This is a genomic window from Posidoniimonas polymericola, from assembly GCF_007859935.1.
Lineage (GTDB): Bacteria > Planctomycetota > Planctomycetia > Pirellulales > Lacipirellulaceae > Posidoniimonas > Posidoniimonas polymericola.
This window is the reverse complement of the sequence record NZ_SJPO01000004.1, coordinates 340,462-398,132: the sequence shown is the minus strand read 5'-3', so window position 1 is coordinate 398,132 and position 57,671 is coordinate 340,462. Positions and strand designations below refer to the sequence as shown.

The window sequence follows — 57,671 nt, the reverse complement described above, 5'->3', positions numbered from 1 at the left end:
AGCCGGCGGCGTCAGCCGGCGGACGGCGCGCCGGCGACCGCCGCCCCCATGTCAAAACTCGAGTACGCCCAGACCGCCGCCGCGGCGCTGGCGTACCTGGTGCTGCACCAGCAAGACGCGGTCGGGCTCGCCACGTTCGACGACCGGGTGCGGCGCGTCATGCGGCCCAGCAGCAGCCCGGCGACGCTCAACCAGCTCTTGCTCGAGATGGAGCGGGTCGACGCGCGGGAGAAGACCGCCACCGGCCCGATCTTCCACGACCTGGCCGAGCGGCTCAGCCGCCGCGGCGTGGTGTTCATCTTCAGCGACCTGTTCGACGACGTCGACAGTATGCTGGCCGGGCTGAAGCACTTCCGCCACCGCCGGCACGATGTTGTGGTGTGCCACGTGCTCGACCCGGCCGAACTCGACTTCCCGTTCGACCAGCCGACGCTGTTCAAGGGCCTTGAGGGCGCCGGCGAGATCCTGGCCGACCCGGCCCGGCTCCGCGAGGCGTACCGCACCGAGTTCGAGGCCTTCACCACGGCAGTCGCCACCGGCTGCCGCACCCAGGGGGCCGACTACCTGCAACTAAGAACCGACCAGCCGCTCGACGCCGTGCTGCACCGCTTCCTCGCCGCGCGGCAGCAGCGCGTTCGCTAACCAAACACCGACTGCCTAATAAAGCCCATGGCGCCAGCCATGGGACAAACCCTTTGATCCCCCTCCCACTCGCATTCGGCTTCGCCAACCTCGCCATCCTCGGGTGGCTGGGGGCCGCTGCTGCGCCGATCCTCATCCACCTGTGGATGAAACGCGTGCGGAAGGAGACCCGCTGGGCCGCCGTGCGGTTCCTGCAGGCGGCCATCAAGCGGCACGCGCGGCGGCTGCAGCTGCAGCAGTGGATCTTGCTGGCGATCCGCACCGCGATCATCCTGCTGGTGGTGCTCGCCGCCGCAAAGCCGACGCTCGACTCGCTTGGGCTGGTCGGGCCCGGCGTGCGGACGCACCGGATGCTGGTGGTGGACGCGTCGCTGTCGATGGGCTTGGAGACCGACGCCGGCAAGCTGATCACGCAGGCCAAGCGGCTCGCCGGGCAGCTGATCGACCAGTCCCGCGAGGGGGATGTCTTCTCGGTCGCCACGCTCGCCGCGCCGCCGCGGGCGGTGCTGGCGCAGCCGACCTCCGACCGCAGCCGGGCGAAACGCTCGGTGGAGCAGGTCGAGCTGACCGAGGGGACCGCCGACCTGGGCCGCGGGCTGCAGCTCGTCCGCCAGCTGCTGACCGACGCCGAGGCGGCCGCGTCGAACGTCGACCGGCACGAGATCACCTTCTTCACCGACCTGACCGCGGCGACGTGGGGCCCGCTCGCCGGGGACGCGCCGGCAGGCGACCCGAGCGATGCTGAGGCAGAGTCGGCCGCGACGGGCCAGGCCGCGCAGCTCTACGCCAAGCTGATCGAGGACGCCGTGCTGACGGTCGTCGACGTCGGCCAGCCGGACGCCGAGAACACGGCGGTTGTCGAGACGCGGCTCGAGACTTCCACCCCCACTACCCAGCGGCCGCTGGCGGTGCGGGCGAAGATCGCCCGCTTCGGCGGCGAAAAAGACTCTGGTTCCGAAGAGCAGCTCGTCGACCTGGTGGTCGACGGGGTCGCGGTGGCGAGCCAGACCGCGCGGTTCAGCGCGGGCCAGACAGCGAGCGTTTCATTCTCTCACCAGATCCGCACGCCGGGCGAGCACACGTTGTCGGTCCGGCTGGCCGAGGACCGTTTAGTGGCCGACAACCAGCGGTGGCTCGCCTGCCGCGTTGAAGACAACGTGCGGGTGCTGTGCGTCGAGGGCCGCCGCGGGGCGGCGATGTACGTCGCCAGCGCCCTGAACCCCACCGGCGACAACGACTCGCCGATCCAGCCCGAGGTGGTCAGTGACGCGGAGCTGGCCGCCATCGACTTGGCCGACTACCGCTGCGTGTTCTTCTGCAACGTCGCGCAGCTCTCGCGGAACGAGGCCCAGCGGCTCGAGAGCTACGTCCGCGGCGGCGGCGGGGCCGTGTTCTTCCTCGGCGACCGCGTCGACGCCGATCGGTACAACGACCTGCTCGGCCCGCCGGCCGCCGCCACCAGGACCGTGACGCCGGTCGTCTTCAAGCCGGGTGACGAACAGGACGGCGGGCTGCTGCCGGCCGAGATCGGCCGCCCGGTCAGCTCGCCGCAGTTCCGACTCGACCCGCTGGAGTACACGCACCCGATCGTCGCGCCGTTCCGCGGCCGCGAGCGGGCCGGCCTGATCACGACGCCGGTGTCGCGGTTCTACCAGCTCATCCTGCCCAATGACGCGGCGTCGCAGACGGCGCTCGCCACCACCGGCGGCGACCCGCTGCTGGTCACCTCCGAGTTCGGCCGCGGCCGGGTGGTGCTGTTCGCCACCGACGGGTCGCTCACCTCGGTTGATCCTTCGACCGGCGAGCCGTGGACCGCGATGCCGGCCTGGCCGAGTTTCCTGCCGATTGTCCGTGAGCTGCTGTCGTTCGCCTCCACGGGCGGGGGCGGGCCGCCGGCGGTGACCGTCGGCGAGGCGATCGGCGGCCCCGCGCCGGAGTGGGCCGCCGGCAGCGAGCTGGCCGTCATCCGCCCCGACGGGCAGCAGGAGACGACGCTCGTCTCGGCCGTGCGCGGCGCGTGGTCGTACGACCGCACCGACCGCGCCGGCGTGTACGTGGTCCGCGCCGAGGACCGCCCCGGCACGCTGGCGGCCGCCGCGGTGAACCCCGACCCCCGGGAGAGCGACCTCGCCCGCACGCCGTCGGCCGCGTTGCCGGCCGAGCTGCGGCTGCGCAACTCGCCGACGACCGACTCCGGCGAGGCGGCCAACCTGGCGCCGGCCACCGGCGTGCACCGCGGGCTGCTGATGGCGGCCCTCCTGCTGGTACTGCTCGAGACCTTCCTCGCCTACTGGTTCGGGAGGTCCGCCGGATGACGAACCACCTGCTAACACTGCTCGCGCAGGCCGCCGCGCCCGAGACCGACGCCGTGTGGCGGCTCCGCACGCACTGGACCTTCGCGCCGTGGCTGACGGTGGTGTTGATCACGGCCTCGGTGGCGCTGGTCGCCTACTGCTACGCCCGCGAGCGCACGCCGGCCGGAGCCGCCTACCGCGCGCTGCTGGGGCTGCTGCGGGTGGCGACCATCGCGATGATCCTGGTGATGCTGAGCGAGCTGCTGCTGGCCGGCACGCGATCGGGGCGGCCGCGGTTCGGCTGGATCTTCGACACGTCCGGCAGCATGACCGTGACCGACGCCGCCCGGGGCGCCGATGCGCCCACACGGATCGACAAGGTCAAGGCGAAGCTGCTGGAGAACGACGCCTCGTTGCTCACCCAGGTCGACGACCAGTACGACGCCTACGCCCGCAGTGTCGATGACGTGAGCAAAGCGGTCGGCGACGCGGACACGCCGCTGCCCGATGCGGTGGCCGCGCTCTCCGCGGACCCCGATTCGATGAGCCGGCTCGGCGACGCGATCGACTCGCTGGTCGACCGCTCGACCGGGCCCGCGCCCCAGGCCGTGGTGGTCTGGACCGACGGCCGCAGCACGGCGGGCCGGTCGCTGTCGGCCGCGGCGGACGCCGCCCGCCGGGCCGGCACACGCCTGTACTTCGTTGGCGTCGGCGCCGAGCAGAGCCCGCCCGACATTGTGCTCTCCGACCCGCTGGCCGACGAGGTCGTGTTCGTCGACGACATCCTCTCCTTCGGGGCGACGCTCCGTGTGAAGGGCGCGCTGAACGAGCCGGTCCGCCTGACGCTGCGGCAGGAGGGGGACTCCCGCGTGCTGGCCGACCAGACCCTCACCCCAGTCGGCGACTCGTCCGAGCCGATCCAGCTGCTGCACCGCCCCACCGAGCCGGGCGACTACCGCTACGTGATTGAGGCCCTGCCGGTCGAGGGCGAGCGCGACCCCGACAACAACCGCGTCACGTTCGACGTGCAGGTCCGCAAGGCGAGCGTCCGCGTGCTGCTGGCGGCGGGCTACCCGCTGTACGAGTTCCGCTACCTGAAGAGCCTGCTGGGGCGCGACTCGACGATCCAGCTGAAGACCTACCTGCAGGAGTCGGACCTCGACTACGCCACGAGCGACCAGACCGCGGTGCAGCGGTTCCCGATGCGCCGCGGCGACCTTGACCAGTTTGACGTCGTGGTGCTGATGGACCTCGACCCGCGGCTGCTGCCGCGGTCGACCTGGTCGGAGCTGTCGGACTTCGTCAGCAAGGACGGCGGCGGGGTGATCTTGGTCGCCGGCTCGCGGTACCTGCCGTGGTCGTACAAGCGGTTCGAGGACTTCCGCGCGCTCTCGCCGACCGACCTCGACTCTGCGCCGATTGCCAGCCGCTCGCCGCCCGAGCAGTTCCTGCTGCGGCCGACGCCGCTGGGGATGCAGGGGGCGTCGTTCCAACTGGGCGACAGCCGCGCCGAGAGCGAATCGATCTGGCGCAAGCTGACCCCACTCAACTGGGCCGCCGACCTCGGCGAGCCGAAGCCCGCGGCGCAGGTGCTCGCCACGCACCCCAACCGCACCACGCCCGACGGGCGGCCGCTGCCGCTGGTCGTGTCGCAGTACTTTGGCAGCGGGCAGGTGCTCGCCCACGCGTTCGACTCGAGCTACCTGTGGCGGAAGCGGGTCGGCGATGTGTACTTCGCCCGCTACTGGGTGCAGACGCTGCGGCGGCTGGCCCACGGGCGGCTCAAACGCGACGACCGCGGCTGGGAGCTGATGGTCGAACGGGGCGAGTACGAGCGGGGCGAGCCGGTGCGGGTGCGGCTCCGCACGCCCGACGGCGGGGTCCGCTCGGCGGCGGTGCTGCTGCAGCCCGAGGGGGGCCCCGAACAACGCGTCGAGCTGGCGCCCTCGGCGGTGCGGCCCGGCGTGCTCGAGGCCGACCTCAACGACCTGGCGGCCGGCTCTTACCGTGTGCTGCTGGCCGGCGCCGACAGCCAGGCCGTCAGCGCGACGTTCAGCGTCGTGAACCCGCCGGGCGAGTTCGCCCAATTGGAAATGAACTCTGCCGGCATGCGGGCCGCGGCCGAGCGGACCGGCGGGGCGTTCTACAAACTAGACGAGGCCGACCAGCTGCTGGCCAACCTGCCCGAGGCCCAGCGGGTGCCGATCGAGTCGCTGCCGCCAATCGAGCTGTGGAACCGCTGGTGGATGCTCGCGGGAATCTGCGGGTGCTTGTGTGCGGAATGGATTCTGAGAAAACGCAAGGCGATGCTATAACGAAACAGGCTCCCTCCCCCAGAGGGGGAGACAGAAAAATCCCCTCCCCCTCTGGGGGAGGGCGTAACTAAACGAACCGCCACTCACCAACCGACTTCTCAACCGTGCCGCACCCACTCCTTCAACGCGTTCTCCAGATCGCCCAGCGTACGCGGCGTGTCGCGATGCTGACGGCGGTGGGGCGGGTCGTGGCGACGGCGCTCGGCGTGGCGCTGCTCTTGATGCTGGCCGACTACGCGATGCGGCTGTCGGACGACGGCATGCGGTGGCTGTCGGCGGGGCTGCTGTTGGCGGCGGTCGTGGCGGCCGCGTACCGCTGGCTGGCGCCCGCCTCGTGGCGGGGGGTGACTCCGCTGACGGTGGCTCAGCAGATCCAGGACGCGCGGCCGACGCTCGGCAGCCGGCTGGCTAGCGCGATTGAGTTTCTGCAGCAGCGGATCGACGACCCGTCGGCCGGCTCGGCCGACCTGCGGCGTGCGGTCGTCGTGAATACCACCGCCGAGGTCGAACAGCTCGACCTCGAAGAAGTGATCGACCGCCGCCCGCTCCGCCGCGCCGGGCAGTGGCTCGCCGCGTGCCTAGCCATCGCGGTCGTGTTCGGCGTAGCCGACCCCTCCGGGCTAAAAACCGCCGCCGCGCGGCTCGTCGCGCCGTGGTCCGACCAGAACTGGCCCCGCCGCAACCACCTGAGCGTGGTCGAACCGCCCACGCGCATCGCCCGTGGGCAGTCGTTCGAGGTCCGCGTCGAAGAGACCCAGGGCCGCGGCCTGCCGACCGACCTGCGGGTGCAGTACCGCACCCGCGTCGGCGGCAAGACGCGGCTCGAGGAGCAGCCGCTCCCCGCCGCCGGCGACGCCGTCACGCTGCTCCGCGAGAACGTCCGCCAGGCATTCGCCTTCCGCGTCACCGGCGGCGACGACGACACGATGCCGTGGCGCGAGGTCGAGGTGGTCGACCCGCCGCAGGTTAGCGGCCTCACGCTCGACGCCACGCCGCCCGACTACACGGGCCTCGACCCGCGGACGCTCCGCGACGAGGACCGCGTGCTGGAAGGATCGCGGATCAGCCTCGAAGCAGTGGCCGAAGAGCCGATTGAGTCGGCGGAGCTCCTGGTGCGGATCGACGGCGAGCAAGAAGAGCTGCCGCTGGAGGTTACCGAACAAACGTTGGCCGCGCTGCCAGATGCGTGGGTTCCCGCCACGACGGGATCTAGCCCGCTGGCAGTTAGCTACCGGCTCCGCATCACCAGCCGCGATGGCCTGCGGGGGCAAAGCAAGCCGCGGTTGCTGCGGGTCGAGCCCGACACGCCGCCGTCGGTCGAGTGGATCGAGCCGACTGGCGAGGCGCTGGTCACCAGCCGAGCGGTGGTGCCGGTGCGGGTGCTGGCCGAGGACAACCTGGCGATCGCCAGGGCCGAGCTGCTTTGGCGTCGCGAGGTAGAGACCGATCCGCTCGCCCAATTCGAGCCGGACGACGAGCAAAACGACGGGCCCGCACAGCAGCCTGCCGACAAACAGCCAGAACAGCCGGCCGAGCGGATCGCGATCTACACCGGCCCCGAGGCGCCGCCGCACCTCGACTCGCTGCCGTGGGACGCGCCGGCCGATTCCCGCGAGCTGGCCCACGACTTCGAGCTCGAGGGCCTGGGCCTGGAGCCGGGCGACCGCGTGCTGATCTCGGTCGAGGCGACCGACTTCCGCCCCGGCGTCGGCGCGACGAGCGTCCCGCGGCGGATCGTGATCATCTCCGACGAGGAGTTCGAGTCCCGCCTGGCCGACATGCAGTCGGACCTGGTGCAGGACCTCAGCCGGTTGCTGACCGAGCAGCGCGAGGCCCGCGTTGCCGCCGGCGAGCTCGGCATCGACCGCGAGGCGAGCCCCCGCACCACGCCGCAGACCCTCGACCGGCTCTCGGCGCTCGGCTTCGAGCAGCTCCGCATCAACCAGGGCGTGTCGGACGAACGCCGCGGCGCCGCCGCCCGCGCGGGGGAGCTGCTGAGCGAGCTGCGACGCAACCGCCAGGACCAGCCCGAGCTCGAGCAGCAGCTCGAGTCGCTGCGGGACGAGCTCCGCCGGCTGGCCGACGGGCCGCTCGCCTCGGCCGGCCGCGAGCTGGCCGCCGCGCGACGCGCCGCCGAGGAGGCCGCCGGCCAAGCGGACAATCAGCCCAACAAGGAGGCCGAAGCGAGCGTCAACGAGTCGCTCGCCGGCGCCGCCGGGCAGCAGGACCGCGCGATCGAGTCGCTCGAGCAGATGGTCGAGCGGATGTCCAACTGGTCCGACTACCAGCGGTTCGCCCAGGAGCTGAGCGAGCTGGAACGCGAGCAGCGTGAGCTCCGCGACGAGACCAGCAAGGAGGCGGCCCGGGCCGCCGCGGCCGGGCGGCAGACGCCCGAGCGGGCCGCCGCGCGGGCCAAGCTGCGGGCCGCGCAGGCCGAGATCGCCAAGCGGTTTGGCAAGCTGCAGGACGCGATGCGGAAGGCGGCCGACCAGTCCCAATCTCAGGGTGCGCCGTCGGAAGGGCAGGGGGGTGAGCCGTCCGACGCGGCCCAGGCGCTGGCCGACGCTTTGGCCGAGTCGCAGGACAACGCCACGCGGGGCAAGCTGCAGGAGGCGGAGCGGCAGCTCGGCGCCGGTCAGCTCGGCCGCTCGGCGGGCGAGCAGGAGTCGGCCGCCGACGACATGCGGAACATGCTCGAGACCCTCCGCGACCGCGCGTCGTCCGACCCGAAGGAGCTGGTCGAGCAGCTCCGCAAGGCGCAGGAGAAGCTGGCCGAGCTGCAGGAGAAGCTCGACAATCTGCAGCAGGACGCCGACAAGCCGGGCCAGCAACGCGACCGCCAGAAGCTGGCCGACCAGACCGAGCGGATGGGCCGCAAGCTCGACCGCCTCGGCGCGCAGCCCTCCGGCGAGAGCACGCAGCAGGGCGCGCAGAGCATGGAGCAGTCGGCCGAGCAGTCGCGTCAGGGCGAGTCGGGCGAGCAGAAGCTGGCCGACGCCCAGGAGCAACTCAAGAAGGCGCAGGAGCAGCTGCAGCAGGAAATCGAGCGGCAGGAGCTGGCCCAGGCGCTCCGCGTTCTCGACCGTCTGGCGGGTCGGCTGCCGGCGTACATCGAGCGGCAGATCAAGCTGCTCGAGGGGACCGTCGGCGCCGACCAGGAAGCCCAGGCGGGCGCCGCCGGCAAGGATTTTGAAGCGACCGTCGACGAGCTTGCCGCCGGCCAGACCGACCTCCGCGAGGACATCGAGGTTGCCCGCCGCAACGTGGCGGAACGCGAGGTGTTCGAGCTCGCCCTCCGCGGCGCCGTCAGTGACATGGACCAGGCGATCGAGCGGCTTGAGGCCGACCAGGTCGACCGGCCGACCCAGCAGCGGCAATACGCGGCGCTGCAGCGGCTCAAACACGTGTCCGACGCGCTGCAGATGAATCCGCCCGAAGACGAAGAGGAGGAGCAGCAGCAAGGCGGCGGGCAAGGCCAGGGCCAGCAAGGCCAGCAGCCGCCCCCCTCGCCGATCGATGTCGCCGAGCTAAAGATGCTACGATTGATGCAGCTCGACGTGAACGCCCAGACCCGGTCGCTCGAGGCCGAGGCGGCCGACCGCCGCATCGAGCCGGCCGCCGCCCGCCGCCAGGCCGACGACCTGTCCGGCCGGCAGCAGCGGCTCGGCGAGCTTGTCCAAGAGCTGATTGAGCGTATGAATGAACGGCAGACCAACCCAGGAGAACTGCCCGATGACGCGACGTAATAGCAATCAAATCGCCAGTCGTGTTCCCTCCCCCTCCGGGAGAGGGCTAGGGTGGGGGTGCGTTAGGGGATGTTTGGCCTCGACCACCAAACCGAGCCACGCAAGGCGAAAAACGGGGACTGGCTCGACGCGTCGAGCCGGCGCGCAGTCTTGGCCCTCCACGCCGCGTCGTGCCTGTCCCCTTTTTTCGACGGACCACTCGGGCGGTCTGCCCAACCCTGAAGCTGCGCTTGAAAAGGGGACAGGCACGCGACCGCTCGCGTTTCACATGACCCGAGACCTGTGCTGGGGGCGCGAGCCAGTCCCCTATTCAAGCTCTCCGTGCTCTCGCGCAGGGGGGCTTCTTTCATCGCTCGCGGTGCTAACCCTGCTCGTTGGCAACGCCGTTGCCGGCACGGAGTACGGCGGCGCGCCGGGCCTGACCCAGGGCCTCGACGACCTGCTCACGCCGCCGCCGGCCGCCGACCAGCGGCAGGCGCCGCCGCGGAACCCCGGCCTCGTCCCCGACCGCCAGGTGCTCGACAAGCTGCTGCAAGACAACCTCGACGGCAAGCCACAGGCGCCGATCGTCGGCGAGGACGTCGGCAAGCCGGGCGAGGACCCGCTCGCCCGTGTGCAAGAGAGCATGGGCCAGGCGTCGGAGCTGATCGACCGCCTCGACCAGGGCACGAAGGAGGTGCAGGAGCAGATCGTCAGCGACCTGGACGTGCTGATCGCGAAGATGGAGAAGCAGTGTCAGGGGGGCCAGTGCAACAACCCCAAGCCGAACGATTCGCAACAGAGCAAGCGGAGCCAGCCGAAGCCGTCGCAGCAGTCCGAGTCGAAGCCGAAGCCGGGCGAGCCGAAGCCGGGCCAGGGCAAGCCGAGCCAGTCGACCGCGCAGAACGCCGCGGGCGACTCGACCAAACGCCTCGACTCGTCGGCCGGCGAGGCCGCCAGCGGGCGCTCGTCCGAGGAGCTGATGAAGGAGGTCTGGGGCCACCTGCCGCAGCGGCTGCGCGAGCAGATGATGCAGGGCTCGTCCGACGAGTTCCTGCCGCAGTACCGCGAGGAGATCGAGCGGTACTACCAGCGGTTGGCGGAGGAAGAAGCGGGAAGGTAGCTGTTTATCCCGCCCACGCAAGTGAACCGCTGACGCCTTCCCTGCGACCGAGAGTCCAAGTTGGCTGCCCGCCCGGCTTTTCAGTTCTCGGTCCTTGACCTGCTGATTTTCAGCACCGTGATCGCGGTGGTCGCTTCGTTCGCCGATGGGGCACTGCTGGTGCTGCTGGGCTGGGGCGTGGTTTTCTGGGCGATCCTATGGGCGTGGAGATGGGGCGTCTGGTACTTCCGCATGAGTCTGGCGCTACGCCTGGTGGCGCCCTGCTTCGCACGCGGCAGGCTTTGGATGCTGCGGCTTCTCTGCGGTCGGGATTGGGTGGTGTGGGGGTTGTCGCATCATGCGGCCGAACTGATGGTCGCTGAACGTCACGACATTGCGATCCCGCTGCTCGACGAGGCGCTGCGTCTGAATCCGAACCTCCCAGAGAATTGGCGGAACCGCGGCGTCTCGAAATGGCACGTCGGTGATCTGCAAGAGGCCGAGTCCGACCTCTCACGTGCGATCGCCCTCGACCCACGAATCGACGACGCCCAAGCACTCCGCGGCTGCTTGCGGACGTCGCTGCAGAACTGGTCTGAAGCGATTCAGGACCTCACGTCCTCGACTCCCTACCCGGGCGGAGAGGGTTTCTGCGCCCACTGCCGAGGTGTGTGCTACGAAAGCCTTGAAAATTGGTCCGAAGCATACGACGCATATGTGGAAGCAAACCAGCTCAATGAGAGTGACTTTAGCGCTGCCTATATGGTTGCGCGGCTGCAGGCATGCTGCCCGGACGCCTCGATCCGCGACGGCGAGAAGGCGGTAGCGAACGCGCTCCGTGTGTGTGTTCAGACCGGCTGGGAGAATTGGGCGACGATTAGCGTACTAGCGGCAGCCTACGCTGAAGTGGGAGACTTCGAATCCGCAATCCGCCACGCCGAGACCGCTTTGGAGCTAACGCCCGAGGCAGAAAAGGCGAAGGTTGCTTGTGTTGCTGAGCAGTTCAAACGCGGCGTTCCTTATCGCATTGAGCCCTGCGAAACCTGGTCTGCCGGTCGTCACGGCGGCGACATGGTGGAACGAGCCGCGCCGCCAGAGTAAAACAGAGGCACACCGTCGGCCGGCCTGCGCGACCTTCTGCGTACGGACTGACTGGGCAGTGTCCGACGTCGCTTCTCTGGGAGTTCCCCTCAATGCCCACCCGTGTCTTGCTGCTTGTCCTCGGTTTCCTAACTAGTCACTGCCCGGCCGCGCCCGTTGCAGCAAAAACGGCGCACGGCGAACCGCCGGTCGCCGCGCCGTTCGAGGGCGTCGACACGCTCGCCACCAACGACTGGTGGAACCGCCCGCCTTCGAAGATCCACAAGATGGACGTGCCGCGGGATCAGGTGGTGGCGTTTGGCCTGTACACGGTGGCCGACGGAGTGCTGAAGCTCTCGGCGCAGCTCTACCCGCTGTACCCGGAAGAAACCCGTTCCGTGCGGCTCGAGTTCCAACGCAATGGCGAGTGGCGCGAGGCCGCGCGGCAGGAGGTCAACGACATCGGTTGGTCCACGAGCTTCCGCGTCGAGGACTGGGACGCCTCACACACGGCCGCGTACCGGCTGCGGCACGGCGACGACGCGGTGTTCGAGGGGGCGATCCGGCGCGACCCCGGCGACCAGCGTGAGGTGGTGCTCGCCGCGCTGTCGTGCAACTCGAACAAGGACCGCGGCGGCCGCGCGCGGATGGTCGCCAACCTGCTGCACCAGGACCCCGACCTGTTGTTCTTCGCCGGCGACCAGTCGTACGACCACCGCGAGCACACCGCCGCCTGGCTCGCCTGGGGGCGCCAGTTCCGCGACGTGCTCCGCGACCGCCCCTGCATCACCATCCCCGACGACCACGACGTCGGGCAGCCGAACCTGTGGGGCGAGTCGGGCAAGCAGGCCAAGCTGCCGGGCGCGGCGGACGGCGGCTATTTGCTCGACGCCGACTACGTGAAGATGGTTGAGCGGCAGCAGACCGCGCACCTGCCCGACCCGGTCGACCCCGCGCCGGTGGGGCAGGGGATCGGCGTCTACTTCACGCGGCTCAAGCTGGGGGGCGTCGACTTCGCGATCCTCGAGGACCGCAAGTTCAAGTCCGGCCCGGCCGGCAAGATCCCGCAGCAGGGACCGCGGCCCGACCACATCCAGAGCCCCGACTACGACCCGCAGTCGATCAACCTGCCGGGCCTCGAGCTGCTCGGCGAGCGGCAGCTGGCGTTCCTCGAGCAGTGGGCCGGCGACCGCGACGGCGTCGCCATGAAGGCGGTGCTGTCGCAGACCGGCTTCTGCGGCGCCGCCCACATCCACGGCGGCAAGAACAATCGGCTGCACGCCGACCTCGACTCGAATGGCTGGCCCCAGGCCGGCCGCGACGCGGCGCTGCGGCTGATCCAGCGGGCCGGAGCCGTGCACATCGGCGGCGACCAGCACCTAGGCACGGTCGTGCAGCACGGCATCGACGAGTACCGCGACGGCCCCTGGGCGTTCGTCGTGCCGGCGATCGTCAACAACTACTACAGCCGCTGGTGGAGCCCCGAGGGGGGCGCCGCCGGCGAGAACCACGACCCGCGGAACCCGCTCCCCTGGACCGGCGACTACCGCGACGGCTTCGACAACCGCATCACGATGCACGCCTACGCCAACCCCGACTCGCCGTCGTTCGGCGGCGGCTACGGCCTGGTGCGGTTCGACAAGCAGGCCCAGACCGTCACCTTCGAGTGCTGGCCCCGCGTCGCGGACGTCGCGGCACCGGACGCCAAGCAGTTCACCGGCTGGCCGATCACGGTACGGGCCGCCTCGCCCGAGCCAGCCCCGTAGGGAGGGAGGAGGCCGGCGGGAGGGCGCCCCGACGCCCCGTGCCGCTGGAAATTGGCTTTCAGGGCCCTCGCCTAGACAATTTTCGTCGCCCTACTTTTTTTCGCGGCGCGGGCGAGGTACTGGTAACCGCGACTTTCCCGGTTATTCTAGAGCAGCGTGTCGGCTCCACTCAATCGAGTGGCGGCCCCCTTTTTGCAGGCTCTTGTAAGTGGATTCCAGTGGCCCGAATAGGCATTGTTGGCACCGGCTTCATCGTCAAGCAGGCGTTGCAGGTGATCGATGATTTGCGCGGATCGAAGCCGACTGGCTGCGCGGTCGCCAACCCCCTGGAGGTCACGCGGGTGCTTACTCGTCGCCCGCTTGATTCGGTCGAGGGGATTCGATCGGAACTGCTGACACAGTCGGTCGACGCGTTGATCGAAAGCTCGGACATTGTTTTCGAATCGACAGGCGATCCGCTCCACGCAACCGTGGTGGTCGAGCGGGCGCTGCGCGCCGGGCGTAAGGTCGTGACGATGAACGCCGAGCTCCACGTCACGACCGGGTCGTACCTCGCCGGCCTCGGCTACCTGAGCGAGGCCGACGGCGATCAGCCCGGGGCGCTCGCCCTCCTTCGGAACGAGGCCCTCGGCATGGGGTTCGAGCCGCTGGCGTACGTCAACATCAAGGGGTTCTTGAATCACAACCCCGATCCCGCGGAGATGAAGTACTGGAGCGAGCGGCAGGGGCTCAGCCTGGTCGAGACGACCTCCTTCACCGATGGAACCAAGCTGCACGTCGAACAGGCGTTGTGCGCCAATGCGTTTGACGCCGCGATCGCTGAAGAAGGGCTGATCGGCGGCGCGGTTGGCTGCATCGAAGAGACCGATTACCTCGCCCAGCGGGCGCGCAAGCTGGGGCGCCCGATCAGCGACTACGTGCAGTGCAGCACCGCCCCCCCCGGGGTGTTCCTGCTGGCTGAGCACCCCGTTTCCACCACGCTCCCGCACTACGGGCCGTACGAGAAGCTCCGCACCAAGGGCGGCGCCGCGTACCTGCTGCTGCGTCCCTACCACCTGTGTGGGCTCGAGGTCGCCAAGAGCCTGCAGAGGACCGCGGCCGGCGCGCCGCCGCTGCTCAACAACGGCGAAGTTCCCCGCGTCAGCGTGGCGGCCATCGCCAAGAAGCCGCTGCCGCGGGGCGCTCAATTCACCCACGCGATTGGCGGGTTCGAGGTCCGGGGTTCCGCGGTCAGGACCGTCGAACGTCCTGATCACGTGCCGATCGGGCTGCTGCAGGGCGCCAGGCTGAAACGCCCGGTCGACGCAGGTCAGATTGTCGATTTCGACGACGTCGAATTGCCAGAGAGCCGTGCGGCGTCGTTGTGGACCGACGAGCTGCTCCCCCGAGTGATCGCAAGCTAGTGCGAGAGCCCGCTGCCCCAACATCACTTTTCTCAGTCCCATGCAACAACTCCTCGCCCCCAATCACCAACCCGACGGCGAGTCCCGCGCGAGCGCGAGCACGGCTGTTTCGAGCCGGGTACGCATGATCGATTTGCACGTTGTCGTTCCCGACTTTGCGCCACCTGGATGGCGTTGGATCGAACCTGAGAATCAAGACCGCCAGTGGCGTTGGCACTTCTACTACACGGGCAAGAAGGCGGCCAAGGAGGCGTTCCGCTCGAGTCGCGAAACGGGCGAACGATCGGTGCTCGTTACCCACGGACCGCTCGACACGATGACGGTCGCCAAGCAGCGGGCGGTGCACGGCTTCGGCAGGCCAGCCCACCTGGCGTTCAGTTTTCATTCTCCCTACGAGCGGGGTTTCCGGGAACGCCACCTCTACCGTCGGCTCGCCCCCTATATCGATATGCTGGTGGTTCACTCCGGCTACGAGCAACGCAAGTACTCGGAAGAACTGGAGCTCGCCCTGGGGCGTATCCAGTTTGTTCCCTGGTATTTCGAAAACGCAGATGTCGACGCGTCGCCGGCCGTCGCGGGCGATTACATTTGCGCGGTCGGTGCGAGCATGCGAGACTACCGCACCATGTTCGCGGCAATGGAGCAACTGCCGGAGGTGCGGCTCGTCGCGATTGTCCGCCAGGAGTGCCTGGCTGGGCTCCGCGTCCCCGCGAACGTCACGGTGCTGGAGAACGCCCCCAAAGAGGTGCTCTGGAATGTCCAGTACCACAGCAAGATCCACGTCCTGCCGTTGCCGGCGACTTCTCGGTCGGGCCACGCCTGTCTGACACAGGGCATGTACTTTGGTCGGCCCAACATTGTGGCCGATGCGCCGTGCCTGGCAGAGTATGTCGACCCAGGCCAGAACGTGCTGGTCTACGACCCGGCGGACGCTGACCAGCTGGCCGACGCGATTCGCGGCCTGTTGAGTTCTCCCGAGCAGATGGAGTCGCTTGGCGCCGCGGCTCGACAGCACGCCCTCGATCACTTCTCGCAACACCACGTTGGCGACCATCTGCAGCGTATCTTCGACCGCCTAGCGCCGTAGCGGCGTGCGGGCTGAGGGGTAGCTCGCGAATACTCTCGGCACGAGCTCCCATTCGACCTTGGGGGGAGTGGTAGTGAAAGGCTGCTGCTCACAACGAGTGGCCAGGCGGGGACCCAGGAAGCGCCAGCACCTTCGCCCACTCCCGACCGGGGTGGCGCGCCTCTTTCGCCATCTCTGCTGCCCAGGCGGGTTCTTCGTCAGGAACCCCAATCGTCGCGAGTGGGAGAGTCCGCATCGACTTGTGGCCAACAACGCGGAGTAGTGTCCCCTCAGGGGCGGCCGCTCGCCTGCTTGTCAGGGGCGCCCATCCCCCTAGACTAAGGGGACCGGTTCCTCACCCCTCCTCCCGCGACGCGAGCAACGGCCATGAAGCAGCTCTTCGGTATGATGATCGTTACCCTTGTTTCCATCAGCGTCACCTGCGGCGATGACGCGTCGGCTGGCGACTGGGACCGCTTCCGGGGCCCGAACGGCGCCGGCGTGATCGAGGGGCCGCCGGTCCCGACGACTTGGTCGGCAGACCAGAACCTGAAGTGGCGGACCCCGCTGCCAGGCAAGGGGACCTCGTCGCCGGTCGTGTCCGAGGGGCGGGTCTACCTGACTGCGTACACCGGCTACGGGCTCGACGAAGAGAACCCGGGCGACCCGACCGAGCTGACGCGGCACCTGCTGGCGCTGGACCGCGCGACCGGCGAGGAGCTGTGGCGGAAGTCGGTCGCCTCCGGCGGCGACGAAGACCCGTACAAGGGATTCATCACCCAGCACGGCTACGCCAGCAGCACCCCCGCGTCTGACGGCGAGCACGTGTTCGCCGTGCTCGGCAAGTCGGGCCTGTTCGCCTTCGACCGCGACGGCAACCAGCTCTGGCAGGTCGACCTCGGGACCAAGTCCGACCCCGCCAAGTGGGGCGACGGCTCGAGCCCGATCCTGGTAGGCGACATTGTCGTGGTGAACGCCGGCATCCTTGGCAACAAGCTGCTCGGCCTGAACAAGGAAACCGGCGAGGAGCTGTGGTCGGTCGAGGACGAGGCCTTCACCAACTCGTGGTCGACGCCGACCACCGTCGAGGTAGGCGGCCGCACCCTGGTGCTGTTCAACGTGCCGAAGAAGATCATCGCGGTAGACCCGCGGGACGGCTCGACCGTGTGGACCGCCGCCTCGCCGCTCGACTCGCCGAGTGGCAGCATCGTCGTGCAAGACGGCAAGGCCTACCTGATGGGCGGCCGCGGGGGCGACGCCATGGCAGTGGCCGTCGACGGCCAGGGCGACGTTTCCGCGACCCACACCCTGTGGCGGGAGAAGCTCCGCTCCGGCATCGACACGCCGGTGGCGGTCGGCGGCAACCTGCACTGGACCTCAGGCGGCGTGTTCTACGCGGCCAGCATGGAGGATGGTGATTACGTGTACAAGGAGCGGCTGCCGAGGCTCGGCGGCCCGACCGGCGGCTTCCCCAACTCCGACTACGCGTCCCCAATCGCGGTGGGCGACCAGATCGTCCAGTTCACCCGCAGCGGCGAGAGCTACGTGATCCAAGCCGGCGACGAGTTCCAGGTCACGGCCCACAACCCGGCCTTCGCCGACGACGACAGCGACTTCAGCGCCACCCCCGCCGCCAGCGACGGCGAGCTGTTCGTCCGCTCGGACAAGTACCTGTACTGTTTGTCGGCTGAGTAGCGCCGGGCCGGGAAGGCAGAAGGCAGCCAAGGGTGGCATGCCCTAAAGGGGCGTGGCTGCCCTGGTGGTGATTGACCACGCCCTTGGAGGGCGTGCCACCCGAGCGGCGTTGACTTGCGATCCGCCATAAGCCGGCACACGTTGGCGTCCGGTTGGCTGGCCGTCGTGGAGGTTGTGAACCGGGGGCTAACGCCCCGCGGCTGATGAACGCGGTGAGGAGTCCAGCCGACTATCTCGCCATTTCGTAGTAGAGAAATCGTGCCCAGCGCGGTCCAATAGAGCTGGCCAAGGGTCTGTCTCGGAAGCAACCTTCGGGTCGTGTCCCCTATTCGGCCCCGATGCGGGGCGGTGTGGACAAAACCCCACGGTTAGCCCAACGGCGATTTGGTGCAAAGCTGTTGTTGGATAGGGTTTGCGGCGATTGAGGCCCCAAAATCCACGAGGTATTGTCCCCTCCGATCGATGTTTCGGACTAAACGGTCCGGCGACCGGTGGCTTGCTAGCGCCGTGCGGTAGCCGCTTTGAGAGCCAGGCCGGTAGAATGCCAGTGGTATCAGAAGGATTGCCCACTCACCCCGCGAGCCATTGGCGGCCTGTGCAGAAGACTATGTGGAAGAACTGGGCTGCGTTGATGGCTCTCGTGCTCGGGGCGCCGGCGGCGCCGGTTGCCGCCCAGAGCCCGGCTGAGACCGCCGCGGCGCTGATTGCGCCGGCCGACCAGGCGGTCGACCGTGGTCTGGCCTACCTGGCCCGCTCGCAGAACGACGACGGCGCCTACGGCGGCGGCTACGGGCGGAACGTGGCGGTGGTCGGGCTGTCCGGCATGGCTTACCTGGCCAGCGGCAGCACGCCCGAGCGGGGCCAGTACGCGGTGAACCTCGACCGCTGCCTGAACTACTTGCTGTCGGCGTCGCAGCCGAGCGGGTTCATCACGATCGGCGGCGCGACCAGCCAGGGGCCGATGTACGGGCACGGCTTCGCGACGCTGTTCCTGGCCGAGGCGTACGGCATGTCGCCGCGGGACGACCTGCGTGACAAGCTGACCGCGGCGATCAACCTGATTGTCAGCACCCAGAACGACGAGGGGGGCTGGCGGTACCAGCCGCGCCCCGACGACGCCGACCTGTCGGTCACGATCTGCCAGATCATGGCGCTGCGGGCGGCGCGGAACGCCGGCATCCACGTGCCGGCCGACACGGTCGAGAAGTGCACGAACTACGTCCGCAAGTGCCAGAACCCCGACGGCGGGTTCCGCTACATGCTCAACCAGCGCGGCAGCGTGTTCCCGCGCTCGGCCGCCGGCGTGGTGGCGCTGTACAGCGCCGGCGTGTACGAGGGGCCGGAGATCGAACGCGGCCTGGCGTACCTCGACCAGCACCTGCCGGGCCTGCGGCAGCCGGGGCGGCGACCCGGGGTCATCGGCCGCCGCGCGGGGCACTTCTACTATGGCCACTACTACGGCGTGCAGGCGATGTGGCAGGCCGGCGGAGAGCGGTGGGCCCGCTGGTACCCGGCCATCCGCGACGACCTGCTCGCCGCCCAGCAGCCCGACGGCCGCTGGGACGACAGCAACATCGGGCCGGTGTACTCGACCGCGATGGCGTCGATCATCCTGCAGATCCCGAATGACCTGTTGCCGATTTTTCAGCGTTGAGTGGGAACGGATGCACTTGAAGCGAACCAGAAGAACGAGTCGCGGCGCCGGCCGAGCGGTTGCTCTGCTGGCGGCCGTGGTCGCAACGCCGTACGCGGCGTTCGCCCAAGAGGACACGCCGCTCCCCTCGGGCGAGCTGCTGCGGTTGGGCCAGCCGGCGGTCGAGGCGATGTTCTCGACCCTGAGCGAAAACGCTGTAGAGTTCCTCGTTGAGGGCAAGCCGCGGCGGGTCGCCGCCGACGAGCTGGTCCGCTGGGGAGCGCCGGCCGAGCGCGGCCCGCTGCCGACCGCGCTGCTGGCGGACGGATCGGTCATCGCGTGCGGCCCGGCCTGGGCGCGGGGCGGGGCGGTGCAGCTCGCCGACGGCGAGTGGCTGCTGCGCAACACGCAGCTCAACGCGGTAACGCTAGACAAGCCGGCGGTCCAAGCGGTGTGGTTCGCGGCCGCTAGCGGGCCGGACGTCCATCGCGTGCGGGCCGAGTCGGCCGCGTACCGCGGCGCGGAGGACCAGGTCTGGCTCGACTCGGGCGACGCGTTGGCGGGCGAGTTGGTCTCGATCGACAAGACCTCGGTCGGCTTCAAGGTCGCCGGCGAGGACACGCCGATTGAAGTCGCCCGGGTGGCGGCGGTCGCGGTTGGCGGCGCACGCGATGCAAACAGATCGGAGGGCCGGCTGCTGGTCGGGTTGGACGACGGCACGCTGCTGTCGGTCACGCACATCGAGCAGCTGCCGCACCGCACCAACCTAAGGCTGGGCGTCGGCGAGGAGTTTGCTGCCAAGCGGGACCTCGGCGTGCGGTTCTTGCAGGCCAGCGGCGAGCGGGTGCAGTACCTCAATGGGCTGGCGCCGCTCGACTTCCGCCACACGCCGTACCTGAGCGTCGGCTGGCCGCTGGACCGCGACCCGGCTGGGCCGACCGGGGAGTTCGAGGCCGGCGGCCGCCGCTTCCACAACGGCCTGGCGATGCACAGCGCGTCGCGGGCCGTGTACCGCCTGGACGGCGAGTGGCGGCGGTTCGCGGCCGAACTGGCGCTGGAGGACCGCGGCGCCGAGGGGAGTGTGACGTTCCACGTGCTGGTGGCGCGCGACCAGGGCTTCGCATCGGAGTACGACAGCCCCGTGATCCGCACCGGCGACCCGCCGACGCCGGTCGCGATTGACCTGCAGGGCGCGCGGGCGATTGCACTGCTGGTGGACTACGCCGACTACGCCGACCGCGGCGACCACGCGGTGTGGATCGACGCGCGGCTGGAGAAGTAAGCCATTACGCCCCGCCGGCGGGGGCGAGCTCGGCGACCCGGATCCGCGGCGCGATCTGCGAGGAGTCAATCGGTCCGCCGTGGCCCAGGTACCAGCGACCGGCCGCGACGCCGCACAGCTTCACCAGGCTGTCGTGCAGCAGCGGCAGGTCCTCGGCAAAGTAGGGCAGGCGGGGGCGGCCCGGCTCGATCAGCCCGCCTAGGAACCCGCCGATCAAGAGGTCGCCCGCCAGGGCGTCGCCGTCGGGCAGGACAACTGAAACCGACCCGCTAGAGTGCCCCGGGGTCTCGACCACCGAGGCGCCGAGTCCCCACTCGGCGAGCGACTGCCCGTCGTGCAGCGGCAGGTCGGCGGTCAGCCCAGGGAAGGGGCGGTTGAGAAACGGCTCCCACAGGGCGTGCCGCGGCCGCACCGGCTGCAGCTTGCCCATGTGGCCCCGCTCGAGCATCGCGTGCTCGGCGGGGTGCAGGGCGACCGGCGCGCCGGTCATCGCCTTGAGCGCCCTAGCCGAGCCGGCGTGGTCGCGGTGCGCGTGCGTCAGCAGGATCAGCGAGATATCGGACAACTCAACCCCGGCCGCGGCGACCGCCCGGGCGATCTTCCGCTCCTCGCCCGGGCTGCCGGCGTCGACCAGCACGGGGCGCTCGACGAGCACCAGGTAGGCGTTGGAGAGCGACAGGCGGATAGGGTGGATGATGGGCACAGAGCAGTGGCTATTGGAGAGAGTCGTTCTCGTCGGGCTGTTGTTCGGCGTTCGGCCGTTCGTCGGCGTCCGGCAGGGGCGGCAGCGGCGGGCAGCCAACCAACGATTCTACCTGTTCGGCGATGGTCGCCAATTCGCCGAGCACCCGGCGGCGGACCGTGATGGTTCCCTCAGAGACTTCGGAGATCGCGTCAATCACACCGCCGAGGTCACGTGGGTTCGGCGGCGTCGGCAGCACGTACGCGCCCAGGCTGACGGACGGATCCTTGTGCTTGAACGGGTAGCTCTGCCGCGACAGGACCTCGCGCAGCTGCGAGACCTTCGGCCGCACCCGGTCGACAATCCGGTCCGCTGCGGCCACCATCTCCTCACTCGCTTCACCGGCCGACTGCATCTGATGGATGAGCGCGCCAAGCATGACGTTCGCGTGGCAGAGCCCGCGGAGGGTTTCCATCTGCCCGTCGATCGCCACCAGCGCGGGGACGAGCTTCTCCGTACGCGAGCGGAGGCTCCGCCCGTCCTGCAATCGGCCGGCCACTTGGTCAACCTGCAGCAGGTCGACCGCCGACCGCAGACGCTTGGCGACCACCTGGTCGAAGTTGGCGAGCTCGGCGTTCGCCGCGCCCATCTTGCGGACGCAGCGTTGCTGCGTGTCCTTCGCGGCCTCGCGGCTGTGGAAGCACTTCTCGACCGACTTCTTGTCTACGCGGATCCGCGCGCTGTGGTAGGCCTCGTAGACGAGGGCCTCCATCAACCGGCTGTCCGCCTGGTCGTACTTCTTGAGCGAATCGCGGGCCGCTTCGGCGCCCGACTCAAACGCCTGCCGGCCCGCCTTGAGTTCAGCCAGCACCTTCTTTGGCTCCTTCGGCGGGGTGAGGAAGCCGGAGCCGATCGGCGTGGGACGGTACGCCCGGATCACCTGCTGGAAGTAGCCCGACAGCCGGTGGTCCGCCGCTTCCTGCTGCCGGTGGTCGGCGTGGAGCTCGTCAACCGAAGTGAGCGCCGACTTGTCGACCCTGTTGCCAAAGACGTCGCGGTAGAACTCCCACGAGGCGGCCTTGGCCTGCTCTGCGAAGTCGCGGAACAGCTCGCTCGCCGGCGCGTCGAGCTGGAAGACGCCCGGCGACTGCTCCGCCATCGCGCTGGCGATCCGGTCCTTGTCGCAGGGGTGAGTGGCGAACAGGCCGGTTTCGCTCTTCTCGAGTCCCTGCTTGATCAGGGTCTGCGTTTGCTGGGGCAGGCGGCTGGCGTTGAGCGTAACCAGAGCTGGCAGGTCGTCCACGAGGCGCCCCTCCTGGTGCGACGCGCTGAGCTGCGCGAACGCCATCTGCTGCCCGGCGTTGAGCTCCTGCAGCCGCCGCGCGGTCGAGGCGAAGGTCTCGCTGCCGGCGAAGCGGGCCTCGTAGCGGTCGGCGTCGAACTCCATCTGCCGGAGCGTAAAGCCGGCCACCGCCGTGCCGAGGTGGAGCAGCACCCACAGGATCTTGCGGGTAAGCCAGACCGCCAGCATCGCGAGCCACAGCACCCACCCGAGGCGGATGTCGAGCGAAGAGGCGGTCGTCGCGAGCCACTCGTCCCAGCTGTCGCGTTCGTAGACCACGCGGACAAACCAGTGGCTGATCGAACGCACGAGGTAGGTCAGCCGCATGCCGGCGCCCTGCGTGAAGTGGCCGAACTCGTGGGCCAGCACGCCGCCGAGCTGTCGGGCGGTGAGGCCGGCGGCGAGCGGCATGCCGATAGTGAGCACCAGGTCGTTGCCCAGCATGCTGACGACGCCCTTGCGGAACCCTGCCGAGGCGTTCACCTGACAGTCGATGTCGATCCGTTTGGGCCGCGCGGAGCCGACGGTCTCGCAGATGCTGTCGACGAAAGCGAACAGCACCGGTTCCGACTCACGCCGCAGCGAGCGGGTCTTCTGGTGTCGGGCCGGACTGGCGAACAGCGGCTTGATCATGAACAGGATCATGACCGGCCCCGCGACCAATGGGGCAAGGTACGCCAGGAACGCGTACATCACCGCGCGGCCACGCACCGACTCGAAGATGCCGGTGTTCGTCACCGCGTGCAGGTAGACCAGGTAGCAGGCGCCGGCGATCAGGGCAGCGTAGACCAGCGGCATCAGCAGCATCGTGGCCAGCGAGAGCAGGATGCCCAGCCGGTAGGTCAGCGTGGTGCGGACCGGCTCGATCGGGCCCTCGATCGCCGCCGCCACGCTCTCGGGCGTCAGCCGGGCGCGCTGCTTCTTCTGCGGAGACTTGGCGGGGCCCGGGGAGGCCGCTCGCCGGCTGCTTGTCGTCGGCGCCGAGATCGTAATCGCGGACGAGCACTTGGGGCACGCGGCCTGACGGCCGATGGCCTTTTCGGGGGCCCGGAATGCTGCGCTGCAGCCTGGGCAAACGACTTGGATAGGCATGGGCGGTCACCACGGGAGAAGACTGCCCGATGATAACACGCCCACGCCGCCGTGACACGATCGTTTGTCGCGGCCGCTACGCCCCGAACTTCGCCAGCCGGCCGGCGTTCGCCAGGGCGAGCGTCATCAGGTGCTTGGCCTCGAACTGGCCGAGGCCGCCGTGGAGGCACTCGGCCTCGCCGAACGTCTGGCAGGCGTCGGTGCGGCAGTTCTTGGCCCACAGCAGGGTCGGGACCGGGTGCCAGCTGTGGCTGGCGAGCATGCTGGGGGTGCTGTGGTCGCCGGTGGCGATCACGACATCGGGCCCGAGCTCCATGATCTTGGGGACCGCGGAGTCGTACTCCTCGGTCCGCTTGACCTTGGCGTCGAAGTTGCCGTCCTCGCCGGTCGAATCGGTGTACTTGAAGTGGATGAAGAAGAAGTCGTACTTGTCCCAGTTGGCCTTGAGGACCTCCATCTGCTCGTCGATGGTCTGGGCGTCGCCGATGATGTCCATGCCGACCAGCTGGGCCAGGCCCTTGTACATCGGGTACACGGCGATGGCGGCGGCCTTCAGCCCGTACACCTCTTCGTACGTAGGGATGCTCGGCTTGCCGGTGATGCCGCGGAGGGTGCAGCAGTTGGCCTTCGGCTCGTCGGCCAGGATCTTCTTGGCCTGGGCGATGAACTCGTCGCAGATCTTGGCGGTCTTCTGGCTGGCGTCGTCCCTAGCGACCGCGGGCAGCGGCGGGACGCCGGTCGCCTGCGGGTCGGTGTCGGCGACGTTGCCGACCAGGCCCGCGCCCCGGAACACGACGACAAAGCGGTGCTCCTTTACCGGCTTGACGAACACCTCGGTCCCGGGGATCGAGATCCCCGCGGCCAGCTTCTCGACCACCTTGAACGACTCCTCGCTCGGGATGCGGCCGGCGCGGCGGTCGGCGATGTTGCCGTCGGCGTCGAGCGTGCAGAAGTTGGCCCGGATCGCGACGTCGCCCTCCTTGAGCTCGAAGCCGATGCCGGTCGCCTCGAGGGCGCCGCGGCCGATCAGGTACTCCACCGGGTCGAACCCAAACAGCCCGAGGTGCCCCGGGCCGCTGCCGGGCGAGATGCCGGGCGCCACCGGGATGCTGCTGCCGCTCACGCCCTCGGCCGCCAGCTTGTCGAGGTTCGGCGTGGACGCCGCCTCGAGCTCGGTCTTGCCACCGGGCTGCTGCGGCAGCCCCCCCAGACCATCGCCTACATACATGACGATCTTCGAGTCGTTCTTCTGCAGCAGCGGCTTGATCAGGGCGTGGATGTCCATTTTGAATCGGTGGGGGGGGGCAGGGGGATGGGGGTAAGTGGTGGTCGGTAGACACTAGATTCTACCCGTGCCCCGCCGAGTCGTCAGGGGCCGCGCGGCGGCTTGGCCGAACTGCTTGCTGACGCGCTTGCCGGCCCTCTTGAATTGGGGGGCCCGCTGGGCGACCATAACGCGCGGCGGCATTCCCCCAATCCCTGCTACGCAGACCCTCGCGACCCAGAGACCCATGAGCACCAGCATCCGCTACAACCCGGCCGGAACGTTCCTGAAGAGCGGCGGTATCTCGGCCGCCGACCTCGAGGCCCTCGCGCCGAAGCTCCATGACGCCCGCGAGGAAGTGCTGGCCGACGCGCAGCTGTGGGCCGATGGGGTCGACGTGCCCGACGCGAAGCAGCCGCTGGACGCTGGGTTCCACCTGCTGCCGGATCGGCTGCTCCAGGAGCTCAAGGACCGCGGCGCCGACAGCGAGGTCGCGCGGCTCAAGGCGACCGCCGACCGGCTGGCCGGCAGCTGCGCGAGCGTCGTGGTGCTGGGCATCGGCGGCTCGTACATGGGAGCCCGCGCCCTGGCCGAGGCGTGCTGCCACCCGTACTACAACGAGGTGCCGCCGGCGATGCGCGGCGGCCGCCCGAAGATCTTCTACGAGGGCAACAACGTCGACAACGACGCCGCCCAGGGCCTGCTCGACGTGCTCGGCAGCGACACCGGCCAGTGGGGCGTGGTGGTGATCAGCAAGAGCGGCGGCACCCTCGAGACCGCCGCCGCCACGCGGATCATGATCCGCGAGCTCAAGGATTCGCTCAGCGGCGACGAGAAGCTGGCCGACTACTTCGTGCCGGTGACCGGCACGAGCGGCAAGCTCTTCGACCTCTCCAAGGCGCTCGGCTGCCAGGAGATCTACGAGGTCCCCGACGGCGTCGGCGGCCGGTTCTCGGTGCTCTCGGCGGTCGGCCTGCTGCCGGCGGCGGTGATGGGCCTGGACATCGAGAAGCTGCTGCAGGGCGCGGCCGACATGAACGAGCACTTCGCGTCGGCCAAACCGGGCGAGAACGTCGTGCTGGACTACGTCGGCGTGTGCCACCTGCTGGAAGAGAAGCAGGGGTGCGACATCCGCATCCTCAGCACGTGGGGCAAGAAGCTCGAGGCGCTCGGCCTGTGGTACGATCAGCTGCTCGCCGAGAGCCTCGGCAAGCACGAGAAGGGCGCGCTGCCGCTGACTATCGTCAACACCCGCGACCTGCACAGCCGCGGCCAGCAGCACCAGGAAGGCAAACGCGACAAGCTGATCACCAACGTGATCATCGAGTCGGCCGACCGCGACCCGCTGGCGATCGGCGAGAGCGACAACAACCAGGACCAGCTCAACGAGCTGGCCGACAAGACCCTGCCGAACATCCTCTCGGCGGCCATCGCCGGCACCAACCAGGCGTACCTCGACGACAACCGCCCGACCGCCGACCTCGTCTGCCCGCAGCTCGACGAGTACGTCATGGGGCAGCTGTTCCAGATGTTCATGCTGGCGACTGTCGTGGAGGGCCGAATGATCGGGGTGAACCCCTACGGGCAGCCCGGTGTCGAAGCCTACAAACGCAATATGAACGCCATTTTGCGCAGCTAGCGGGGCTGCTGGATTGGGCCTTGCGGGTGTGCTAGGCTGAGGGCTCGGGTAGGTCAACGAAGATCCCCCCAACCCCTGGTCGCCTGGAGGACCGTATTGATGTCGTTGCCGAATAGTAGCCGCCGTGAGTTTCTGGCGGCCGCCGCCGCTGCCGGGATCGCCGCCGCCGCGCCGCGCGTGTCGCGTGCCGCGAGTGACAAGTCCGACATCCGCATGGCGACCATCGGGTTCCGCAGCCGTGGGCAGTCGCACATAGGCGGGTTCCGCAACAACCTGGTCGCGCTCTGCGACGTCGATCAGACGGTGCTGGACCGCGGCGTGGCCGACTTCAAGGAGAAGTACGGCCGCGAACTCGACAAGTACACCGACTACCGCGAGCTGCTCCAGCGTGACGACATCGACGCCGTGTCGATCGCGACGCCCAACCACACGCACAGCCTGATCGCCATCGCCGCGATCCAAGCCGGCAAGGACGTCTACGTCGAGAAGCCGGTTTCCAACAATGTGTGGGAAGGCCGCCAACTGGTGGCCGCCGCCCGCAAGCACGGCCGCATCGTGCAGGCCGGCACGCAGTCGCGGTCCAGCAAGTGCCTGCAGGAGGCGGTCGCGTGGGTCCAGGGCGGCGGGCTCGGCAAGATCCAGTACGCGCTGGGCACCTGCTACAAGCCCCGCCCGCCGATCGGCAAGCTCGACCAGCCGCTCAACATCCCGAGCACCATCGACTACGACCTGTGGTGCGGCCCGGCCGACAAGGTTGACCTCTACCGGCCGAAGCTGCACTACGACTGGCACTGGGACTACAACACCGGCGCCGGCGACATGGGCAACCAGGGCATCCACCAGATGGACATCGCCCGCTGGTTCCTCGGCGAGTCGAGCCTGGCGCCGCGGACGTTCAGCATCGGCGAACGCCTCGGCTACGACGACGCCGGCAACACGGCCAACACCCAGACGGTTGTGCACCAGTACGAGTCGGCGCCGCTGATCTTCGAGACCCGCGGCCTGCCGCGCTCGAAGGAAGGCCAGAATCGCTGGGGCGCGTCGATGGACAGCTTCCGCGGCTCACAGATCGGCGTGCTCGTGCAGTGCGAGGGGGGCCACGTGTACGCGCCGGCCTCTTACCGCGAGGTCATGGCCTACGACCGCAGCGGCAAGCAGGTCAAGCACTTCAAGGGGTCCGGCGACCACTTCGGCAATTTCCTGTCGGCGGTCGCCGCCGGCGACCCGAGCCGGTTGAACGCCGAGATCGCCGAGGGTCACCTCTCCAGCGCGCTGTGCCACGCGGGCAACGTCTCGCACCGCGTCGGCGAGCACGCCTCGGCGGGTGAGATCGCCAGCAGCATCGCCCACGACGAGCTGCTCAGCTACTCGTTCGACCGCATGGCGACCCACCTGCGGGCCAACGACGTCGACATCAACGGCGACGCGCTGGTGCTCGGCAAGTGGCTCGACATCGACCCCGCCAGCGAGACCCTCGCCAACAGCGACAAGGGTCAGCAGATCTGGAAACGCGAAGGCCGCGATGGCTTCAAGATCCCCAACATCGAGGCGGTCTGACTCCGGCTTGTCTGCAAGTTATCGTGCTCTCACCAACGAGGCCTTCGCCCCTAGCGGGCGGGGCCTCGTTGGCATTTGTGGGCGGGTGCGGTATCCTTCGGACCTGTGAGCGTTTGGTCCTCTTCCCCCGGCTTCAACCTGGCGTACTCCTCCCATGAAATGCGGCCCCAAGCAGGTTCAGCTCGTCGCGAGCGGCGACCAACGTCTTTCTGCGAATCAGAAATGCTGGCCCGCCCAGCAGGAGATGGAGGCCGCACTCACCCGCGCCATCGAGGCCGCCGGCTACGAGGTGGTCCGCGCCCACCAGCCGGGCGACGACGGCCACGGGTTCATCGCCAGCCAGAAAGAGGGCATGGCGATCTTCAAGGGCATTGACCCGGACGCGCCGCTCGTCGTCGCCGAGGCTGTTTGGCAGTACAGCCACCACGTGCTGGCCGGTCTGATCAGCCACCGCGGGCCGATCCTGACCGCCGCCAACTGGTCCGGCACCTGGCCCGGCCTGGTCGGCATGCTGAACCTCAACGGCTCGCTCACCAAGGCGGGCGTCGCGTACTCGACGCTGTGGAGCGACGACTTCACCGACGACTATTTCACCAGCCGCCTGAAGCAGTGGCTCGAGACCGGCGCCTGCGGGCACGACACCTCGCACGTCACGCCCGCCGACAGCCTTGACCTCGACGCCGACGCGTGCGGCGTCGGCGCCCAGCTCGCCGAGCAACTCAAGAGCGAGAAGGCGATCATGGGCATTTTCGACGAGGGCTGCATGGGCATGTTCAACGCGATCATCCCCGACCACCTGCTGCACCCGACCGGCGTGTTCAAGGAGCGGCTCAGCCAGTCCGCCCTCTACTACGAGTCGACCCAGGTCACCGACGACGAGGCCCACACGGTCCGCAAGTGGTACGAAGACCGCGGCATGACGTTCCACACCGGCCCCAGCCACGACGACGACCTCACCGACGAGCAGATCCATAAGCAGTGCCAGGTGTACGTCGCCGCGGTGCGGATCGCGGACGACTTCGGCTGCAACCTGATCGGCATCCAGTACCAGCAGGGCCTCAAGGACCTGCTCCCGGCCAGCGACCTGGTCGAGGGGACGCTCAACAACTCCGACCGACCCCCGGTCACCAGCCGCGACGGCTCGCGGGTGCTGTTCGACGGCCAGGCGGTCACGCACTTTAACGAGGTCGACGAGTGCGCCGGCCTCGACGGCCTGCTGACCAACCGCGTGCAGCAGGCGCTCGGCCAGCCGGTCGAGAACACGCTGCACGACGTCCGCTGGGGCGACCGCGACCAGTCCGGCACGACCGACGACTACGTCTGGGTGTTTGAGATCAGCGGCTCGGCGCCCCCCGCGCACTTCATCGACGGCTGGGCCGGCGCCGAGGGCTTCCGCCAGCCCGCCATGTACTTCCCGAACGGCGGCAGCACGCTGCGGGGCATCTCGAAACCGGGCGAGATCGTCTGGTCTAGGATCTACGTTGAGGACGACGCGCTGGCGATGGACATCGGCCGCGGCGGAGTGATCGAACTCCCCCGCGACGAGACCGAGCGCCGCTGGAACTCGACCACGCCGCAGTGGCCCATTATGCACGCGGTGCTGTACGGCGTGTCGCGCGAGGAGCTGATGGCGCAGCACAAGAGCAACCACGTGCAGTGCGTGTACAGCAACTCGGCCACCGATGCCGACCGCACGCTGGCCGCCAAGACCGCCATGGCCCAGGCCCTAGGGATCAAGGTGAACGTCTGCGGAAAGCGGACCCGCGACTCCGATTGGGACCGCAAGTAGGGCGGTCCGAACGGCAAACATTGCGTCCCCAGAGCCAGATGGGTAGGATGCGGCTAGTCGCTTCTCGCGACTCGCGGGCTGCTGATTGGGCTGCCCACGCTGCTCATCGACCGAAACTCGGAAGGCAGGGGGCTCGTATGCTGTCGCCAGGCACGCAGTCGTCAGGACGTTGGTCGTCGAAGTCGTCGTCGCGGATTGCGAGCCGCTCGCTGCGGCTGGAGCACCTGGAGGACCGCTGCCTGCTGGCGAATGACGCCGCGGCGGCGATCAACCAGTTCGGGTTCGACCTGTACGAGCACATGCAGCAAGAGGAGGGCAACCTGTTCTTCTCACCGCTGAGCATCTCGACCGCGCTGGCGATGGCCTACGCCGGCGCCGCGGGCCAGACCGCCGCCGAGATGGAGCAGGTGCTACACTTCGGCGGGGCGGAAGATATCCACGCGTCGTTCAAAGAGCTGCTGGCGTCATTCGCGGAGCGGACGGGCGAGGATCCGCCGCCGGTTCCGGAGTTCTCGGAATACCCGGCTTGGGAATTTGATGGACCAGCGCCCAGTTGGTGGCCGCAGTTTCCGTTAAGGCCTGCGTCGTCGATCGATCCGGACTTGTTCACGTATGGTAGTGCTCCGCGGCCGCAGGTGTGGCCTCAATCCCCGCTGGTTGAAAACCCGTTATGGCCGATCGACGCTTCTCAGCCCTGGTGGTGGCCAGACACAGGGCCGAAGTTCGACTACCAGATCGATATCGCCAACGCCGTGTGGAGTGGGCCGCCGCTGAAAGCGGATTACGAGGCTCTCGTGCAAGGAAGCTACGGCGCGCATGTCGAGCAGATTGATTTCTTCAATTCCTCGGCGGCCGAGGATCGGATCAACGATTGGGTCGCCGACCAAACCCGGGACCGTATTACCGACCTCGTTCGGAATCTGTCCGCAGAAACAACGCACGTGCTTATCAGCGCGGCGTACTTCAACGCGGCGTGGGATCTGCCGTTTGATCCCCAATACACAATGGATCGGGAGTTCACCACCGAGGCGGGCAGCGTCATCGATATCCCTATGATGTTTGGGCACCCGAACTACTACCGCACCTCTATCGAAGGCTTCGACATCATCGACATTCCGATGGGCGGCCAGAATGCGTCGGCCATCTTTGTCAAGCCGATCGATCCACAAACGCCCAACGTCCTCTCATCGCAGTTCTTTGCCTCGCTCGGCGATTGGTTTGAGGAGGAGCGTTCTTCGAGCAACAACAAGGTTGTGCTGCCGCTCGTGGAATTGGAGGTCGAGACCTCGCTCAATACGGTTCTAAAAGGGATGGGCATGCCGACTGCTTTTCGGCTGGGGGCCGCGGATTTCTCCCTTCTCGGACCTCCGGGGATCGGCATCCGCGACGTGTTCCACAAGGCGGAGTTGTCGATCACCGAGCAGGGTACCACCGCGGCCGCGGCTACCAAGGTCGAGTTGGGGATTTGCTTCGCCGCCGGCACCCACGTGCTGACGCCCGACGGCGCCAAGCCGATCGAGCAGGTGCGGGTCGGCGACAAGGTTATGGCCCGCGACGAGTACCTGCTGGAGGGCGATGTCGAGCCGAAGCCGGTCGAGGCCGCCTTGCACGGCGAGGCCGAGATCGTCGAGCTCCACTTGGGGAGCCGGGTGATCCGCACGACCGACCTGCACCCGTTCTTCGTTGAAGGGCAGGGGTGGCTAGCCGCCGCGCAGATCAAGACCGGCGATCGGCTGGCCTGCGACCGCGGCGGCTCGATCGTCGTGTCGCACATCGAGCGTACCGGCAAGACCGAGGCGGTCTACAACCTGCGGGTCGCCGACCACCGCACCTTCTTCATCGGCGACAGCGACTGGGGGTTTGGCGTCTGGGCGCACAACTACTACGAGGCCGGGTACTACGCCAATCGGCAGTTCCACTTCATGATCCGCGACAACGTCACCGACACCATCGCGTTCATGGGACGGATCGACGACCCGACGATGCTGACCAACACAGTGACGCCGGTGGTCATCGACAACCCATCAAGCCGGGGCGACTTCGACGCCGACGGCGACGTCGACCGCGACGACTACCTCGTCTGGCGTTACAGCTACAACGCCGTGGGGCCGGACCTGCCGGCCGACGCGAACGGCGACGGGCGGGTCAACGGCGCCGACTACCTGGTCTGGCGCGACCACCACGACGCCACCCCGCCGCAGCCAACCCCGCGACCGCGGACCGTGGCGCCGTTCCGGCTGTGGACGCCCGAGCCCGTGGCCGCCACGGCGGCGTCGTCGCCCGTGGAGTCACGCGTGGCCGAGCCGGCCGCCGAAGCGGACCTGCTGTTGCTGCTGGCCCGGTCGCGCGGGCGGCCGGTCAGCTCGCCGCTCAGTGCGCTTGCATTGCGGGGCAGCACGGCGGAAGAGTCGCCCAGGTTTGAGGCGTTCGCAACGCTCGGCGAGTCGCTGGACGACTTGGCCCGTGGGCTTGGATGATCATCCTTGCGCGGCGCCAGCCGCCGAACAAAGGGGGGAGTCGCGTGAGCAAAGAGCCGTACGAGGTCGACCCCGACTGGGAGCCACTGCCCGACAGTCGGCCAGAGCCCCTGGTCGCGATCCTGTACGTGCTGCTGTCCGCGGGGGGCGTTATGCTGGGCTGCGGATTGTTGAGCGCGCTGTTTGGGCCGTAGCATTGGCGCCCTAGCTGAGCCGCGTCGGCCTAGCCGATCGACGCCAGCTGTTGGCCGTTCGAGACGTGCTCGCCCTGCGTGATGTTGATCTCGGCGACGACGCCGTCGCACGGCGACGGGACCGGCATTTCCATCTTCATCGCCTCGAGGGTCATCAACGCCTGGCCGTGGGTCACCTTGTCGCCCACGTTGACCAGGGTCTTGAGCACCACGCCGGGCATCTGGGCCTTCACCGGCGTGGCGTTGGCGGCGGGAGCGGCCGCCGGCTGCGGCGTGGGCGCCGCGGGCTTCGGAGCGGGGGCGGGCTCGGACGCGGCGGCCGCTGCAGAGACTTCATTGGCCGAGGCCTCCTCGACCTGGTACGCGCGGCCGTTGACGGTCACCGTGCCGCCGTCGACACGCACCGTGTGGGCCTTCCCATCGACCTTGAGGTGCAGCTCGCTGCTGGCCGGCGCCGACGCGGCGGCGGGCGTTTCGGGTTCGATCTTGCGGATCCCGAGCTGGGCCTTGCCCTGCAGGAACGCCAGGCCTTTGTCCTTGCAAGCCGCGACGATGAAGATGTTCTCGTCGGTGGTCGGCAGGTTGTTGTCCTCGAGGGTCTTCCTGGCCGGCGCGACGCCCTTGGTGGGGTCCTCGTCGTTCATCTCGATCGGCGAGCGGGTGGTCGGCTCGAGCTCCAGCTGCTTGCTGGCGAGCGCGACGATCTCCGGGTCGGGCGGGACCGGCGTCTTGCCGAAGTAGCCGAGCACCATCTTGCCGTACGGTTCGGCGATCTTCTCCCACGGACCGAACATCACGTTGTTGAACGCCTGCTGGAAGTAGAACTGCGAGACCGGCGTCACCGAGGTGCCGTAGCCGCCGCGGCGGACGACGTCGGACATCGCCTTGATCATCTCCGGGTAGCGGTCCATGATGCCGTTGTCGCGGAGCATCTGGGTGTTGGCGGTTAGCGCGCCGCCCGGCATTGGGCTCCACGGGATCAGCGGCTCGACGGCGATCGCCTCGGGCGGCAGGAAGTAGTCCTTCATGCAGTCCTTGAAGACCTCCTCGGCCCCGCGGATCTTCTCGATGTCGACGTCCAGCGTGTAGTCGGTGCCGCGGAGGGCGTGCCACATGACGATGACGTCGGGCTGGCAGGTGCCGCCGGAGCAGGGCGCCAGCGACAGGTCGATCGCGTCGGCCCCGGCGTCGATCGCGGCCTGGTACGCCAGCACGCTGACGCCGGTGGTCTCGTGCGTGTGGAAGTGGATGTAGGCGTCGGACGGCAGCATCTTGCGGGCCTGCTTGATGGTCTCGTAGACCTTCGAGGGGACCGCCGTGCCGGAGGCGTCCTTGAAGCAGACCGCGTCGAACGGGATCTGGGCGTCGAGGATGTCCTGCAGGGTCTTGGCGTAGAAGGCGGCGTCGTGCGCGCCGGTGCAGCCGGGCGGCAGCTCCATCATCGTCACCACCACCTGGTGCTTCAGCCCGGCGTCGACGATGCACTGCCCGCTGTAGATCAGGTTGTTGACGTCGTTCAGGGCGTCGAAGTTGCGGATGGTGGTCATGCCGTGCTTCTTGAACATCTCGGCATGCAGCTTGATGATGTCCGACGACTGCGACTCGAGTCCGACCACGTTGACGCCGCGGGCGAGGGTCTGCAGGTTGGCGTCGGGCCCCGCGGTCTCGCGGAACGCGTCCATCATGTCGAACGCGTCTTCCTGGCAGTAGAAGTAGAGCGACTGGAACCGCGCGCCGCCGCCGGCCTCGAAGTAGCTGATCCCGGCGTCGCGGGCGGCCTCGAGGGCGGGCAGGAAGTCGGGGGTCTGGACCCGCGCGCCGTAGGCCGACTGGAAGCCGTCCCGGAACGCGGTGCACATGAAGTCGATTTTCTTCTTTGCCACGTTGTCTCTTTCGCCGAGGGTCGAGCGGGCGTGCGGGACGCCGGAAGGATTCAGGATAAGCAGCCGCGGGGGGCGGCTCCACGCCCCCAGAATCTACCAGAAATCGGCGCAGGGACCCACGGGGCGTGGGGAGTCTAGGCTGGGCTGCAGGCGGCCGGACGCGGCCGTGCCGCTAGGCGGTCGTGACCGGGGCCGTTCCGACCGCGGCCCCGGTCAGCAGGCCGACCAGCGCGTCGATCTCTTCTCGGGTCCGCTTCTCGGTGACCGCGATCAGCAGGCAGTCGGACAGCTCGGGGTAGAACTGCCCAAGCGGGACGCCGGCCAGCACGCCCTGGTCGAGGGCGGTCTTGATCAGCTCCTCGACCTTGTTTTCGCGATCGCGGACCACGAACTCCTTAAAGGTCGGCTGGTCGAAGGCGGGCTCGAACCGCTCGGTCGCGACGAGCTGGTCGGCCAGGTAGCGGCTCTTCTGCAGGCAGAGGTTGGCGGTCTCCTTCAGGCCCTCGGGCCCGAGCAGCGACAGGTACACCGTGGCGCGGAGGGCGAACAGGCCCTGGTTGCTGCAGACGTTGCTGGTCGCCTTGTCGCGGCGGATGTGCTGCTCGCGGGTCTGCAGCGTAAGGGTGAAGCACCGCTTGCCGCGGCGGTCGGTCGTCTGGCCGACGATGCGGCCCGGCATGCGGCGGACCAGCTTCTCGGTGCAGGCCATGACGCCGAGGTAGGGCCCGCCGTACTGCATCGGCGAGCCGAGCGACTGGCCCTCGGCCACGGCGATGTCGGCGCCCCAACCCCCGCAGTCGTAGTCTCCCGGGCGCTTGAGCAGCCCGAGGCTGATCGGGTCGAACGCGACAATGAACAGCGCGCCGGCCTCGTGGGCGGCGGCGCCGATCGCCTCGGCGTCCTCGATGGCGCCGAAAAAGTTGGGCTGCTGCAGCAGGACCGCGGCGGTCTGGTCGTTGAGCTCGGCCCGCAGCTCGTCGACGTCCACCACGCCGCCGGGGGCGGGCACGGTCACGACTTCGACGCCGAGGCACTCGAGGTAGGTTTCGACCGTGCCGCGGTACTCGGGGTGCACCGAGGCGGGCATCACCACGCGGCCGCTGCGACGCGTGGCGGCGATCGCCATCAGCACCGCCTCGGCGGCGGCGGTGGCGCCGTCGTACAGGCTGCTGTTCGAGATATCCAGGCCGGTCAGCCGCGTGATCAGCGACTGGTACTCGAACATCGCCTGCAGGTTGCCCTGGGCGACCTCCGGCTGGTACGGCGTGTAGCTGGTGTAGAACTCGCTCCGAGACGCCACGACGTCGACCACGGCCGGCACGAAGTGGTCGTACGAGCCGCCCCCCAGGAAACAGACCGAGTTGGCCGTCGACGCGTTCATGCCCGACAGCTTCCGCATGTGCTGGTCGAGTTCCATCTCGCCTAGCGCCGGCGGCAGGTCGAGCGGACGGCCGAGCCGCAGGTCGCTGGGGACCATGTCGTACAGCTCTTCGATCGACTCCGCGCCGATCGCGGCGAGCATCTCGGCAACGTCTTCAGGCGTGTTGTAGGTGTAGGGCATGGATCGAAAGGGGAAAGGCGAAAGCGGAAAGCGGAAAGGGGAGGGGGGGCGAGAGCGGGGCTAGACTTGCCGTGGGTCATCCCCTTTCGGCATTCGCCTTTCCCCTCTTCAGCTAGCCCGCTTCTTCTTCGCACTGTTTCTGGTAGGTGGCGAAGTCCATCAGCTGTTCGGCCTGCGACGGGTCGGACATCTTGATCTTGGCGATCCAGCCCTCGCCGTAAGGGTCGTCGCTGAAACGCTCGAGGGCGTCGGCCAGCGGCTCGTTGACCTCGATCACCTCGCCCGACACGGGGGCGTAGACGTCGCTCACTGCCTTGACCGACTCGATCTCGCAGAACGAATGTTCCTTCTCGACCGTGGCGCCGACCTTGGGGAGCTCGATGAACACGAGGTCGGTCAGCGCCTCGACGGCGAACGCCGAGATGCCCATGGTTGCGACGCCGTCCGTGACGGAGATCCATTCGTGTGTTTTGGCGTAGCGCAGGTCTGCTGGGTTCATGTCGTTAGGGGGTTTAATTGGGACCGAGGAAAGCCGTTGGTTCTGTAGTTGGGGCGCCCGCCGGGGCGTTACTTGCCGCGTTCGTAGAACACCGGCGGCGCGATTGTGGCCGGCAGTTGCGAGCCGCGGAAGTCGACCGCCACCGGCTCGCCCGGCGCCGCGGCGGTTGGTTTGACGTAGGCCATCGCGATCGGCCGGTCGAGCGTGGGCGAGAACGTGCCGCTGGTCACCTCGCCGACGACTTCGTTCTCTTGCAGCACCGGGTAGCCCTCGCGCGGGGCGCGGCGGCCGTCGAGCTGCAGGCCGACGCGCACCCGCTGGCCCTTGTCCTGCGTGGCGGCGACCAACGCGTCGCGGCCGATGAACTGCCGGTCCTTGAGGGTCACGGCAAAGCCGAGCCCGGCCTGGATCGGGTTGATGTCCTCGGACAGCTCGTGCCCGTACAGCGGCATGCCGGCCTCGAGCCGCAGCGTGTTGCGGGCGGCCAGGCCGACCGCCATGCCGTCGGCCTCGGCAGCCTTGGCGTGCAGGCTCTCCCACAGCTGGGCCGCCAGGTCGGCGTGGACGACAATCTCGCAGCCGTCCTCACCGGTGTAGCCGGTGCGGCTGAGGTAGCACCCGCAGCCGTCGACCTTGGTCTCGGCGCCGGTGTAGTAGCGGAGCGAGGTGAGCGGGTGGTGGGTGAGCGGTTCGAGCAGCTCGATCGCCTTGGGGCCCTGCAGGGCGATCATGGCGTACTCGGTCGAGATGTCCTCGACCTGGACGTCCTGCCCGACCAGGTGGCTGTTGATCCAGTCGACAATCTTCAGGCGGTTGCTGGCGTTTACTACCATGCCGAAGCCTGACAGCCGGCCGGACCCCGAGCGGACGCCGTCCTCCAGCTCGATGCGGTAGATCAGCACGTCGTCGAGCACGCCGCCACGCTCGTTGCAGATCAGCGAGTAGCGGATCTGCCCCGGCTTGAGGTCCGTGACCTTGCGGGTCGAGAGCGAGTCGAGGAAGGCCTCGGCGTCGGCGCCCGAGAACAGCAGCCGGCCCATGTGTGAGATGTCGAACAGCCCGACCGCGTTGCGGGTGGCGTGGTGCTCGCCGACAATCGAGCCGTACTGGACAGGCATCGCCCAACCGGCGTAGTCGACCATCCGTCCGCCGTGGGCGGCGTGCCAGTCGTAGAGCGGCGTCTTGGCGAGGTTCTCGGAGGAGCTCATCCGGCGGGCAGATCGGGGGGGCCGAGGTGGGTGGGAGGGCTTTGCCGTATTCTAGAGCTTGTCGAGCAGATAGGTAGGGGCGCGCCGGCGGTCTCGCCAGCTTTGCTGACTGGCGACTAGGGTTTCTTCCGGCGTTGCTTGCCGGTTTTATCTGACTTCCCACGCGGAGGCCGCCCCGATGGGGATCCCTTCCCCTTTTTGGACGGACTCCCCCCCTTGTTCTGCGGACCGCCCCGGCCGCGTTTCTTCGGCTTGTTGGCCTGGGGCCCCTTGCCGAGGATGCGGAAGTCGAGCTCGCGGGCGTCGACATTGACCGCCGCCACGGCGATTTGGACCTCGTCGCCCAGCCGGTAGCTGTTGCCTCCGCGGAAGCCGTTGATCGAGTGGCTGGCCCGGTCGTACTTGTAGTAGTCGTCCGACAACGAGGAGATGTGCACCAGGCCCTCGGCCGGCAGCTCCTTGCCGGCGACAAACAGCCCGAAGCTCTCGACCCCGGTCACGACGCCCCGCATCTCGAGGCCGACCTTGTCCTTCAGGTAGTCGAGCAGCTTGACTTTGTTGAGCTCACGCTCGGCGGCGGTCGCCCGGCCCTCGCGGTCGGAGCAGTGGTCGCCCCACTGGAAGTAGGTCCCGATCTCCTGCTTGGGCTTCTTGCCGGCGTTCAGCTCGTTGATCAGCCGATGGACGGTGAGGTCCGGGTAGCGGCGGATCGGCGACGTGAAGTGGCAGTAGCAGTCGCTCGCCAGGGCGTAGTGCCCCTCGTCCTCCGGGCTGTAGATGGCCCGCTGCATCGAGCGGAGCGTGGCGAAGTTCACGGCGTGCTCGCGGGGGTCCCCCTTGATCGACATCAATAGCTTCTGCAGCTCGAACCGGTCCTGCAGGTTGTCGACAGTGAAGCCGAGGCTGCGGACAAACTCGGTCAGGGCCTTCGACTTGCGGGGGTCGGGCGCGCCGTGCGCCCGCCGCAGGAAGATCAGGCCCGCGTCGGCCAGGTGACGGGCGACCGCCTCGTTGGCGGCCAGCATGAACTCCTCGATGATCTGGTGGCTCTCGGTGCTGACCTCCAGGTGGGCCCCGCTGACGCGGCCCTGCTTGTCGAGGTCGATCTCGAGCTCCGGCATGTTGAGCTCCAGCGCCCCGCGTTCGAACCGCCGCTTGCGGAGGATCATCGCCAGCTCGAACATCTGCGCAACGAGCGTGTCGACCTCGCGCGCCAGCGTCGAGACCACGCCGGTGTTGCTGGGCTTTGCGTCCTGGCGGGGCTCCACCAGCCCCTTCTCAGCCAGGTACTCGTCGACCTCCTCGTAGGTAAAGCGGCGGCGGCTCTTGATGGCGCTCTTGAACACCTCGGCGCCGATCGGCACGCCCTCCTCGGTGAACTCGATGACCGCCGTCATCGCGTACCGCACCTTGTCGGGCTGCAGGCTCGCCAGGTTGTTGCTGATGATCTCCGGCAGCATCGGGATGACCTGGTCCGGCAGGTAGACGCTGGTGGCGCGGTCGTACGCCTCGCGGTCGAGCGGGGTCTTCTCCTGCACGAAGTGCGACACGTCGGCGATGTGCACGCCGAGCTCCCAGTGCCCGTTGGGGGCCTTGCGGAGCGAGATCGCGTCGTCGAAGTCGCGGGCGGTGAGCGGGTCGATCGTGACGATGACCTCGCCGGTCAGGTCGCGGCGGTCGGGGCCGATCGACTCGTCGAACAGCTCGGCCTGGCGGCGGGACTCGGCCTGCACCTCCTCGGAGAAATCGCCCGGCAGCCCGAACTCGTGGATCACGCTCAGCGTGTCGACGCCGGGGGCGCCGCGGGCGCCGAGGACCTGGGTGATGACCCCCTCGCCCTCGCGCAGCTGGGAGGGGAAGCGCACCATCTCTAGCACGACCTTGTCGTCCGGCTGGGCGCCCTTGGCGCCGGGGTCGCCGACGTAGATCGGCGCGGCGAACACCTTGCCGTCGATCTGCACGAGGCCGTTGCCGTCCTGCTCCAGGTAGGTCCCAACGAACTTGTTGGTCACCCGCGACACGACGTCGACCAGCTTGCCCTCGGCCTTGCCGCGGTGTCCGGCCTTGCCGGTCAATTCGATCCGCACGGTGTCGCCGTTGGCGGCGTCGCCGGTGTCGCGTTTGTTGACGTAGATGTCGGCGTCCTTGCCGGCCGAGGCGGGGGTCCCCTCCGGGCGGACGAAGCCGTCGCCCGAGGTGACGCGGCGGAACGTGCCGACCACGTGCTTGGACGACTTGCCCCGCGAGGCCGGCTTGGCCTCCTTGTTGAGCGACCCGTCGCTGAGGGCTGCGCGGGCCGGGTGGTCGGCCTTCGAGGGGAGCACCATGTGCCGCGGCCCGTACTCGAGCTCGCCCTCCTTAACCAGCTTCTTGACGACCTTCTTGACGAGGTCGAGGTCGTCGCCCTCGAGGCCGAGCCGCTCGCCGATGAGCCGGGGCTTCATCGGCTTGTAGGCGGGGCTGCTGGTGTAGGAGAGGATCGCGGCGCGGAGTTCGTCGTGCATAGGGTGTTTCTGGTTGCGGAGGGGACGGCGCCACGCGGCGTCGGTAAACGCTCAGGAAGCGGCGGCGGTGGTCGCCGCACGTCCCGCCGCCCGTCCGGCTACGCGTCACTCTTCCCGCACGCCCTTCCAGAGCTTGCGGTCGAGGTTGGGGTAGTACTGCGTCCAGTTGCTCTCGCTGTTGGGGCAGTCGTTGATCAGTTGGCTGAAGCTGGCCATCTTGGCGTCGAGGTTGTCGAGCAGGTTGAGGGCGACCGCCTCGAGGGTCATCGGCAGCTTGGCGCTGCCATACGCGTACTCGCCGTGGTGGCTGATCACCAGGTGCTTGATCTCCATCACGAGGGCGGCGTCAATCGGGTCGCCGGTCAGCCGCTCGGCCTCTTTGACTTTGTCGTCGATCATCTTCATGGCCATCACCATGTGGCCCAGCATCTGGCCCTCGTCCGTGTACGAGATGTCGCGCTCGTAGGCCAGCTCGTCGACCTTGGCCGAGTCGTGCAGGAACGCGCCGATCAGCAGCTTGTCCTGGTCGAGGTCCTTGTAGCGTGGCGCCACCAGCAGCGCGAGCTCGCACAGGCTCAGCACGTGGTCCAGCAGGCCGCCCTGGTAGGCGTGGTGGTTCTTCATGCCGGCCGGCGCGCGGGTGAACTTGCCCATGAACTCCTCGTCGACGAGGAAGCACTCGGCCAGCGCCGAGAGCGCCGGGTTGGTGATCCCGCGGAGGACCTCGGCCAGCCGCCGGGCCATCTTGTCGATGTCCTCGGTCTGCAGCGTCAGGAAGTCGGCCTCGTCGACCTCGTCGGGCCGGGCCTTGCGGATGCTGTTGGCGATCAGCTGCATGTTGCCCTGGAACAACTGCGTCGCGCCGCCGACTACCACGTAGTCGCCGTTCTCGAAGGCCTTGTAGTCGCTCTCGTTGGCGTTCCACATCCGCGTGGCGATGCTGCCCGAGCGGTCGCTCAGCTCTAGCTGCAGGTACAGGTTCCCGCTGCGGTTGGGCCGCAGCTGCTTGTCGCTGGCGAGAAAAACCTGCTGGACTTGTTCGTTGTGGCCGAGCTGGGAGACGTAACGACGGTTGGACATTGCGGATTGGGGTTTGCGGGATTCGGGTTTGCCAAGGCGCATCGTATCAGATTGGGACCCCATTGCCCGGGGGGGATGCGATTCCGCAGGGGGGCGGAATCTCGTAGAATCACCGCTCGAATACTGCCCCACCCACAATCCGCTACCCCCACACCGCAATGGCCAAGGGCCCGAAAAACGCCATCTCGCCCACCCGCGAGGAAAACTACCCCGAGTGGTATCAGCAGGTCATCACCGCCGCCGACCTGGCCGAGGACTCCGATGTCCGTGGCTGCATGGTGATCAAGCCGTGGGGTTTCGCCATCTGGGAGAACATCCAGCGGCGGCTGGACGCCATGTTCAAGGCGACCGGGCACGAGAACGCGTACTTCCCGCTCTTCATCCCGATGAGCTTCCTCGAGAAGGAGGCTGAGCACGTCGAGGGATTCGCCAAGGAGTGCGCCGTGGTGACCCACCACAAGCTGGTGCCCAACGGCGAGGGCGGGTTGATGCCCGACCCCAAGAGCAAGCTCGAGGAGCCCCTGATCGTCCGCCCGACCAGCGAGACCATCATCGGCGCCACCTTCGCCCGCTGGGTGCAGAGCTACCGCGACCTGCCGATCCTGATCAACCAGTGGGCCAACGTGGTCCGCTGGGAGCTGCGGACCCGCAAGTTCCTCCGCACGACCGAGTTCCTCTGGCAGGAGGGCCACACGGTGCACGCCACCCGTGAGCAGGCCGAGGACGAGACCCGCCTCATGCTGGACGTCTACGCCGCGTTCGCCGAGCAGCATATGGCGATGCCGGTCATTAAGGGCGAGAAGACCGCCGGCGAGCGGTTCCCCGGCGCCGTGGCGACCTACTCCATCGAGGCCATGATGCAGGACCGCAAGGCCCTGCAGGCCGGCACCTCGCACTTCCTCGGGCAGAACTTCGCCAAGGCCCAGGAGATCATGTTCCAGAACGAGGAGGGCGAGCGGCAGCACGCCTGGACCACCAGTTGGGGCGTCAGCACGCGGCTGGTCGGCGGGCTGATCATGACCCACTCCGACGACGACGGGCTGGTGCTGCCGCCCAAACTGGCGCCGGCGCACGTCGTGATCCTGCCGATGTTCCGCAACGACGAGGAGCGGGACATGGTGATGGACTATGTCTCGAACCTGAAGAGCCAGCTCGAGGCCCAGCTGTACGACCGCGAGCCGATCCGCGTGCGGGTCGACAGCCGCGACCTCCGCGGCGGCGAGAAGAAGTGGCAGTGGGTCAAGAAGGGCGTGCCCATCCGGATCGAGGTCGGCCCCCGCGATATCGCCCAGGGCGGCTTCAAGCCGGCCCGCCGTGACCAGTCCGGGCCGCCGCCGAAGGACCCGATTAGCGCCGAGGCGTTTGTCGGCAAGGCGGCCTCGATCCTGGAGGAGATCCAGCAGGGCCTGTTCGACCGCGCCGTTAAGCGGCGTGACGACGCGACGGTCGAGATCTCCGACCTCAAGGAGTTCGAGAAGTTCTTCGCCGAGAAGTCGCCGGCGGGGCTCGCCTACGCCTACTTCACCGACGGCCCCGAGATGGAATCCAGGTGCAAGGCCCTCAAGATCACGCCCCGCTGCGTGCCGCTGGACGACGACGCCGGCCCGGGTAAGTGCCTGTTCTCCGGCGCCGAGACCGACCGCCGGGCCGTGTTCGCACGGTCCTACTAGCCGCGGCTAGGGCGTTGGGCTGCGGCGTGTGTTTGACGCCCCCGGAACCGGGATCCTAGAATTGATTGTATGAAAGCCATCCATGTCGTGATTGTCGGGGGAGTTCTGGGCGCCGCGATCGGCAGCGCGGTGGGGTACGCCAGCGTGCGGCCCCCCGTCGAGGTGAGCCTCGACCCGTCCGGCGCCATCGCCGGGCCGGGCGCCGACACGTCGCTGCCGAGGGCCGTGGTGACTGAACCGAACTACGAGTTCGGCGTCATGCAGCGGGGCGCCAAGCGGCGGCACCAGTTCCGAATCCGCAACGAGGGCACGGCCGCGCTGCGGCTAACCCCTGGCCGCCCGAGCTGCAAGTGCACCGCGTTCGAGGTGAATGTCGACCTGGTGCCGCCCGGCGGCGAGGCCGAGATCGGACTCGAGTGGGTCGCCAAGAGCCTGCCCGGCCCGTTCCGTCAGACCGCGCCGCTGACCACCAACGACCCGCTCCGCCCGTCGATCGAGCTGTCGATCGAGGGGACCGTGATCGAGCCGACCGCCCTCACGCCAACCTCGTTCGTCTTCGGCGAGATCCGCGCCGGCGAGCCGGCTACCTCCTCGGTCATTTACTACACAACCGACAACGAGCCGATCGAGCTGACCGCCGCCGCGCCCGACCGCGACGAGGCCGCGGGCAAGTTCGAGGTGCGGCTCGAGCCGGTCGACAGCTCGGAGCTCGAGGACCCCAACGCCGTGGCCGGGCAACGGATTGTGCTCACCACCAACGGCGAGCTGCCGGTCGGGCAGATCATGGAGTGGGTCAAGATCAAGCCAAACCGCGAGGTCGCCGAAGGGGAGGTCGACGAACTCGAGGTGCCGGTGGTCGGCCGCGTGGTCGGCGACATCACGCTGCACGGCGGCAAGTGGAATGACGACGCCGGCGTCCTGAACCTCGGCATGGTCCCCAGCGACGAGGGCGCCAGCAGCCGGATGCTGTTGTCCGTGAAAGGGGCCCACGCCGCCGACACCCGCTTCGAGGTAATCTCGACCGACCCCAAGGAGCTCGAGGTCGAGATCGGCGAGACCAAACGCCGCCGCGACGACGTCTACCACACGTACCTGACGGTATCGATTCCCAAGGGGACGCGGCCGATGATCCACCTCAACACCCCGCAGGGGGACGACGGCGTGATCCGGCTGAAGACGACCCACCCCAACTCCCCTGAGGTCTTGGTCCGGGTACGGTTCGCCGTGACCAAGTAGCCCCTCGGCAGACCGTAGCGCGTGCCGGCTTGTTGGCTTTGCTTGGTGCGCCAACATCAGCTATCCTCCCGGCAGACGTTCTTGCCTAGTTTCACAAACCGTCACGCGACCACGCGGAGCCGGCGATGCCCGAGATTTGTCGTAGTTATTCGAGTGCCCGCGTACGCGGGCTGATGCTGCTTTCGATGCTGGCGCTGTCGTGCTTCGTGATCGGCGTGTTTGTCGACGCCAGCTCCGGCGATGAAGCAACCGAAGCGGTCTACAGCGAGAAGCCGAGTCTCCCCGACAAGCACGCCAAGGTCGACCCGATCGAGGCCAACGGGCGGATCTTCGCCGACTGGCCGAAGCCCGACGCGACGCTGGTCTTTACCGGCGCGCAGGACGGGTACCTCGAGCCGTGCGGCTGCGCGGGGCTGACCAACCAGAAGGGCGGACTGAAACGCCGCTACACGTTCCTCACCGGGCTCGAGGCCGAGGGCTGGAACCCAATCGCGATGGACACCGGCGGGCAGGTCAAACGGTTCGGGCAGCAGTCGCAGATTAAGCTGCGGCGCGGCCTCGAAGCGCTGGTGGCGATGGACTACCAGGGCGTGGCGTTCGGCGTCAAGGACCTGCAGATGGACCTGTTGGGCGTGCTGATCAACTTCGACTCCGAAAACAACCCTATGACCAGCGCCAATGTCGGCGTGTTCGGCTTCGACGACTCCTTCAGCCAGCGGTACCGCGTGGTCGAAAAAGGGGGCCTGAAGATCGGCTTCACGTCGGTGCTCGGCAAGAAGCAGATCGCCAAGCTCGGTCAGCTGTCGGACATCGACCTGGTCGATCCGGAGGAGGCGCTCCAGGAAGTCGTCCCCAAGCTGCAGGCCGAAGGGTGCGATCAGCTCGTGCTGCTGGTGCACGACTACCCGGCCGAGGCGACCGAGCTCGCCAAGAAGTTCCCGGTCTTCGACTGGGTCGTAGCGGGCCTGGGGTCCGACGTCCCGGCGATCAACGCACGGAAGATCGAGGGGACCAGCGGCCACCTGCTAGAGGTCGGCCACAAGGGGATGTACGCCGTGGCGATCGGTCTGTACTCGGATGGCGCCAAGCCGTTCCGCTACCAGAGCGTGCCGATCGATCACCGCTTCGAGGATGCCCAGGAGATGCAGGACATGCTCGTGGCGTACCAGAACGAGCTGAAGACCATGACCCTCAAGGGCCTTGGCGTGCGGGCGGTGGCCCACCCGACCGGGCACGAGTTTGCCGGCTCGGCCGTTTGTGGCGACTGCCACACCGCCGCGATGGAGGTGTTCGAGAGCACGCCGCATTCGCACGCCACCAAGACGCTGGTCGACCTCGACCCGCCGCGGCATTTCGACCCGGAGTGCCTGAGCTGCCACGTCACGGGCTGGAGCCCGCAGCAGTACGTGCCGTTCAACTCCGGATACGCCAGCCTGCAGACCACGCCGCACCTGACCGACAACGGCTGCGAGAACTGCCACGGCCCGGCCGCCAAGCACGTCGCGGCCGAGAACGGCGACATCGACGCCAACGACGCCGAGATCGAGGCCCTCCGCCAAGAGCTGCACATGGAGCTGGTCGAGAACGAGGGGAACAAGGACGGTCAGAACCTGGGCCCGGTGGTCAACAACTGCCTGCTGTGCCACGACGAGGACAACTCGCCAGAGTTCGACTTCCAACGGTACTGGCCGCACGTCGAGCACCATGGCAAGGACTGACGGCGGCAACGACCTAACGCGGCAATGATTGCCGGCGGGAGTGTTGATGCGGGTTCGGGGAACCACACCCCCTGCCTAGCAGGCAAACCTTCGCTGGCTGTCGAAAGCTCCCGGCCAGGCACAGCCGCTGCGTCAGCTAGGTCCGGCGCGGCAAGCCAAGAATCTCGTGGCGGGCGGGCGGATTGAGTCATCGCCTGGCACCGGCAGCGGGTATGTTTGCACGCCGGACGCCGTGTCGAGCGGGCCCAGGAGGTTTGGGAAGCTTGGCGAGCGCGTGTGGATTGCGTAGGCTAACAACAGCCAGCGTTGCCAATCAACCTGAGGTACGACGACTCCGTGGTAGCTGCTACTCGATTCCTGCGAAAGTTCCGTCCCCACCCGCTGGTCTGGGGAGGTAATGCCCAGACGCTGTTCGGGGCGTTGTTCCCTTGGCAGGCCGGCCCGTACAAGGCGGTAGGCCGGTTGGTCGACCTCGAAGACGGCGACCGCCTGATGGTGCACGACGACTGCCCCCGCGGCTGGACCGACGTGCACCCCTCGGCCCTGCTGGTGCACGGGCTGGGCGGCTCGCACGCCAGCCCGTACGTCGAGCGGGCCGCGGCCAAGCTCAACGCCGAGGGCGTCCGCACGTTCCGGATGGACCTCCGCGGCTGCGGCGCCGGCGAGCCCTACGCCCGCGGCGGCGCCCACTGCGGCAGCTGGGACGACGTCCGCGCCGTGGTGGAGCACATCGGCGAGCTCTGCACGCGTTCGCCGCTGCACCTGATCGGCTACTCGCTGGGCGGATCGCTCGCCCTGAACCTGGCCGGCGACCTCCGCGGCGAGCCGTGCGGCAACCTGATGAGCGTGATGGCGGTCTGCCCGCCGGTCGACCTGCACGCGGTCGACAAGTCGTTCAGCCGCGGCGCCGGCCGCGCGTACTCGCGGCACTTCGCCCGCATGATGTGGAAGCAGATCGAACGCCGCCTGGCGACCATGCCCGACCCGCCGGAGGTCGACACCTCGCGCGTGCCGCGGCACATCCGCCAACTCGACGAGCAGATCACCGCGCCGCTGCACGGCTACGCTAGCGTCGACGCGTACTACAACCACGCCAGCGCCGGGCCGCGGTTGTCGCAGATCCTGCTGCCGACCCAGATTATCGCCGCCGCGGACGACCCGGTCATCCCGGCCGCCGCGATCTCGGAGTTCCAGCTCAGCGACGCCATCGAGGTGGTGGTCACCAAGGGTGGCGGGCACCTCGGCTTCGTCGGCCGCTTCGGCGACGACCCCGACCGCCGCTGGATCGACTGGCGGGTGGTCGAGTGGGTCCGCGCCCAGACGACCGACGCGCACAAGCCGCAGTCGCAGGTGGTCTACGCCTGACCGCCCGCCCTGCACAATCCTGACCACACCAGCAAACTGCCGGCGAAAGCCGGCAGTTTGCTTTTTTGGCCGTGCTCAGGGAGTACAGCCACCGCTTGGGGGCTCACGCTAGTTGACGGCAGGTGCGGGAGTCTTCGCTCGCCACGCGTCGATCGACCGCCGCAGACGCTCGACAACCTCTGGCCGCTCGGCCGCCAGGTCGCGCTGCTCGTGCGGGTCGACCCGCAGGTTGTAGAGCCGGGCCGGCACGGTATCCCAGTCGTGGAGCGCGCGGTACTTGGTCGAATCGACGCCGTGCCGACGGACGATCAACTTCCAGGGGTCGGTGACGCACCACAGGTACTGCAGGGTCGAGTCGGGGTCCTGCAGGTCGATGTTGTGGGTGGCGTGGCACACGCCGAACACGATCTCGCGTTCCCGCACCGCCTGCGCGTCCAGCAGGTTGACGCCCGGCAGGCCGGCCGGCGCGTCGAGGCCGGCCGCGGCGGCGATTGTCGGGAACAGGTCGATCGCGTGGGCGAGTTGGTCCGATTGTCTCGGCGCGGCGTGCCCGGGCCAAGAAACCAGGATCGGCGTGCGGACGCCGTTCTCGTAGGGGGATCCCTTCGAGCGGAGTGCGTACTGCGTCCAGGCCGACTGATTGAGATCGGCGGCGTTGTCGCTAACCGGCGCCCAGCCGTTGTCGCAGAGATAGAGCACCAGCGTGTTGTCGGCTAATTGCTTCCGTTGCAGGTGGTCGAGCAGCTGACCGCAGGTCTCATCGAACCACTCGCACATCGCGTAATACCGCGCTGCGTCTGCTGGTCGGCCCGGCAGTTGGTGCTTCTGCAGCAGCCGCTGCGGCGGCCGGTGGGGCGCGTGGGGCAGGAAGGGGGCGTACCACAGAAAGAACGGCTGCTGGCTCTCGGCGGCGTGGTCGATGAAGTCGGTGACCGGCCGCATCCCCTCCCGCCCGATCACGAGGCCGGCGTCGCCGTGGCGGCCGCCGCGCGACGGGTCCCCGTGGGTCATGCCGGCGGTGAAGCCGCCGTCCTGGTGCGACCCCTCCCACCACTTGCCCGACTGGTGCGTCAGGTAGCCGGCGTCGCTCAGCAGGCGGATGAAACTCGGGTGCTTGTGGAACTCGCCGCGCAGCGGCGCATCGAGCGCAGCGCGGTCGTGATCGCCCTGCACATCGTTGCCCGTGACGCCGTGCCGCGACGGGTAGTGACCCGTCACTATCGACGCCAGCGAGGGCCGGCAGACCGGGGCTGCGACGTAGCCGCGGGGGTACGTGATCCCGCTGGCGGCCAGCCGATCGAGGTTTGGGGTCTGGATAACTTCGTGGCCCATAAAGCCGTAGTCGCCCCACGCCTGGTCGTCGCTGAGGATCAGCACGATGTTCGGCCGCTGGTCTGCCGCGGCCGAGCAGGAAACGAGCAGCAACACCGCTGCGAGGGCGCCAAAGTTGGATCGGTGGGCGGGCATGAAGCTGAGCCTTCCTGAGCCTTCGACGGAGGGGCGGGACTCGCCACTCGAGAATACGAGCGAAATATACGACCGGCGCCCCGCTCACCTAGTGTAACGCGACCCCGCCGCAGCCGCCGCCGGCGTCCCGATAAGCGGGCAGAACTTCTCGTCGGTTGGTTCTGCAAGCAGGGCTGCCGCGGGCGCTCCTGCTGCTGCTCGGGGCGTTTTCTTGGTAGAACTAGGCCATGGAAAACATCCGCAACTTCTGCATCATCGCCCACATCGACCACGGCAAGTCGACGCTGGCCGACCGGCTCATCCAGACCTGCGACGGCGTCACCCAGCGCGAACTCCACGAGCAGATGCTCGACTCGATGGACATCGAACGCGAGCGGGGCATCACGATCAAGAGCAACACGATCACGCTCAACTACCGGGCGGCCGACGGCAAGGACTACCTGCTGAACCTGATCGACACGCCCGGGCACGTCGACTTCTCGCACGAGGTGCGGCGGTCGCTGATGGCGTGCGAGGGGGCGCTGATCATCGTCGACGCGTCGCAGGGCGTGGAGGCCCAAACCGTGGCCAACCTGTATATGGCGCTCGAGCACGACCTCGAGCTGCTGCCGATCATCAACAAGATCGACCTCCCCTCGGCCGACATCGAGCGGGCCCAGGAAGCGATCGACGCCGAGCTAGGCCTCGACCCGTTCGCGGCGATCCCGATCTCGGCCAAGACCGGGCTGAACATCGACCAGGTGCTGGCCGGCATTGTCGAGCACCTGCCGCCCCCCAAGGGCGACCCCAACGCCCCGCTCAAGGCGCTGGTGTTCGACGCCCACTTCGACAAGTTCCGCGGCGTCATCCTGCAGTGCCGCGTGATGGAGGGGACCCTCAAGAGCCGCGACACCATCCACTTCATGCACGCCGACCGCGACTTCAAGGTCGACGAGGTCGGCTACAACCAGTTCCAGCTGGTCCCCCGCAAGCAGCTCAGCGCGGGCGAGGTCGGCTACATCGTGGCCGGCGTGAAGAGCGTGCAGGACATCGAGATCGGCGACACCATCACGCTCAAGGACCGGCCGGCCGACGCGCCGATCCCGGGCTACCAGCCCGCCCGCCAGGTGGTGTTCTCGTCGATCTACCCGATGGACACCGGCGAGTACCAGGAGCTCACCAAGGCGCTCGAGAAGCTCGCCATCAACGACGCCGCGCTGACCTTCGAGAAGGACAGCTCGGCGGCGCTCGGCTTCGGCTTCCGCTGCGGCTTCCTCGGGCTCCTGCACCTGGACGTGATCCAGGAGCGGCTGGAGCGTGAGTTCGACCTCGGGCTGGTGATCTCCGCGCCGTCGGTCAAGTACAAGCTGACGCTCAGGGACGGCTCGGAGCTGGAGGTCGACAACCCGAGCTACTGGCCCGACCCGATGTCGATCGAGTCGGCCAGCGAGCCGTACATCAAGGCCTCGATCATCACGCCCGACACGTACGTCGGCGGGGTGATGGAGCTGTGCCGCGAGCACCGCTCCGACACGCAGACCATGGACTACCTGTCGGCCAACCGGCTGGAGGTGACCAGCGTGATGCCGCTCGGCGAGGTGCTGTTCGACTTCTACGGCAAGCTCAAGATGCTGACCCGCGGCTACGGGTCGTTCGACTACGAGCCGATCGAGTACCGCCAGACAGACATCGTGAAGGTCGACATCCTGGTGAACAAGGAGCCGGTCGACACGCTGTCGTACCTGGTGCACCGCGACAAGGCCCGCAGCCGCGCGCTGCACTACTGCGAGAAGCTGGCCAAGGAGATCCCCCGGCACCAGTTCAAGATCCCGATCCAGGGAGCGATCGGCGGCGAGATCATCGCCCGCACCACCGTGGCCCCGTTCCGCAAGGACGTCACCGAGAAGCTCTACGGGGGCGACGTCACGCGGAAGAAGAAGCTGCTAGAGAAGCAGAAGAAGGGCAAGGCCAAGATGAAGCAGTTCGGCAGCGTGAACATCCCACAGAAGGCGTTCGTCGCGGTGCTGCAGACGGATGATGATTAGCGGGGGCGTCGCGTGGTGGCGGCACGCGGGGGAGGTGGGATCAGTATTGTTGGGGTGCGAGAAGGCGAACCCCGCCCACTACTTGTTCGCCCGAAACGAACCTATGTCATTTCGAAGTTGTCATATCAACAGATGATTCTTAGCTCACATCGCAAACGGAGTCCGCGATGCCCCGACCAACCTGCTACATGTGCGACGAGCCAGCGACGTCCCGGGAGCACGTTCCGCCTAAGTGCCTCTTTCCAGAGGTCAAGGACGTGGGTGCAGACTATCGACAGAATCTGCTGACCGTTCCCTCGTGTGATGAGCACAACAGCGGAAAATCGTCCGATGACGAATTCCTCATGGTCAGTCTTGCAGGAATCATCGGAAACAATTCGATCGGCTATTCACACAAGTTCTCCAAGGTCAACCGTGCTATCCACCGCAGTTCGTTTTCGCTACTCGACCGAGCGATGAAGAACCAAAGATGGTCCGTTGTCGAGTTCGGCCCGAACAAGTTCATCGACGTTGTCTGGGGAACACCTGATTACGATCGCTTTCTCCGATGTTTCGATCGCATCGCTCGTGGCGTTCACTTTGCGCAGTTTGGCCGGAAGTTTAGCGGCGAATCTCGGACGATCCTTGGTTACATTCCAAGTTGTTTACCAAATCCGGCTGAATTCCAGCGGCTCATCCGAGACAAAGTGGCAATCGAGCTGGAAGGCAAACCTCGAGTAGGTGGCAACCCTGATGTGTTCAACTTTCGGTTGACGGATCCGGATCCGTTGGGACTCTACCTTGCGCATTTGCAGTTCTACGGGGGCCTTGATGTGTACGTTGCACTAACACCTGATGGCTGCCAGATCCCTGACGATCTTACTATGATGCTAATCGAAGGCGGCATCGAAACGACGATCAAGCTCGGTGCAGAGGAGTACCGATTCAACGTCGACGAACCTGTCACCCGCAGACCGGGCTAACAAACGGATCTACGCGAGCCGAAATCGGCAGGATGGCGCGGCTTCGCGGTGGCACTGACCAGCTTGCTGGCAGAGCGAACCGGGCGCCATGGGCGTACTGCCGGACAAACCGGACGGTGTGTCTCCGGCGTCCCGGTGACGGCCCCAGTTGGGCAGACCGAGAAACGAACATGACGGTTGCTGAATCAATCGAAGCTCTGCGGGAACTGGCTAAGGCATGGCCGCACGAAGAATGCCCTTGGGAAGAACGACCCTCCTTTCGGCCTGCATCGACGGCTCAGGCGCTCCAAGAGTTCGAGGTTCTCGGCGGCTTGCTGCTTCCTGATGACCTGCGGGCATTCTTCTCCGAGGTGGACGCGATAGTCGCCATGTCCGTGCACAATGGATACTGGATCGGCGGCGTTGAGGAGCTGTCACAGAGCCTACGACGGGGCGACTTCCCAGCAGTAATCGGGGAAGCCCCCGCGATCCCGGTAGCGACAGACGGGGGAGGCAATGCCTTTCTGATGGATGCCACGGGGCGAGTCTGGCGCTGGTCCCAGGAAGATGGCTTACTAACACAGATCAGCGGGGATTTCGCTTCGTTCCTGGCTCGGGTTGTCGGTGACTTCCGTGCCTCTTACAGCGATACGCCAGGATGGAAATACCTCGTGTGACAGAAGGAGTGGCCCAACCGATGCATGCACTCGGACGCGAGGTACTGCGCCGCTTCGCTGTGCAGCGTTCCCGTCGGTGAAGCCGCAATTTTCAGTGACGAGGGCGACGCAATGGCCAAACCTTCACAGGGCCGATTCGACGGCGTGTACGGCATGCGGAAGTTCACCGCGGAAGAGCTGTTCGCGTTGGCCGACGAGTACGAGGCACGCATGACATCTCCGTCCAGCACGGATGATCCCAAATGGCTTCAACGCCGAGCGGATCGGATTCGCCGCGTGGCCATTGCCAAGCAGGCGGCATTGCAGCTCAAGGAGCGAGAGCGGCGGCCCAGGTAGCTGGACGCCATTGCCACGCTCGCGTGGCGATGCCTCGAACACGGGCCCATGCCCACGCAAGCGTGGAGCACGGCGCCCGGCTTCAGACAGAGTAGGAGTCTCCCCCGCATCATGATTCTTATCGAATCACTTGCGACTCTCGGCCCTTCGCGGAGACGTAGCCCAGCAACCACGCAACCCTTCCGTTTCTTACGAAGTAGACCGCGCGGTCTTCGAAGCTCAAGTTCTCGCCGAGGGCGCACAGGATCTCGCTCCCAGCCATCAGGTTCTCGGGCGTGAACACTTGCTTGGCTCTGCTAATCTCCTCGGTGACCGCGGCACTCAGAAGAGAAGCGTCGACAGGCGGGTATTCACCATTCGCGCTCCTCAGTGTTTCACGTATCTGGTGCAGTTCGTCTAAACGAAGCGGCACGTTGGCGTACTCCAGCATCTCGGGGTGCAGAAACGTCGCAAGCGCCCAAACGACGCCACCGTTCATGTACACCAGTCGCCGCGACTCAAGGTCCTCATGCCGTTGCAACTGGTGACTGATGGACGGCTCGAGGACGCTGTGACGCGCCTCGAGACTCGCTTGGCAAAAATCGACGTGACGATCCGCGGCGATGGACTGGACTGCCGTGGTCAACGTGACCGTGCCAGGAAGTTCGAACGTGGTGATCGCTTCACGTTTCTTGAAAGCGGCCGGAACCAGGTATCCGCCTTTGGTGTTACCGCTTCCGACATCGATGACCAGCGCGTCGCCAAGTCGATCCTGCTCCTGAATGCAGAGCCCGCAGATGCCTAGCCGAACCTCCTCCTCGACCGAGAGAACATCCACCGCATGCCTGGTGAACTCTGCGATTCCATCCTTTAATGCCTGCAGGTTTTCGGCCTTCGGCAACCCGCTGCTGACCACGATGAAGATCTGGTCATCCGGAACGTGGAGCGCTTCATGAAGGTGGTGGTAAAAGTCACCGACCGTTTGAATGGTGGCGCGGAGCGCACCGGGATGGAAGGACGCTCCTCCCAGGGCCGAAAGCGTGGTGTTCTCGTCCCCGGAAGCGACGATCGTAACGGGGTTCCTGAGGTCTCCCAGCTCGAGATCGATCGCCACCCATTTGACGCCCTTCGCGCCAATCTCGATTCCGCCGAAGCGTTGACCGTAGGCAGAACTGCAGCAGATGAGCAGAGCAACAAGCGACAATCGAACCATAGGTTCCCCAAACGAACAAGATTCCAACCTTGAATCAGTGCTGCGGCGCTGATGGCGACCGAGCATTAAGATTGGACCATTGTTTTGTGAAGTTTTCGTTAAGACGAATCTCGCGTGCCAAGAGCGGCTTCCTCGGCCGGGCGCCATTGCCACGCTTGCGAGGCAATGGCTTGAACGCCGACCCAGGCCCGTGCAAGCGAGGAGCATGGTGCCCACCATCGGACGTCGCCGAGCGGGCGGCCGCGGGCTTTCCGTCGAACTCTTTGCGAGGCTTTGGCGGCAGTTTGTTGCTGCAAGTCGGCGCCGCCCGCGGTCTAATGGGGGAGACCCCTACCTGTCCACCCTCGCTGGTGGTCGGCGGGGGTGCCGCTGCGCACTGGGGTCTTGGCTGGCGGTCGTTGGCGAGTTGTCCGGTCGGCGATCCATGCCGGACAAAACCCTGCGGGGGTTCTCGGAGCGAGGAGAAGTGACTGGCGACTGCGAAAGCACTTAGGGCCGATGGGGCCGTGCTGAGCGTGGGGTTTTGTACCCTTGGCTCGTTTTTTCGGACTTAACGGGTCGGACTAAACGGGTCGGACAGAACCCGTGGCTCAGCTGTCCGCTTCTGGTTGGGCGGCAGGGAGTGGCGGTGTGGCCGGCGGCGCGTGCGTGTGCTGCTCAAACCGGCAAGCCGCCCATGCTACGGCCAGGCCCAAGAGCAGCGCCGCGGAGAGCTTGAAGCGGTCGTGGTGGTGGAATTGAAGTTCCGGCAGCAGGTCGGACATCGAGATGCAGAGGAACATGCCCGCGCTGAACGCCAGGGCCGAGGCGGCGGCCGCGTTGGCCGCCTCGTGGCCGTCGACCGCGCCGAGGTAGAACAGCAGCGCGCCGGCGGGCACCGCCAGCGCGAACGCGGCGTTCGCCAGCGCCTGGGCGCCGCGGGAGCGGTTGCCGCGGGCCATCAGCATCGCGATGGTCATCGAGTCGAACGGCTTGTGCAGCAGGATCGCGACGAACACGCCGAGCCCGGCCCACGAGCGGTCGGACTGCTCGTGGAACACACTGGCCGCCAGCGCCACGCCGGCCAGCACGCTGTGCAGCGTCAGCCCGAACGCGGCGCCGCCCCACGACAGGTCGTGCGCGTGGTCGCTGTGCGCGTGGCTGTGCTCGTCGCAGGCGAGCGGGCCGAGGTGCTCGTGGGGGGATTCGTGCGTGTGGCTGTGGTCGTGCGAGTGCCCGTGGTCATGATCATGCGAGTGACAGTCGTGTCCCTCGCCTGGGAGGTCGTGGTGGTGGAAGCAGAAGAAGCGTTCGACAAAGAACATCGCCAGCCAGCCGGCCAGGGCCCACTGCAGCGGGCCGAGGAAGCGGTTGGGGCCGCTGCCGGTTTGGGCGGCCGTGTCGAGGGCGTGCGGCAGCAGGTGGAGCAGCGCTACGCCCAGCATGACGCCGGCGACCAGGCTGACGGCCACCTCCATCCAGCGGTGCGTCAGCCGCAGCCAGCCCGGCAGCATGCCCCCCAGCACCGAGGCGACCAGGATCGCCACGCAGTAGTACGCGAGCAGGACAATCGGCGGCATCGGTTTCGTGGGGGCGGGCGGGTCGGTTACGATAGGCAGAAACCCCCTATGCTAACCCGCCGGCCGGCGGTTCCCTATACCCAACAAACCAGGCGGTTGTGACTTGAAAGCAGTGGTGCAACGCGTGAGCTCGGCGGCGGTCGTGGTCAGCGGCGAGACCGTCGGCCAGATCGGCGCAGGCCTGATGGTGCTGCTGGGCGTCGGCCATCAGGACGACGCGGCGGCGGTCCGCTGGATGGCCGACAAGCTGGTTGGGCTGCGGGTCTTCGAGGACGACGACGGCAAGATGAACCGCTCGCTGCAGGACGTCGGCGGGCAGATGCTGGTGGTGAGCCAGTTCACGCTCTTGGGCGACTGCAAGAAGGGCCGCCGGCCGAGCTTCATCGACGCCGCGCCGCCGGAGCTGGCCGAGCGGCTCTACGACGACTTTGTCGCCGCGGTCCGCGAGCGGGGCGTGACGGTCGGCACGGGCCGGTTCCGCACGCACATGGAGGTCACCCTGACGAACGACGGCCCAGTGACACTGATTGTTGATTCCCCGTAGCGGCAGGCAGTCGCTGGGATAGGTTTTTGAATGGCCACGAAAAGGCACGAAACGACACAAGAGGAGAGCCCACAGACCCCGGCTTGTCCGCGAGCTTTCGAGCCTTATGGTGCCTTTTGGTGGCCATCGTCGGCGTTGGTGAACGATACGATTCTGCCTTTTGCAAACGGTGGTAGAATGGCTCCCTTGATTCTCGTAGAACGCGTCCGCTAACAACTATGGCAGAACTCCTGGCGATCGGCGGCGGCTCGAACCAGCAGGACCGCTTTGCGCTCGGCGAGGGCGAGGAGCTGACGCTCGGCCGCGCCCCGCGATCGGGCTACGCCGTGCCGTGGGACCGGTTGATCTCGCGCGAGCACGCCACGCTGCGACTGCACGAGGGGCGGCTGGAGGTCGCCGTGCTGCCGACCGCGCGGAACCCGGTGTTCTACCAGGGGATCCCCAGCAGCCGGTTCTGGATCGAGCCGGGCGACAAGTTTGCCATCGGCGACACCACGTTCTACTTTGAGGCCGCCGACCAGACCGACGACGGCGACCCCCTGGTGGCTGAGCACGTGCTGGGCGACGACCTGCTCACCTCCGAGCGGTTCAGCAACCCGGCGAGCTGCCTGCACGCGCTCTGTAAAATGCCCGAGCTGATCGCCCAGAGCCGCGACGACGCGCACCTGGCCGAGCAGGTGGTCGACCTGCTGCTCGACACGATCCGCGGCGCGTCGGCGTCGGCCGTGATGCAGTTCGACGACCGGCCGACCGACCGCGGAAGGGCCGGCCGCGATGGGCCCGATCGCGAAGGCTCCGCCCCGACCGCCGACGCAACCCTCATGCGGTGGGACTGCCGCGACGCGGCCGTCAGGCGGTTCCGCCCCAGCCGCCGGCTGATCGCCGCCGCCAGGAAGCGTCAGCAGAGCGTCGTGCACTTGTGGGCCGAGGACAGCCAGGTCGACGAAAACTTCACCATCAACAACGACCTCGACTGGGCGTTCTGCACGCCGATCCCGGTTGGGCCGGGCGAGTGGTGGTGCCTGTACGTCACGGGGCAGCGGCGGTTCGCCGGGCTGCGGGAGGTCGACTCGCCGCAGGACCTGATCGGCGAGCTGCGGACCGCGGAGCTGGTGGCGCGGTTCCTCGGCTCCGTGCGGCAGGTCCGCTCGCTGGAGCAGCAGCACCAACAGATGCGGCAGTTCTTCTCGCCGGCGGTGATCGAGCGGCTCGCCGACCGCTCGCTGGCCGACGCGCTCGAGCCCCGCAGCGGGCCGGTCAGCGTGCTGTTCTGCGACGTCCGGGGCTTCAGCCGCAAGGTCGAGGCCGCCGCCGACCTGCGCGCCCTGCTCGACCAGGTGAGCCACGCCCTGTCGGCCATGACCCGCGGCATCCTCAAGTACGAGGGGGTGATCGCCGACTTCCAGGGCGACGCGGCGCTGGGGTTCTGGGGCTGGCCCGACGACAACCCCGACGGCCCGCTGTTGGCTTGCCGAACGGCGATCGCCATCCACCGCGCGTTCGCCGACGCGCAGCGCGACGCGTCGAGCCCGCTGCACGGTTTCCGCGTCGGTATCGGCGTGGGCCACGGCGAAGCGATCGCCGGCCGCATCGGCGCCATGGAGCAGATCAAGGTCGGCGTGTTCGGCCCGGTGGTGAACCTCGCCTCACGGCTGCAGGACCTCACCAAGCAGGTCGGCGTGCCGATCCTGCTCGACCAGGCGACCGCCGACGCGGTCCGGCAGCGGCTCGACGGGTCCCAGCCGGAGGGGGCCGCATTGCGGCGCATCGGCCGCTTCCGCCCGCCGGGGGTCGAATCGGCCGTGGCGGTCTACACGCTCGATGCTTCGGATGCGTTGTCGCCGGACGAGTCGCAGGCGTACGACGCCGCAGTCGCCGCCATCGAGCAGGGCGACTGGGCCGCCGCGTCGGAGCTGCTGCAGGGCGCCCCGGCCGACGACCCGTGCTCGTGCTTCCTCCGCGACCTGCTCCGCGACGCGTCCGCCCCGCCCGACAGCTGGGACGGCGTGCTGTCGATCGAGCGTCAGGGCTCGGTCCGTTTCAAGACCACCTCGGCGCCGCGCCCCGGCTAACGCAGCGGCTTAGAACGGGCTTTGACCCGCGCCTTCCAGCCCCGCCAATGCTTGCGCCGCTGGTAGAGTCGGTCGGGGTGCTGCTCGAGGAACCTG

Annotated in this window: 40 protein-coding genes (2 of these 40 only partly in view); 27 read left to right on the top strand and 13 right to left on the bottom strand. The window is 67.8% G+C overall.

The window, feature by feature from the left end; translation table 11 throughout:
* The 12 genes from Pla123a_RS10685 to Pla123a_RS10630 form a co-directional block, all read left to right on the top strand.
* A protein-coding gene (locus Pla123a_RS10685; RefSeq protein ID WP_146586697.1) for a DUF58 domain-containing protein crosses the window boundary here: on the top strand, positions 1–642 show its 3' portion. 327 nt of this gene lie to the left of the window's left edge; 642 of the gene's 969 nt are visible here — the last part of the coding sequence; its start codon lies off the left edge, out of view; it ends in the stop codon at positions 640–642.
* A 53-nt stretch (positions 643–695) separates the two neighbouring features.
* Positions 696–2,957, top strand: coding sequence for a BatA domain-containing protein (locus tag Pla123a_RS10680; RefSeq protein WP_146586695.1), 2,262 nt, complete (start codon positions 696–698; stop codon positions 2,955–2,957).
* Positions 2,954–5,251: a VWA domain-containing protein gene (locus Pla123a_RS10675; protein WP_146586693.1), complete on the top strand. Its 2,298-nt coding sequence runs from the start codon at positions 2,954–2,956 to the stop codon at positions 5,249–5,251. The genes Pla123a_RS10680 and Pla123a_RS10675 overlap by 4 nt, the downstream gene beginning before the upstream one ends.
* Positions 5,252–5,355: 104 nt before the next feature.
* Positions 5,356–8,997, top strand: a complete 3,642-nt coding sequence (locus tag Pla123a_RS10670; RefSeq protein WP_146586692.1) for a hypothetical protein — start codon at positions 5,356–5,358, stop codon at positions 8,995–8,997.
* Positions 8,998–9,355: 358 nt separating this feature from the next.
* Positions 9,356–10,099, top strand: a complete 744-nt coding sequence (locus tag Pla123a_RS10665; RefSeq protein ID WP_146586690.1) for a hypothetical protein — start codon at positions 9,356–9,358, stop codon at positions 10,097–10,099.
* Positions 10,100–10,159: 60 nt separating this feature from the next.
* Positions 10,160–11,179: a tetratricopeptide repeat protein gene (locus Pla123a_RS10660; RefSeq protein WP_146586688.1), complete on the top strand. Its 1,020-nt coding sequence runs from the start codon at positions 10,160–10,162 to the stop codon at positions 11,177–11,179.
* 92 nt (positions 11,180–11,271) lie between these two features.
* Positions 11,272–12,924, top strand: a complete 1,653-nt coding sequence (locus Pla123a_RS10655; RefSeq protein WP_146586686.1) for a hypothetical protein — start codon at positions 11,272–11,274, stop codon at positions 12,922–12,924.
* Positions 12,925–13,142: 218 nt separating this feature from the next.
* Entirely contained in the window at positions 13,143–14,327 is a 1,185-nt protein-coding gene (locus tag Pla123a_RS10650; protein WP_197527859.1) for a hypothetical protein, read from the top strand.
* Between the two features lie 40 nt (positions 14,328–14,367).
* A complete protein-coding gene (locus tag Pla123a_RS10645) occupies positions 14,368–15,414 on the top strand; it encodes a glycosyltransferase family 4 protein (RefSeq protein ID WP_146586684.1) in 1,047 nt (348 codons plus the stop codon).
* A gap of 366 nt (positions 15,415–15,780) precedes the next feature.
* Positions 15,781–17,088, top strand: a complete 1,308-nt coding sequence (locus tag Pla123a_RS10640) for an outer membrane protein assembly factor BamB family protein (RefSeq protein WP_146586682.1) — start codon at positions 15,781–15,783, stop codon at positions 17,086–17,088.
* A 631-nt stretch (positions 17,089–17,719) separates the two neighbouring features.
* Positions 17,720–18,742 (top strand): prenyltransferase/squalene oxidase repeat-containing protein, encoded by a 1,023-nt coding sequence (locus tag Pla123a_RS10635; RefSeq protein WP_231956387.1) that lies wholly within the window; start codon positions 17,720–17,722, stop codon positions 18,740–18,742.
* Between the two features lie 16 nt (positions 18,743–18,758).
* Positions 18,759–20,003 carry an NPCBM/NEW2 domain-containing protein gene (locus Pla123a_RS10630; RefSeq protein ID WP_146586679.1) on the top strand — a complete coding sequence of 415 codons (1,245 nt, stop codon included), beginning with the start codon at positions 18,759–18,761 and terminating at the stop codon, positions 20,001–20,003.
* Between the two features lie 4 nt (positions 20,004–20,007).
* Here the strand turns inward: Pla123a_RS10630 and Pla123a_RS10625 are convergent, their stop codons facing one another.
* From Pla123a_RS10625 to Pla123a_RS10615, 3 genes are all read right to left on the bottom strand, one after another.
* Entirely contained in the window at positions 20,008–20,706 is a 699-nt protein-coding gene (locus Pla123a_RS10625; RefSeq protein ID WP_197527858.1) for an MBL fold metallo-hydrolase, read from the bottom strand.
* A gap of 10 nt (positions 20,707–20,716) precedes the next feature.
* Complete coding sequence (locus Pla123a_RS10620; RefSeq protein WP_146586675.1) at positions 20,717–23,119, bottom strand: M48 family metalloprotease; 2,403 nt, start codon at positions 23,117–23,119, stop codon at positions 20,717–20,719.
* A gap of 76 nt (positions 23,120–23,195) precedes the next feature.
* Positions 23,196–24,404 carry a 2,3-bisphosphoglycerate-independent phosphoglycerate mutase gene (locus tag Pla123a_RS10615; protein ID WP_146586673.1) on the bottom strand — a complete coding sequence of 403 codons (1,209 nt, stop codon included), beginning with the start codon at positions 24,402–24,404 and terminating at the stop codon, positions 23,196–23,198.
* A 226-nt stretch (positions 24,405–24,630) separates the two neighbouring features.
* On the opposite strand from Pla123a_RS10615, the gene Pla123a_RS10610 reads away from it, so the two are divergent.
* The 5 genes from Pla123a_RS10610 to Pla123a_RS24580 all read left to right on the top strand — a co-directional run bounded on the left by Pla123a_RS10610 (position 24,631) and on the right by Pla123a_RS24580 (position 32,039).
* Positions 24,631–26,022, top strand: a complete 1,392-nt coding sequence (locus Pla123a_RS10610) for a glucose-6-phosphate isomerase (RefSeq protein WP_146586671.1) — start codon at positions 24,631–24,633, stop codon at positions 26,020–26,022.
* A 99-nt stretch (positions 26,023–26,121) separates the two neighbouring features.
* Positions 26,122–27,579: a Gfo/Idh/MocA family protein gene (locus Pla123a_RS10605; protein WP_146586669.1), complete on the top strand. Its 1,458-nt coding sequence runs from the start codon at positions 26,122–26,124 to the stop codon at positions 27,577–27,579.
* Positions 27,580–27,733: 154 nt separating this feature from the next.
* A complete protein-coding gene (locus Pla123a_RS10600; RefSeq protein ID WP_146586667.1) occupies positions 27,734–29,368 on the top strand; it encodes an L-fucose/L-arabinose isomerase family protein in 1,635 nt (544 codons plus the stop codon).
* A 137-nt stretch (positions 29,369–29,505) separates the two neighbouring features.
* Positions 29,506–31,845 carry a serpin family protein gene (locus Pla123a_RS10595; protein ID WP_197527857.1) on the top strand — a complete coding sequence of 780 codons (2,340 nt, stop codon included), beginning with the start codon at positions 29,506–29,508 and terminating at the stop codon, positions 31,843–31,845.
* Positions 31,846–31,889: 44 nt separating this feature from the next.
* On the top strand, positions 31,890–32,039 hold the full coding sequence (locus Pla123a_RS24580; RefSeq protein WP_197527856.1) for a hypothetical protein: 150 nt from the start codon (positions 31,890–31,892) through the stop codon (positions 32,037–32,039).
* A gap of 29 nt (positions 32,040–32,068) precedes the next feature.
* Here Pla123a_RS24580 and Pla123a_RS10590 read toward each other — a convergent pair whose 3' ends face one another.
* The 6 genes from Pla123a_RS10590 to Pla123a_RS10565 form a co-directional block, all read right to left on the bottom strand.
* Complete coding sequence (locus Pla123a_RS10590; protein ID WP_197527855.1) at positions 32,069–33,922, bottom strand: biotin/lipoyl-containing protein; 1,854 nt, start codon at positions 33,920–33,922, stop codon at positions 32,069–32,071.
* A 172-nt stretch (positions 33,923–34,094) separates the two neighbouring features.
* The gene (gene gcvPA, locus Pla123a_RS10585) at positions 34,095–35,483 is read right to left on the bottom strand and encodes an aminomethyl-transferring glycine dehydrogenase subunit GcvPA (RefSeq protein ID WP_146586664.1); all 1,389 of its coding nucleotides are present in this window, start codon (positions 35,481–35,483) and stop codon (positions 34,095–34,097) included.
* A gap of 112 nt (positions 35,484–35,595) precedes the next feature.
* The gene (gcvH, locus tag Pla123a_RS10580) at positions 35,596–35,982 is read right to left on the bottom strand and encodes a glycine cleavage system protein GcvH (RefSeq protein WP_146586662.1); all 387 of its coding nucleotides are present in this window, start codon (positions 35,980–35,982) and stop codon (positions 35,596–35,598) included.
* 68 nt (positions 35,983–36,050) lie between these two features.
* A complete protein-coding gene (gcvT, locus tag Pla123a_RS10575; protein WP_146586660.1) occupies positions 36,051–37,190 on the bottom strand; it encodes a glycine cleavage system aminomethyltransferase GcvT in 1,140 nt (379 codons plus the stop codon).
* A gap of 116 nt (positions 37,191–37,306) precedes the next feature.
* On the bottom strand, positions 37,307–39,694 hold the full coding sequence (gene rnr / locus Pla123a_RS10570; protein WP_146586657.1) for a ribonuclease R: 2,388 nt from the start codon (positions 39,692–39,694) through the stop codon (positions 37,307–37,309).
* Between the two features lie 105 nt (positions 39,695–39,799).
* Positions 39,800–40,774, bottom strand: coding sequence for a 3'-5' exoribonuclease YhaM family protein (locus tag Pla123a_RS10565; protein ID WP_146586655.1), 975 nt, complete (start codon positions 40,772–40,774; stop codon positions 39,800–39,802).
* Between the two features lie 158 nt (positions 40,775–40,932).
* On the opposite strand from Pla123a_RS10565, the gene proS reads away from it, so the two are divergent.
* From proS to Pla123a_RS10545, 4 genes are all read left to right on the top strand, one after another.
* A complete protein-coding gene (gene proS, locus Pla123a_RS10560; RefSeq protein WP_146586653.1) occupies positions 40,933–42,444 on the top strand; it encodes a proline--tRNA ligase in 1,512 nt (503 codons plus the stop codon).
* A 69-nt stretch (positions 42,445–42,513) separates the two neighbouring features.
* Entirely contained in the window at positions 42,514–43,680 is a 1,167-nt protein-coding gene (locus Pla123a_RS10555; RefSeq protein ID WP_146586651.1) for a DUF1573 domain-containing protein, read from the top strand.
* A gap of 125 nt (positions 43,681–43,805) precedes the next feature.
* The gene (locus Pla123a_RS10550) at positions 43,806–45,398 is read left to right on the top strand and encodes a multiheme c-type cytochrome (protein ID WP_146586649.1); all 1,593 of its coding nucleotides are present in this window, start codon (positions 43,806–43,808) and stop codon (positions 45,396–45,398) included.
* 306 nt (positions 45,399–45,704) lie between these two features.
* Positions 45,705–46,763 carry a YheT family hydrolase gene (locus Pla123a_RS10545; protein WP_231956386.1) on the top strand — a complete coding sequence of 353 codons (1,059 nt, stop codon included), beginning with the start codon at positions 45,705–45,707 and terminating at the stop codon, positions 46,761–46,763.
* 108 nt (positions 46,764–46,871) lie between these two features.
* On the opposite strand, the gene Pla123a_RS10540 is transcribed toward Pla123a_RS10545, so the two are convergent.
* Positions 46,872–48,230, bottom strand: a complete 1,359-nt coding sequence (locus Pla123a_RS10540) for a sulfatase family protein (RefSeq protein WP_146586645.1) — start codon at positions 48,228–48,230, stop codon at positions 46,872–46,874.
* 227 nt (positions 48,231–48,457) lie between these two features.
* Here Pla123a_RS10540 and lepA point away from each other — a divergent pair, with 227 nt between their 5' ends.
* From lepA to Pla123a_RS10520, 4 genes are all read left to right on the top strand, one after another.
* Positions 48,458–50,254: a translation elongation factor 4 gene (lepA, locus tag Pla123a_RS10535; RefSeq protein WP_146586643.1), complete on the top strand. Its 1,797-nt coding sequence runs from the start codon at positions 48,458–48,460 to the stop codon at positions 50,252–50,254.
* A gap of 167 nt (positions 50,255–50,421) precedes the next feature.
* Complete coding sequence (locus Pla123a_RS10530; protein WP_146586641.1) at positions 50,422–51,216, top strand: hypothetical protein; 795 nt, start codon at positions 50,422–50,424, stop codon at positions 51,214–51,216.
* Positions 51,217–51,386: 170 nt separating this feature from the next.
* Entirely contained in the window at positions 51,387–51,872 is a 486-nt protein-coding gene (locus tag Pla123a_RS10525) for an SMI1/KNR4 family protein (RefSeq protein ID WP_197527854.1), read from the top strand.
* 111 nt (positions 51,873–51,983) lie between these two features.
* On the top strand, positions 51,984–52,208 hold the full coding sequence (locus tag Pla123a_RS10520; RefSeq protein ID WP_146586638.1) for a hypothetical protein: 225 nt from the start codon (positions 51,984–51,986) through the stop codon (positions 52,206–52,208).
* Positions 52,209–52,326: 118 nt separating this feature from the next.
* Here Pla123a_RS10520 and Pla123a_RS10515 read toward each other — a convergent pair whose 3' ends face one another.
* Complete coding sequence (locus tag Pla123a_RS10515) at positions 52,327–53,391, bottom strand: hypothetical protein (protein WP_231956385.1); 1,065 nt, start codon at positions 53,389–53,391, stop codon at positions 52,327–52,329.
* 599 nt (positions 53,392–53,990) lie between these two features.
* Positions 53,991–54,959 (bottom strand): ZIP family metal transporter, encoded by a 969-nt coding sequence (locus tag Pla123a_RS10510; RefSeq protein ID WP_146586634.1) that lies wholly within the window; start codon positions 54,957–54,959, stop codon positions 53,991–53,993.
* A gap of 112 nt (positions 54,960–55,071) precedes the next feature.
* Here Pla123a_RS10510 and dtd point away from each other — a divergent pair, with 112 nt between their 5' ends.
* Both dtd and Pla123a_RS10500 read left to right on the top strand, forming a co-directional pair.
* Entirely contained in the window at positions 55,072–55,503 is a 432-nt protein-coding gene (dtd, locus tag Pla123a_RS10505) for a D-aminoacyl-tRNA deacylase (RefSeq protein WP_315852878.1), read from the top strand.
* Positions 55,504–55,721: 218 nt separating this feature from the next.
* Positions 55,722–57,575 (top strand): adenylate/guanylate cyclase domain-containing protein, encoded by a 1,854-nt coding sequence (locus Pla123a_RS10500; protein ID WP_146586631.1) that lies wholly within the window; start codon positions 55,722–55,724, stop codon positions 57,573–57,575.
* Here the strand turns inward: Pla123a_RS10500 and Pla123a_RS10495 are convergent.
* A protein-coding gene (locus Pla123a_RS10495; protein WP_146586629.1) for a hypothetical protein crosses the window boundary here: on the bottom strand, positions 57,572–57,671 show its 3' end. 365 nt of this gene lie beyond the right edge of the window; the window shows 100 of its 465 coding nt (coding positions 366–465); the start codon falls outside the window, past its right edge; the stop codon is at positions 57,572–57,574. The genes Pla123a_RS10500 and Pla123a_RS10495 overlap by 4 nt on opposite strands.

Bases quoted from the DNA above. Each gene is read 5' to 3' on its own strand.
- Pla123a_RS10675 (WP_146586693.1), top strand. From the start codon at position 2,954: ATGACGAACCACCTGCTAACACTGCTCGCGCAGGCCGCCGCGCCCGAG.
- Pla123a_RS10655 (WP_146586686.1), top strand. From the start codon at position 11,272: ATGCCCACCCGTGTCTTGCTGCTTGTCCTCGGTTTCCTAACTAGTCAC.
- Pla123a_RS10645 (WP_146586684.1), top strand. From the start codon at position 14,368: ATGCAACAACTCCTCGCCCCCAATCACCAACCCGACGGCGAGTCCCGC.
- Pla123a_RS10640 (WP_146586682.1), top strand. From the start codon at position 15,781: ATGAAGCAGCTCTTCGGTATGATGATCGTTACCCTTGTTTCCATCAGC.
- Pla123a_RS10635 (WP_231956387.1), top strand. From the start codon at position 17,720: ATGGCTCTCGTGCTCGGGGCGCCGGCGGCGCCGGTTGCCGCCCAGAGC.
- Pla123a_RS10620 (WP_146586675.1), bottom strand. From the start codon at position 23,119: ATGCCTATCCAAGTCGTTTGCCCAGGCTGCAGCGCAGCATTCCGGGCC.
- Pla123a_RS10615 (WP_146586673.1), bottom strand. From the start codon at position 24,404: ATGGACATCCACGCCCTGATCAAGCCGCTGCTGCAGAAGAACGACTCG.
- Pla123a_RS10610 (WP_146586671.1), top strand. From the start codon at position 24,631: ATGAGCACCAGCATCCGCTACAACCCGGCCGGAACGTTCCTGAAGAGC.
- Pla123a_RS10605 (WP_146586669.1), top strand. From the start codon at position 26,122: ATGTCGTTGCCGAATAGTAGCCGCCGTGAGTTTCTGGCGGCCGCCGCC.
- Pla123a_RS10600 (WP_146586667.1), top strand. From the start codon at position 27,734: ATGAAATGCGGCCCCAAGCAGGTTCAGCTCGTCGCGAGCGGCGACCAA.
- Pla123a_RS10595 (WP_197527857.1), top strand. From the start codon at position 29,506: ATGCTGTCGCCAGGCACGCAGTCGTCAGGACGTTGGTCGTCGAAGTCG.
- gcvPA (WP_146586664.1), bottom strand. From the start codon at position 35,483: ATGCCCTACACCTACAACACGCCTGAAGACGTTGCCGAGATGCTCGCC.
- gcvH (WP_146586662.1), bottom strand. From the start codon at position 35,982: ATGAACCCAGCAGACCTGCGCTACGCCAAAACACACGAATGGATCTCC.
- gcvT (WP_146586660.1), bottom strand. From the start codon at position 37,190: ATGAGCTCCTCCGAGAACCTCGCCAAGACGCCGCTCTACGACTGGCAC.
- rnr (WP_146586657.1), bottom strand. From the start codon at position 39,694: ATGCACGACGAACTCCGCGCCGCGATCCTCTCCTACACCAGCAGCCCC.
- Pla123a_RS10565 (WP_146586655.1), bottom strand. From the start codon at position 40,774: ATGTCCAACCGTCGTTACGTCTCCCAGCTCGGCCACAACGAACAAGTC.
- proS (WP_146586653.1), top strand. From the start codon at position 40,933: ATGGCCAAGGGCCCGAAAAACGCCATCTCGCCCACCCGCGAGGAAAAC.
- Pla123a_RS10555 (WP_146586651.1), top strand. From the start codon at position 42,514: ATGAAAGCCATCCATGTCGTGATTGTCGGGGGAGTTCTGGGCGCCGCG.
- Pla123a_RS10550 (WP_146586649.1), top strand. From the start codon at position 43,806: ATGCCCGAGATTTGTCGTAGTTATTCGAGTGCCCGCGTACGCGGGCTG.
- Pla123a_RS10540 (WP_146586645.1), bottom strand. From the start codon at position 48,230: ATGCCCGCCCACCGATCCAACTTTGGCGCCCTCGCAGCGGTGTTGCTG.
- lepA (WP_146586643.1), top strand. From the start codon at position 48,458: ATGGAAAACATCCGCAACTTCTGCATCATCGCCCACATCGACCACGGC.
- Pla123a_RS10530 (WP_146586641.1), top strand. From the start codon at position 50,422: ATGCCCCGACCAACCTGCTACATGTGCGACGAGCCAGCGACGTCCCGG.
- Pla123a_RS10525 (WP_197527854.1), top strand. From the start codon at position 51,387: ATGACGGTTGCTGAATCAATCGAAGCTCTGCGGGAACTGGCTAAGGCA.
- Pla123a_RS10520 (WP_146586638.1), top strand. From the start codon at position 51,984: ATGGCCAAACCTTCACAGGGCCGATTCGACGGCGTGTACGGCATGCGG.
- Pla123a_RS10510 (WP_146586634.1), bottom strand. From the start codon at position 54,959: ATGCCGCCGATTGTCCTGCTCGCGTACTACTGCGTGGCGATCCTGGTC.
- Pla123a_RS10500 (WP_146586631.1), top strand. From the start codon at position 55,722: ATGGCAGAACTCCTGGCGATCGGCGGCGGCTCGAACCAGCAGGACCGC.